Source organism: Myroides sp. C6-3 (assembly GCF_050522425.1).
Lineage (GTDB): Bacteria > Bacteroidota > Bacteroidia > Flavobacteriales > Flavobacteriaceae > Flavobacterium.
The window spans coordinates 1-57,671 of record NZ_JBMVQP010000023.1; the positions used below are offsets into that span (position 1 = coordinate 1).

General features: G+C 35.5%; 58 protein-coding genes, 1 tRNA gene and 1 pseudogene (1 of these 60 running past the window's edge). 25 read left to right on the top strand and 35 right to left on the bottom strand.

Translation table 11 applies throughout. The features are described from left to right. Window positions 1–142: 142 nt before the first annotated feature. Window positions 143–343 (top strand): annotated as a pseudogene (locus tag ACPDG9_RS10520) (IS3 family transposase); the annotation flags it as partial. Between the two features lie 673 nt (window positions 344–1,016). Here the strand turns inward: ACPDG9_RS10520 and ACPDG9_RS10525 are convergent. Continuing rightward, a complete protein-coding gene (locus tag ACPDG9_RS10525) occupies window positions 1,017–2,291 on the bottom strand; it encodes a hypothetical protein (protein ID WP_430527717.1) in 1,275 nt (424 codons plus the stop codon). Window positions 2,292–2,803: 512 nt separating this feature from the next. Here ACPDG9_RS10525 and ACPDG9_RS10530 point away from each other — a divergent pair. From ACPDG9_RS10530 to ACPDG9_RS10540, 3 genes are read left to right on the top strand one after another with little or no spacing between them, the layout of a single operon-like run. Continuing rightward, a complete protein-coding gene (locus tag ACPDG9_RS10530) occupies window positions 2,804–3,103 on the top strand; it encodes a plasmid mobilization protein (protein WP_430527772.1) in 300 nt (99 codons plus the stop codon). A 2-nt stretch (window positions 3,104–3,105) separates the two neighbouring features. After that, window positions 3,106–4,020, top strand: a complete 915-nt coding sequence (locus tag ACPDG9_RS10535) for a relaxase/mobilization nuclease domain-containing protein (protein ID WP_430527718.1) — start codon at window positions 3,106–3,108, stop codon at window positions 4,018–4,020. A 3-nt stretch (window positions 4,021–4,023) separates the two neighbouring features. Then, the gene (locus ACPDG9_RS10540; RefSeq protein WP_430527719.1) at window positions 4,024–4,512 is read left to right on the top strand and encodes a hypothetical protein; all 489 of its coding nucleotides are present in this window, start codon (window positions 4,024–4,026) and stop codon (window positions 4,510–4,512) included. 447 nt (window positions 4,513–4,959) lie between these two features. Here ACPDG9_RS10540 and ACPDG9_RS10545 read toward each other — a convergent pair whose 3' ends face one another. From ACPDG9_RS10545 to ACPDG9_RS10605, 13 genes are all read right to left on the bottom strand, one after another. Further along, window positions 4,960–5,478 (bottom strand): TerB family tellurite resistance protein, encoded by a 519-nt coding sequence (locus tag ACPDG9_RS10545; RefSeq protein WP_430527720.1) that lies wholly within the window; start codon window positions 5,476–5,478, stop codon window positions 4,960–4,962. Between the two features lie 4 nt (window positions 5,479–5,482). After that, the gene (locus tag ACPDG9_RS10550; RefSeq protein WP_430527721.1) at window positions 5,483–7,249 is read right to left on the bottom strand and encodes an AAA family ATPase; all 1,767 of its coding nucleotides are present in this window, start codon (window positions 7,247–7,249) and stop codon (window positions 5,483–5,485) included. Between the two features lies 1 nt (window position 7,250). Further along, complete coding sequence (locus ACPDG9_RS10555; RefSeq protein WP_430527722.1) at window positions 7,251–8,075, bottom strand: KilA-N domain-containing protein; 825 nt, start codon at window positions 8,073–8,075, stop codon at window positions 7,251–7,253. Window positions 8,076–8,102: 27 nt separating this feature from the next. Next, a complete protein-coding gene (locus ACPDG9_RS10560; RefSeq protein ID WP_430527723.1) occupies window positions 8,103–8,402 on the bottom strand; it encodes a DUF6804 family protein in 300 nt (99 codons plus the stop codon). Then, entirely contained in the window at window positions 8,403–9,077 is a 675-nt protein-coding gene (locus tag ACPDG9_RS10565; RefSeq protein WP_430527724.1) for a hypothetical protein, read from the bottom strand. It abuts the gene before it with no gap. 12 nt (window positions 9,078–9,089) lie between these two features. Then, complete coding sequence (locus ACPDG9_RS10570) at window positions 9,090–11,621, bottom strand: Hsp70 family protein (RefSeq protein ID WP_430527725.1); 2,532 nt, start codon at window positions 11,619–11,621, stop codon at window positions 9,090–9,092. A 12-nt stretch (window positions 11,622–11,633) separates the two neighbouring features. After that, window positions 11,634–12,557: a type VII secretion EssA family protein gene (locus tag ACPDG9_RS10575; protein ID WP_430527726.1), complete on the bottom strand. Its 924-nt coding sequence runs from the start codon at window positions 12,555–12,557 to the stop codon at window positions 11,634–11,636. Between the two features lie 16 nt (window positions 12,558–12,573). Continuing rightward, window positions 12,574–14,076 (bottom strand): hypothetical protein, encoded by a 1,503-nt coding sequence (locus ACPDG9_RS10580; protein ID WP_430527727.1) that lies wholly within the window; start codon window positions 14,074–14,076, stop codon window positions 12,574–12,576. A 460-nt stretch (window positions 14,077–14,536) separates the two neighbouring features. Next, entirely contained in the window at window positions 14,537–15,076 is a 540-nt protein-coding gene (locus ACPDG9_RS10585) for an STM3941 family protein (RefSeq protein WP_430527728.1), read from the bottom strand. Window positions 15,077–15,307: 231 nt separating this feature from the next. Further along, window positions 15,308–16,036, bottom strand: coding sequence for an HNH endonuclease (locus ACPDG9_RS10590; protein WP_430527729.1), 729 nt, complete (start codon window positions 16,034–16,036; stop codon window positions 15,308–15,310). A gap of 222 nt (window positions 16,037–16,258) precedes the next feature. Beyond that, window positions 16,259–16,984 (bottom strand): hypothetical protein, encoded by a 726-nt coding sequence (locus tag ACPDG9_RS10595; protein ID WP_430527730.1) that lies wholly within the window; start codon window positions 16,982–16,984, stop codon window positions 16,259–16,261. 219 nt (window positions 16,985–17,203) lie between these two features. Further along, complete coding sequence (locus ACPDG9_RS10600) at window positions 17,204–18,037, bottom strand: hypothetical protein (RefSeq protein ID WP_430527731.1); 834 nt, start codon at window positions 18,035–18,037, stop codon at window positions 17,204–17,206. Window positions 18,038–18,317: 280 nt separating this feature from the next. Beyond that, window positions 18,318–19,202, bottom strand: a complete 885-nt coding sequence (locus ACPDG9_RS10605) for an HD domain-containing protein (protein ID WP_430527732.1) — start codon at window positions 19,200–19,202, stop codon at window positions 18,318–18,320. 247 nt (window positions 19,203–19,449) lie between these two features. Between ACPDG9_RS10605 and ACPDG9_RS10610 the strand changes: the two genes are divergently transcribed. Continuing rightward, window positions 19,450–20,289 (top strand): tyrosine-type recombinase/integrase, encoded by an 840-nt coding sequence (locus ACPDG9_RS10610; RefSeq protein WP_286412918.1) that lies wholly within the window; start codon window positions 19,450–19,452, stop codon window positions 20,287–20,289. An 86-nt stretch (window positions 20,290–20,375) separates the two neighbouring features. Here the strand turns inward: ACPDG9_RS10610 and ACPDG9_RS10615 are convergent. Next, window positions 20,376–20,460 (bottom strand) — tRNA-Ser (locus ACPDG9_RS10615). Window positions 20,461–20,687: 227 nt separating this feature from the next. Between ACPDG9_RS10615 and ACPDG9_RS10620 the strand changes: the two genes are divergently transcribed. Then, window positions 20,688–21,635, top strand: a complete 948-nt coding sequence (locus ACPDG9_RS10620) for a hypothetical protein (protein ID WP_430527733.1) — start codon at window positions 20,688–20,690, stop codon at window positions 21,633–21,635. 114 nt (window positions 21,636–21,749) lie between these two features. Here the strand turns inward: ACPDG9_RS10620 and ACPDG9_RS10625 are convergent, their stop codons facing one another. Both ACPDG9_RS10625 and ACPDG9_RS10630 read right to left on the bottom strand, forming a co-directional pair. Beyond that, window positions 21,750–22,772 carry a quinone-dependent dihydroorotate dehydrogenase gene (locus ACPDG9_RS10625; RefSeq protein ID WP_430527734.1) on the bottom strand — a complete coding sequence of 341 codons (1,023 nt, stop codon included), beginning with the start codon at window positions 22,770–22,772 and terminating at the stop codon, window positions 21,750–21,752. A 155-nt stretch (window positions 22,773–22,927) separates the two neighbouring features. Continuing rightward, window positions 22,928–23,308 (bottom strand): DoxX family protein, encoded by a 381-nt coding sequence (locus ACPDG9_RS10630; protein ID WP_430527735.1) that lies wholly within the window; start codon window positions 23,306–23,308, stop codon window positions 22,928–22,930. 171 nt (window positions 23,309–23,479) lie between these two features. Between ACPDG9_RS10630 and ACPDG9_RS10635 the strand changes: the two genes are divergently transcribed. The 8 genes from ACPDG9_RS10635 (at window position 23,480) to ACPDG9_RS10670 (ending at window position 30,293) form a co-directional block, all read left to right on the top strand. Continuing rightward, the gene (locus ACPDG9_RS10635; RefSeq protein ID WP_430527736.1) at window positions 23,480–23,869 is read left to right on the top strand and encodes a winged helix-turn-helix transcriptional regulator; all 390 of its coding nucleotides are present in this window, start codon (window positions 23,480–23,482) and stop codon (window positions 23,867–23,869) included. A gap of 90 nt (window positions 23,870–23,959) precedes the next feature. Further along, window positions 23,960–25,912 carry a threonine--tRNA ligase gene (gene thrS, locus ACPDG9_RS10640; protein ID WP_430527737.1) on the top strand — a complete coding sequence of 651 codons (1,953 nt, stop codon included), beginning with the start codon at window positions 23,960–23,962 and terminating at the stop codon, window positions 25,910–25,912. A gap of 102 nt (window positions 25,913–26,014) precedes the next feature. Further along, window positions 26,015–26,521, top strand: a complete 507-nt coding sequence (gene infC, locus ACPDG9_RS10645; protein WP_002991325.1) for a translation initiation factor IF-3 — start codon at window positions 26,015–26,017, stop codon at window positions 26,519–26,521. 63 nt (window positions 26,522–26,584) lie between these two features. Further along, window positions 26,585–26,782 carry a 50S ribosomal protein L35 gene (gene rpmI / locus ACPDG9_RS10650; RefSeq protein WP_430527738.1) on the top strand — a complete coding sequence of 66 codons (198 nt, stop codon included), beginning with the start codon at window positions 26,585–26,587 and terminating at the stop codon, window positions 26,780–26,782. A 114-nt stretch (window positions 26,783–26,896) separates the two neighbouring features. Then, window positions 26,897–27,241, top strand: coding sequence for a 50S ribosomal protein L20 (gene rplT / locus ACPDG9_RS10655; RefSeq protein WP_430527739.1), 345 nt, complete (start codon window positions 26,897–26,899; stop codon window positions 27,239–27,241). 233 nt (window positions 27,242–27,474) lie between these two features. Next, window positions 27,475–28,572 (top strand): DegT/DnrJ/EryC1/StrS family aminotransferase, encoded by a 1,098-nt coding sequence (locus ACPDG9_RS10660; protein ID WP_430527740.1) that lies wholly within the window; start codon window positions 27,475–27,477, stop codon window positions 28,570–28,572. Further along, the gene (locus ACPDG9_RS10665; RefSeq protein WP_430527741.1) at window positions 28,572–29,867 is read left to right on the top strand and encodes an O-antigen translocase; all 1,296 of its coding nucleotides are present in this window, start codon (window positions 28,572–28,574) and stop codon (window positions 29,865–29,867) included. Before ACPDG9_RS10660 ends, ACPDG9_RS10665 begins: the two co-directional genes overlap by 1 nt. Continuing rightward, window positions 29,868–30,293, top strand: coding sequence for a sugar 3,4-ketoisomerase (locus ACPDG9_RS10670; RefSeq protein WP_430527742.1), 426 nt, complete (start codon window positions 29,868–29,870; stop codon window positions 30,291–30,293). On the opposite strand, the gene ACPDG9_RS10675 is transcribed toward ACPDG9_RS10670, so the two are convergent. Beyond that, window positions 30,267–31,367 (bottom strand): glycosyltransferase, encoded by a 1,101-nt coding sequence (locus ACPDG9_RS10675; protein ID WP_430527743.1) that lies wholly within the window; start codon window positions 31,365–31,367, stop codon window positions 30,267–30,269. The genes ACPDG9_RS10670 and ACPDG9_RS10675 overlap by 27 nt on opposite strands. 41 nt (window positions 31,368–31,408) lie before the next feature. On the opposite strand from ACPDG9_RS10675, the gene ACPDG9_RS10680 reads away from it, so the two are divergent. Together ACPDG9_RS10680 and ACPDG9_RS10685 are read left to right on the top strand one after the other, a co-directional pair. Next, the gene (locus ACPDG9_RS10680) at window positions 31,409–32,560 is read left to right on the top strand and encodes a glycosyltransferase (protein WP_430527744.1); all 1,152 of its coding nucleotides are present in this window, start codon (window positions 31,409–31,411) and stop codon (window positions 32,558–32,560) included. Continuing rightward, a complete protein-coding gene (locus tag ACPDG9_RS10685; RefSeq protein WP_430527745.1) occupies window positions 32,542–33,660 on the top strand; it encodes a glycosyltransferase in 1,119 nt (372 codons plus the stop codon). Before ACPDG9_RS10680 ends, ACPDG9_RS10685 begins: the two co-directional genes overlap by 19 nt. Here the strand turns inward: ACPDG9_RS10685 and ACPDG9_RS10690 are convergent. The 3 genes from ACPDG9_RS10690 to fahA all read right to left on the bottom strand — a co-directional run bounded on the left by ACPDG9_RS10690 (window position 33,611) and on the right by fahA (window position 36,775). Further along, a complete protein-coding gene (locus tag ACPDG9_RS10690) occupies window positions 33,611–34,477 on the bottom strand; it encodes a glycosyltransferase family 2 protein (RefSeq protein ID WP_430527746.1) in 867 nt (288 codons plus the stop codon). The two genes, ACPDG9_RS10685 and ACPDG9_RS10690, sit on opposite strands and share 50 nt — an antisense overlap. A 5-nt stretch (window positions 34,478–34,482) precedes the next feature. Beyond that, window positions 34,483–35,166 carry a cell division ATP-binding protein FtsE gene (locus ACPDG9_RS10695; protein WP_182647563.1) on the bottom strand — a complete coding sequence of 228 codons (684 nt, stop codon included), beginning with the start codon at window positions 35,164–35,166 and terminating at the stop codon, window positions 34,483–34,485. 322 nt (window positions 35,167–35,488) lie between these two features. Then, entirely contained in the window at window positions 35,489–36,775 is a 1,287-nt protein-coding gene (fahA, locus tag ACPDG9_RS10700) for a fumarylacetoacetase (protein WP_430527747.1), read from the bottom strand. A gap of 112 nt (window positions 36,776–36,887) precedes the next feature. On the opposite strand from fahA, the gene glyA (ACPDG9_RS10705) reads away from it, so the two are divergent. Further along, window positions 36,888–38,162 carry a serine hydroxymethyltransferase gene (gene glyA, locus ACPDG9_RS10705; RefSeq protein ID WP_430527748.1) on the top strand — a complete coding sequence of 425 codons (1,275 nt, stop codon included), beginning with the start codon at window positions 36,888–36,890 and terminating at the stop codon, window positions 38,160–38,162. A gap of 212 nt (window positions 38,163–38,374) precedes the next feature. On the opposite strand, the gene ACPDG9_RS10710 is transcribed toward glyA (ACPDG9_RS10705), so the two are convergent. From ACPDG9_RS10710 to ACPDG9_RS10745, 8 genes are all read right to left on the bottom strand, one after another. Next, on the bottom strand, window positions 38,375–39,115 hold the full coding sequence (locus ACPDG9_RS10710; protein WP_430527749.1) for an acyl-[acyl-carrier-protein] thioesterase: 741 nt from the start codon (window positions 39,113–39,115) through the stop codon (window positions 38,375–38,377). Window positions 39,116–39,121: 6 nt separating this feature from the next. Further along, entirely contained in the window at window positions 39,122–40,042 is a 921-nt protein-coding gene (miaA, locus tag ACPDG9_RS10715; RefSeq protein WP_430527750.1) for a tRNA (adenosine(37)-N6)-dimethylallyltransferase MiaA, read from the bottom strand. After that, the gene (locus ACPDG9_RS10720; protein WP_430527751.1) at window positions 40,026–40,880 is read right to left on the bottom strand and encodes an ion transporter; all 855 of its coding nucleotides are present in this window, start codon (window positions 40,878–40,880) and stop codon (window positions 40,026–40,028) included. Before ACPDG9_RS10720 ends, miaA begins: the two co-directional genes overlap by 17 nt. A gap of 12 nt (window positions 40,881–40,892) precedes the next feature. Continuing rightward, window positions 40,893–42,242 carry an exonuclease domain-containing protein gene (locus tag ACPDG9_RS10725; protein WP_430527752.1) on the bottom strand — a complete coding sequence of 450 codons (1,350 nt, stop codon included), beginning with the start codon at window positions 42,240–42,242 and terminating at the stop codon, window positions 40,893–40,895. 8 nt (window positions 42,243–42,250) lie between these two features. After that, window positions 42,251–42,937 carry a YggS family pyridoxal phosphate-dependent enzyme gene (locus ACPDG9_RS10730; RefSeq protein ID WP_430527753.1) on the bottom strand — a complete coding sequence of 229 codons (687 nt, stop codon included), beginning with the start codon at window positions 42,935–42,937 and terminating at the stop codon, window positions 42,251–42,253. 12 nt (window positions 42,938–42,949) lie between these two features. Further along, entirely contained in the window at window positions 42,950–44,167 is a 1,218-nt protein-coding gene (locus ACPDG9_RS10735) for a DUF1015 domain-containing protein (protein ID WP_430527754.1), read from the bottom strand. Between the two features lie 87 nt (window positions 44,168–44,254). Next, window positions 44,255–45,142 carry a 3-hydroxyacyl-CoA dehydrogenase family protein gene (locus ACPDG9_RS10740; protein ID WP_430527755.1) on the bottom strand — a complete coding sequence of 296 codons (888 nt, stop codon included), beginning with the start codon at window positions 45,140–45,142 and terminating at the stop codon, window positions 44,255–44,257. Between the two features lie 34 nt (window positions 45,143–45,176). Continuing rightward, on the bottom strand, window positions 45,177–46,142 hold the full coding sequence (locus ACPDG9_RS10745; RefSeq protein WP_430527756.1) for a Gfo/Idh/MocA family protein: 966 nt from the start codon (window positions 46,140–46,142) through the stop codon (window positions 45,177–45,179). A gap of 147 nt (window positions 46,143–46,289) precedes the next feature. Between ACPDG9_RS10745 and ACPDG9_RS10750 the strand changes: the two genes are divergently transcribed. Then, window positions 46,290–46,931 (top strand): protein-L-isoaspartate(D-aspartate) O-methyltransferase, encoded by a 642-nt coding sequence (locus ACPDG9_RS10750; RefSeq protein ID WP_430527757.1) that lies wholly within the window; start codon window positions 46,290–46,292, stop codon window positions 46,929–46,931. A 71-nt stretch (window positions 46,932–47,002) separates the two neighbouring features. Here the strand turns inward: ACPDG9_RS10750 and ACPDG9_RS10755 are convergent, their stop codons facing one another. Next, window positions 47,003–47,437 carry a hypothetical protein gene (locus ACPDG9_RS10755; protein WP_430527758.1) on the bottom strand — a complete coding sequence of 145 codons (435 nt, stop codon included), beginning with the start codon at window positions 47,435–47,437 and terminating at the stop codon, window positions 47,003–47,005. A 125-nt stretch (window positions 47,438–47,562) separates the two neighbouring features. On the opposite strand from ACPDG9_RS10755, the gene ACPDG9_RS10760 reads away from it, so the two are divergent. Beyond that, window positions 47,563–47,748, top strand: coding sequence for a hypothetical protein (locus ACPDG9_RS10760; RefSeq protein WP_430527759.1), 186 nt, complete (start codon window positions 47,563–47,565; stop codon window positions 47,746–47,748). A gap of 168 nt (window positions 47,749–47,916) precedes the next feature. Here the strand turns inward: ACPDG9_RS10760 and ACPDG9_RS10765 are convergent, their stop codons facing one another. From ACPDG9_RS10765 to ACPDG9_RS10780, 4 genes are all read right to left on the bottom strand, one after another. Then, window positions 47,917–49,182, bottom strand: a complete 1,266-nt coding sequence (locus ACPDG9_RS10765; RefSeq protein ID WP_430527760.1) for a PQQ-binding-like beta-propeller repeat protein — start codon at window positions 49,180–49,182, stop codon at window positions 47,917–47,919. Between the two features lie 74 nt (window positions 49,183–49,256). Next, window positions 49,257–49,709: an SsrA-binding protein SmpB gene (gene smpB, locus ACPDG9_RS10770; RefSeq protein WP_182647584.1), complete on the bottom strand. Its 453-nt coding sequence runs from the start codon at window positions 49,707–49,709 to the stop codon at window positions 49,257–49,259. A gap of 136 nt (window positions 49,710–49,845) precedes the next feature. Beyond that, window positions 49,846–50,421 (bottom strand): porin family protein, encoded by a 576-nt coding sequence (locus tag ACPDG9_RS10775; protein ID WP_430527761.1) that lies wholly within the window; start codon window positions 50,419–50,421, stop codon window positions 49,846–49,848. 146 nt (window positions 50,422–50,567) lie between these two features. Continuing rightward, window positions 50,568–51,365 carry a helix-turn-helix domain-containing protein gene (locus ACPDG9_RS10780; RefSeq protein ID WP_430527762.1) on the bottom strand — a complete coding sequence of 266 codons (798 nt, stop codon included), beginning with the start codon at window positions 51,363–51,365 and terminating at the stop codon, window positions 50,568–50,570. 64 nt (window positions 51,366–51,429) lie between these two features. On the opposite strand from ACPDG9_RS10780, the gene ACPDG9_RS10785 reads away from it, so the two are divergent. From ACPDG9_RS10785 to hmpA, 5 genes are all read left to right on the top strand, one after another. After that, the gene (locus ACPDG9_RS10785; RefSeq protein ID WP_430527763.1) at window positions 51,430–52,581 is read left to right on the top strand and encodes an Atu1372/SO_1960 family protein; all 1,152 of its coding nucleotides are present in this window, start codon (window positions 51,430–51,432) and stop codon (window positions 52,579–52,581) included. A 141-nt stretch (window positions 52,582–52,722) separates the two neighbouring features. Continuing rightward, the gene (locus ACPDG9_RS10790; protein WP_430527764.1) at window positions 52,723–53,700 is read left to right on the top strand and encodes a hypothetical protein; all 978 of its coding nucleotides are present in this window, start codon (window positions 52,723–52,725) and stop codon (window positions 53,698–53,700) included. 3 nt (window positions 53,701–53,703) lie between these two features. Continuing rightward, on the top strand, window positions 53,704–54,369 hold the full coding sequence (locus ACPDG9_RS10795) for a hypothetical protein (protein WP_430527765.1): 666 nt from the start codon (window positions 53,704–53,706) through the stop codon (window positions 54,367–54,369). 271 nt (window positions 54,370–54,640) lie between these two features. Beyond that, window positions 54,641–55,078: an RrF2 family transcriptional regulator gene (locus ACPDG9_RS10800; RefSeq protein ID WP_430527766.1), complete on the top strand. Its 438-nt coding sequence runs from the start codon at window positions 54,641–54,643 to the stop codon at window positions 55,076–55,078. A 147-nt stretch (window positions 55,079–55,225) separates the two neighbouring features. Continuing rightward, on the top strand, window positions 55,226–56,425 hold the full coding sequence (hmpA, locus tag ACPDG9_RS10805) for an NO-inducible flavohemoprotein (RefSeq protein ID WP_430527767.1): 1,200 nt from the start codon (window positions 55,226–55,228) through the stop codon (window positions 56,423–56,425). A gap of 37 nt (window positions 56,426–56,462) precedes the next feature. Here hmpA and ACPDG9_RS10810 read toward each other — a convergent pair whose 3' ends face one another. After that, entirely contained in the window at window positions 56,463–56,897 is a 435-nt protein-coding gene (locus tag ACPDG9_RS10810) for a PH domain-containing protein (protein ID WP_430527768.1), read from the bottom strand. 203 nt (window positions 56,898–57,100) lie between these two features. Here ACPDG9_RS10810 and glyA (ACPDG9_RS10815) point away from each other — a divergent pair, with 203 nt between their 5' ends. After that, window positions 57,101–57,671, top strand: partial view of a serine hydroxymethyltransferase gene (gene glyA, locus ACPDG9_RS10815; protein WP_430527769.1) — the 5' portion only. The gene runs 728 nt beyond the window's last position; the window shows 571 of its 1,299 coding nt (coding positions 1–571); it begins with the start codon at window positions 57,101–57,103; the stop codon falls past the right edge of the window.

The following is a 57,671-nucleotide window of genomic DNA, read 5'->3' on the forward strand; positions in this document are numbered from 1 at the left end:
CCAAGGAGTACAATATGCAAACTACAAATTTGCCAACTACCTGAAGTCATTTAAGGTTGTTAGAAGTATGAGTAGAATTGCGAAGCATATCACGAATACCAAAATAAATACTAAACAATGAGTAAAAGCAAATTGTTGGGATAATGCCGTAGCGGAAAGCTTCTTTAAATCCTTAAAAGTGGAGATGGTTTATGGAAATTTACAACTAAGTACAAAGAAAATGGAGTCTAAAGTCTTTGAATATATCGAAATGTGGTATAATAAAAGACGCAGACACTCCTACTTAAACTACCAGACAATCAACGAATTTAATCAAATAATAAATAGTAATAAAGCTGCTTAACTAATTGTCCAGATTTCGTTTGGATATCCAATGCTGTTATCTTTCGATTACTAAATCCACCTATTTTACAAAGTAAAATCCATAGTGATTTTATATTAATAAATCACTCACTACTTAACACTAAAATGTCAAGTATTACTATAAAAGTCACAAATTAGATTCAGCTAGTTTATGGAGTTTCTTTGTGCGCACAACCATATTTGAATAGGTAGATGGGCTGTTGCTTTGTACTGATGTATCTAAAGAAGTAAGTAATGAGGTCATTACACGCAGTAGTATATAATTAGAGCTAAAAGTAGTTATTTAAGTATCTATTATGCTAGGTACAAGTATAGCTGTTCAACTGAATATGTAAAGTATTACATAGAAAAGTATATAGCTAAATACGTAATTAAACACTTAACTAAGTAAATAACTAAAGATATAGATGATCAAAGACTTACCGATATACTAAATTATACACTTTATTTGTTCTGTTTAGGAGTCGATGTAGAAGATATATCGAAATATTTTATTAAAGATTTGGAGATATTTCAATAAAGTATAGGATGTTTCTATCTACGTATGAAAAGGGGGGGGGGGAGCTCAAAGGGAAGAAAATTTGGATAGACACAGCTAGTGCTATATTCCCAAGTAGTTTAGTCTATGGAATTCAGTAATACCCATAGTGTCTTCATGAGATAACTCTATCTTCTTTGTTGAATAATTGAATTATATTACTAGGATTAAACAAATCATTATCATTTAAATTCGATATTACATAATCACTTATAATATCTTGTAATTGGTCATAGTGTTTTATATTATTATTTAAAAAATATTCTATAGTATCTTTATTAGTGATATAAAGTTTGTATAAAGATGTAATAGAGTGATTAATATTTGTAACATCTTTTAATAATTTAGGTCGTATAACTTCTAGATTATATTTTGATAATTGGTAATGATCTTTACATAATGCAACAACATCTTGCCATAAATAGTAATTACTTTTAATTAATGTTAAATTATTCACTAAAAATAAAATAGTCTTAATAAGAATATTATAGAATTCAAAATAATTCAGGCCTCTTAAATAATCATTACCTATATAAGAAAGTATTGCAATTTCTTTTTTTAGTTCATTAGAATTATTACTTATATTGTTTTCTTCAATTGTTTTTTTATCTAATTTAGAGAATGTGTTATTTATTATAAAATCAATATTGTCACTTAAGTTATTGAATAAAGATGTTATTATTTTTGAAAGATAAAAATCAATTTCTTCATGCTTTTTATCCCAAATCATATCTTTGGTACAATTTGAGTAATGTCTATCTCTTTCGCTTTTAAATGAAGACAATGTTTTAAGAAAGCTTTGAATGTTATGTAATAATTTGTTATCATGTTCATTTGTTTTGAAATTATATGATAGACTATATTTCACTCTATGTGAGTAATAAAAACTATTGTCCCTACCTACATTTACTGTGCAATCACTAGATTCTTCTGTTATTTTTTTTACTTTAACTATTCTAACTTTATTTGATAAAGTAGGTTTCTTAATTAACAACTCTTTAAAACTCTTTAAGTGTTTCAACTCTATATTTGTATAATGTTCTTTCAAAATATTAAGTATAGAATTAATATGATTATAGAAAAAGCTATTTAGCTCTTTAACATTATAATTGTATTCGTTGAAAGGGATATTATGGTCAGAAGACCAACATATTTGCTCCTTAAAAGCATAGGTATTTAAATTATTTGAAAAATAAACTATTAAGGTATAATCTATTTTGTAAATGCTTATTTTAAGATAGTTAGGTTTTAAACCTACCTTGAAATCTAAATACGAAATATTTAATGTATCATTAATGTTATTTGGAACTTTTGTAAAAAAAAGATCTTGTAACTTGTGGAAATTTGTATAATCGTTTTTTGATTCATTATTGAAATGTCTGTTGTTCATAATATTGTTTTTGCCCAAAGCTATTATTTAAAACTCGAATTTTGTTATTTCTTTTTTCTTTTTCATCAATTCCTTTATATACATCGTTTGATGTAAATTTTTCCTAAGTACACGACAAAAACCTAAAGCAATTGATATTTAAAGGGTTGTGTTCATTTTTAGAAAGCAATAATCTTGATAGATAGTCAAGTCCAAGTTTAAAAACACTAATAATCCTATTACCATGATTCTTGATTGTGATAGGTTTAATAGCGTCAATATAGTTTCCAATCTTATAGCACCATACAAAAGCAATCATCACTAACATGACTAGTTTTTCAAGCCTATCTATTTTTTGTAAGTGTGTATCTTCTATATTAAATCCGCTAGACTTGAAGACATACAAGGAGTTATTATCCACAACGAAATGACGTTTAAATCATCGAGATGTGTCTTTGTCCTTACAAATTGAAAATTTTCCAGTATCAAAGACCAATCGTTTTTCTCCCGAAGGTCGCAAAATGGGAAAGACGATAAAAAAAACAAAGAAGATAGAATTTAGAGTTACCCTTACAGAAGCTCTAATCATAAAAAACAAAGCAGAAAAAGTTGGTTGTAGTGTTTCAGAATACATACGAAGTACCGCTCTTGATTATTCTTTAGCGTATAAATTAACTCCTGAAGAGATAGAAGTTTACAAATTACTGAATAAATACGCTGATAATTTTAGGCGAATAAGCAACCTATTTAAGCTTGGCGATACAACAGGAGTTAAACAGCACACTATTGAAACAGCTAATCTAATTCGAACTCACTTACAAAAACTACTGTAATTATGATAGCTAAAGCAAAATCTTGTGTTGGTGGCACAGCGTTATTCAATTACGTGATAGATTCCAGAAAAGGATATGAACTATTGAGAAATAATCTTTCGGGGGAAACTTCGAAAGATATGTTTCAAACGATGCAGATATTGCAAAACCAAAACAGCAGATGTAAAAATAATACCATATCAGCAGTTATATCTCCTACCATTGCAGATAGTCAAAAGATGAACGATAGAGATTTACGTGTATTAGCGGTTGAATTTTTACTTGGTTTACAAATCGATCCTACCAAAGCTCAATATATTGCATTTGTTCATACAGAAAAAGAGCACAAGCATATTCACATCATCGCCAATCGCATAGATGAAAATGGAAAAGCTTTAAAAGATAATTATATTGGTTTTGAAGCTCAAAGAGTAGCTCATGAAATAGCTCTTAAATACGGATGGACTTCTATAAGACAAGAAAATGAGAACAAGAAGCAAAGAGCCGACAACACTAACTTAATAACTAAAAACGCTATTAAATCAGCTCACAGGGAAGTTTTAGGACAGAAACCTAAAGATTTACAACAATACATTCGCTTAATGCTAGAAAAACAGATTGAGGTTAAGCCTACGATTAACAAACAGGGAAATATACAAGGGTATCGATTTATTCATTTACCAACAGGTACAAACCTAAAAGCAAGTGAAATTGACCGAAACATGAAACTCAATGACTTATTTAAAAATACAGTAATTAAAGAGCCTAAAGATGAAGTAAACAAACTCTTTACCAATCAAGAGTCATCTGAACCACAAATGCAGAATTGGAAAACAGATACATCTATTTTATTTAGTATGCTATCTGCTTTTCAGTTTGGCGGTAACGATGAAGATGATGAACAGAAAAAACGCAAACGAAGAACTTTAAAAAGATAAATTATGGCAAAGAACCAACCAAAACTCACGGATATGACCGAAATATTACTTCAGCAAGTCATACAATTAGAGCAAACAATAAAACAAAACGAAAAAGCTCATTTAGATACTATCAAGGAATTGAGCAATATTAAAGTAACAGTAAATGTTGCTGAACTTCGACAGATAGAAAAAGAACAACGTCAACGTTTACAGAATGACTTTAATGAGTTTCATCGAGAGATAACAAAAAACAATGAAGAGCTTTTAAAGGTTCATAAGGCTGTTAGCTCTAAAAGATTGTTGTACTTGATTGTATTAAACATCTTCTTAATTTTAACAACAGGGGTTTCTATGTATGTAGCGGTTAAGAATACTATTGATAAATCGGAGTACCAGATACTAGTTAATGAGAAAGACGAATTAATCAATCAATTAGAAAATGTAAATCAGTTTTTTATCGAAAATCCTAAGACAGCAAAGTTTTTCAAAGAGTGGAGTCAAAAACAATAATTCGAAAGTATTTATCAAAGTTATTTCCGTAAGATTTTTAGAGCTGGGAGGGTTCGAAATTTCATGGAAATAACTTTGTTGCAATATTTTATGCTATTTTAAAAGAATTGCTAACGGTTAGGGTATTGCCGAAGTGGCGGATTATTAGCACTAAAGTTCAATAGTAGCACTTCAGTTGAACCTTGCACAAATGTTTCATAGAAGCACTTCTGCCGCCATTTTGGCAATACCGTGTTAACTGCTGGCTATCTTCTTAAGCTCATTTATATTTTAGTCTTTAAGAAATTTTTATTTTTTTAGCATTGACTTTTCTTCGTGCGATGGGAAAGCAAGCTCTTTTGCAATTTTGGCGTTGTGCGGTGGCGTTGTGCGAAACGAAGTTCACGAACTCCAAAATCAAATTTTAAAAACGTGAGTAATTGCAAATGTGCTTGCTTGTGCCTAGGCTTAATCATTTTTTTTAGTAATAATATTTTCAAACTTTGGTAATTCAGAAATAGCAAAGAAATCTCTAGTGATGCTCTCCAATAAATCATCTGTTTTAATATCTTCTTGTAAAAAATCTTCAATTTCGGAGTACTCGGCTTCAAAAGTGTTTATAATTCTATCATCATTTACAGAAAGTCGATGTCTGATGTTTTTAAAGAATTTTACTTCTGCATACTCAACTTCTTCATCTGCATAAATGGTAGCCAAAGCAAATTTAAGAAGTGTTAATTCTTCCATTTCTGAAAACTTTTCTGCTTTTAATTTATCAAGGTATTCTTGAATAAATGTCTTACCGTTTGCATTGATTTCAGTTACCAAAGTGTTAATCGTTTCTTTGAAGTTGAAGTCATTAAAAAGTTCCGATTTTTCACACAAAGTTTCGATAGCAGACACTTCTCTTTGATCAATATTTCCATCAGAAGCCATACAGCAAAATGCTGTTTTTAGTAATAACTGTTCAAAATTTAATATTTCCATATTTTTATGTTTTAAAACCAATTCGTGGTCGGTTATTGTTTTCTGAATTGTTTTCTCCATCCATTCTTGCTTTAATTTGCAGATATTCTTGTAATTGTTCTTTGGAAAGTGATGGTTTTTTACCTCCTATTATTTCAAGAATAATTGCTTCGCTTATCCTTGATTTTTCTTTTAAAGCCTTTCTTGCTGCTTCGTCTGCAATGAATTTAATATCACTCGAAACAAAGTTTTCTGTTGCTTTTGCGATTGTATCATAATTTATTCCAATTTCAGCTGGTCGTTTCTTTAGATACAATTCAAACATTAATTTTCTCGCCTCATAATCAGGTGGTGGCAAATAAATGTGTTTATCCAAACGACCCGAACGCAAAATAGCTGGATCTATGGCATTGGGTCTGTTGGTTGCTCCGATAATAAAAATTCCATCATCGCCACAGTTATTCATTTGTGCTAAAAATTCATTTACAGCACTAGTATTCATATGGCTGATGTTGGAAGTATCTCTATTAGGTACTAAAGCATCTAATTCATCAATAAAAATGATACTTGGAGCATTTTCTCTGGCTTCATCAAAGAGGTTTTTGATGTTTTCTTGGGATGCATTAACCCATTTACTTTGAATGTCTGAAGGCTTGATTTGATAAAAATTAAAACCAATTTCCTCTGCCATTTTTTCGGCAAAGTATGTTTTACCACATCCCGGTGGACCATACAGTAACATTCCGTTTGGAATGGTCAAGCCATATTCAGCATATCTTTCCTTGTCATTCAAGGCATCAATTACATCTAGTTGAATAGTATCTTTCAGTTCTTGCATCCCTGCAATTGCCGAGAAACCTTGTCCATTTTTTGTGAGTTTTGGAGCAACTTTTTTTTCTTTTTGTTCAAGAACTGAAAGCTCAATTTCTAATTCTCCATTCAAAGCCTGAATAAATTCTTTTGCCGATTTAAAACGATTTTCAGTTTTTGGCTGTAATGCTTTTGATATAATCGCTTTTGTTTGTTCATCAGTCGTTTCGGAAAAGTTTAACGGTTTTCTTCTTTCCTCTAAAACAACTTCTTCTAACTGAATTTTATCAGCTTTGTATTTTGAAATTTCCACAAAATAGGGTGGTAAACCTTCCAACAAATGATAATACAAAGCTCCAACTGAAAACAAATCACTTTGAACCGAAAAAACTTGATTAAAAGTTTCATTTGCGATATAAAAAGGATTTAGTCCTTCTTTTTGAAATTCTTTATTCGTTTGTTTTAAAAACCGTGCATAACCCAAATCAATAATTTTAGGAATTACTACCTTTCCCGACAAGTCCAACATAACATTGAGATTCGTTAGGTCATTATGAATGATCTGTTTTGAATGCAAATAATTTAATCCATTCAGAACGCCCAAAATAATTTCTTTGGCTTCATAGGGATTGAGTTCGCTTTCCCTCTTCATTTTATCGGCTAAAGTTTCTCCGCTAATAAAATCCAGAACAACATAAGCCAATTTTTGTTGGTCAATGATAATATCACCACTGTCGAGATATTTTACCAAATTAGGATGTTTAATCTGTTTTAAGATTTCAATTTCTAAAACATTCCCATCATTGGTGAATTGGGTACGATGTAATTTTGAGTAGTCAAATAATTTCAAAAACATCGTTTCCTTACTTTCATTTTGTACACGATAAGTTTCAGCATAATCTCCTTTTTTTAGGAAGAATTGCATTGTATATTTTCCATCAACGATTTGCCCCTTGGTTAATATGCTAGCTTGTTTCGCCATACTACTTCAATTTTTTCAAATTATTATTTTCCAATAAAGATTTCATTTGAGTGATGGCTACTTTATTTAGTTCAATTAATCTTTCACTCTGTGATAACTCATTGCTTATTAAAAGTGCATTGATACTTTCCATATTGCTCAATACCACCAACTGTTCAATTGTTGCTTCATCTCTGATATTGCCTTTCGATGTTGGATTTTTATCTCTCCATTCTTTAGCAGTCATCCCAAACAAAGCGACATTTAGCAAATCGGCTTCGTTGGCATAAATGATTGATTTTTGTTGATTTGTAATTTCCTTTGGAATAATACGCTCTTTAATTGCATCGGTATGAATACGGTAATTAATTTTTGAAATTGTTCGCTGTAAGTTCCATTCCAATTGTCCTTTGTTATTTTCTTCTTCTTTTAATCGTTGAAATTCTTTTATGACAAATAATTTGAACTCAATAGAAATCCAAGAAGCAAATTCTAATGCAATATCTTTATGTGCAAAAGTTCCACCGTATCTTCCTGCTTTTGAAACAATCCCTATGGCATTGGTGCTTTCAATCCAGCGTTTTGGTGTCATTACAAAACTGTTTAATCCAGCTTGATTTCTAAACCCCTCGAATTCGAGGGGTTTAAAATCCTGATTGTACATTGTTTCCCAAAAACCCAATAATTCAATAGTATTTCGGTTACGCATCCAATTTTGAATAATGCTGTCAGTATGTTCTGCATCTTTATATCGGGCAATATCGGTCAAGGAAATATAATCCTGTTTATTTTCTTCGTACAGAACTATATCTACTTGCTGAACTGTTATTTTCTTATTCTTTGCCATATTTTTAAAAGTTGAAATACCACAAAGTTAATCGTTTATAATTTTGGGTTTTCTAAATGCGGAAACAAGTAATCCAATCCCAACAACTACATCCACAATATTCCAAAGTTCTCTGCCAAGTGAAATTTTAAAGAAAGGTTGAAATAATAACGCCAATGCTCCATATACAATCGTTTCAGTTTGTCTGCCTTGTTTGTTAGCCTGAAAAGCTAACACACCAAAACCAATCAATGCCACAAAGCGAACCAATTGGAAAAAACCGTAAGGCATATCCAATAAACACGCAAAAAGTAAAACTGCTAAAACTATTTTGATTGTTTTTTCCATTTATAAAGCCTCTTCAGGGTTACTTGGTCTTGTGCTGAAATTTCCGTTTTGTTGTAAAATCAATTCATATTCTAATACATTGTTGTACAGGGATTGGGGTTCATCTTTTCCAAAATCCTCATTGGTTATAAAACCACCTTTAATTTCTCCTCCTTTCATCTCTTTTTCAGGATTCCAACCTTTACCATAATAGAAAAACGCTTGATAAGTTCCGTTTGGAAAAGAAAATGTATAACTATCACCAGCTTGAATAAATGCGTGTCTTACTACTCGATCATTCTTTTTTATCGTAACCAAAACATCGGAATTACTAGTTCTCACTTTGATTTGAGAACAACCATAGTCTGAACAAGAAGAATTTTCACCATAGTATTTTGAATATGGAGTAGAACCCGTACGCAAAGAATTATCAATATATCGATTATAAATTTCTTGTTCTTTTCTTTCTTTTTCCAATTCAGCTTCTCGTTGGATTTTGTCTGCGTCAGCTTGCTTTTCTTGTTCAATTCGGGCTTGTTCTAAACGAAAGGCTTCTTCTTTTTCTTCTTTGGCTTTTTGCTGTTCGTATTCAATTCTGTCTTGCTCTTCACGGGCTAAACGGTCTTTTCTTGCTTGTTCTGATTCGCAAGAGGTGAGAAGGGCAATTGCCAAAAATGGTATGATTAGTTTTTTCATTTCTTTTTAGTTTTATCCTACCAATACACTATCATCACCACTTGGTTTTTCATCGTCTGGTAACAAATTAATCAGTGCAATAACAATCGGATGCAAATCATCAACGGTTGGGTTTTCTCCGATTTGTTGCAAACCTTCATTCAATAGTTGTCTTGCTCGGTGACTATCTCTCCAATTGTAAGAACCAAAATGATGGTTGTGTTGTCTGATGAAACCAATGAGCTGATACACCAAAGTCAATTGGAAGAACACCGTATTTATTTCTTCTAATAAAGCATTTCCAATTTTTATATCTTGAGTCTTGATGACCTCTTCTAATTGTTTACGAAGCTGATTGACAATTTGAGTTGTTTTCTCATTTCCTAAATCCTTATTAGCTTTTTCTAAACGATAAAATTCTTCTTTTAGATTTTCTTCTAACTTTGGCCATTCGGTAGTTTCGTTGAGTTCATCAATGGTTTTAAGCGTTTTTCTCAAATTGGTTAAAACCTCTTGCTTGTTATCAACATCATCTTTATTGTTATCAAATTTCTGCTCCAAAGCTTCGATTTCAGTTTCCACTTTTTGAAGTTTTGGAGAATTGTTTCCGTCTTCTCTTAATTCATCAATACTTCCTTTTGCTTTTCGGATTTCGTTTGCCAACCATCTTGTTTCTACTGATTGGACGGTATCTGTTGGTACTTCAATCTCAGCAGTATAGTCTAAGTATGGGAAATAAGCATGGACAGAAACTTTTTGGGATTTATCGATATTGATAGTCAAATCTACATCGCTATTTTCTGGAAGTAAAGCGGGTAATTCTGCTCCGCTAATGGTAATGTCGTAAACGTGTTCATTATAAATCGCTCTTGTTCCATTCGCACCATGTTCTCCTTGGTACAATGGAATTTTGATAAAATCAGAATCCATTCCCGGGCGAATTTGTTTTTGAGTTTTTAGTCCATTTCTCGTTCCAACAGCAGGAAGCGATTTGTTTTTTTCTAATCCAGCAACTTCAGAGAAAACTACTTTTCCTGTTGCTCTTTCTTTGATTTCAATTCCCCAATTCAGCGTTAAACCTTGCATAGAACTCAATCCACCTAATCCCTGAATGATGGTATATTGCTTGGGTTCACTTTCTAATAAATTTCCTTTATCATCATAAAGAGCCACATCAAAACTATTGGTTTTACCTTCCAAAAGTTGGGTTTCTATTACTTCTCCAATTTCATTGATTTCCACCTTTCCGCTTGACCACGCTTTGTCGCTTCTAGTGATTTCTGCAAATACTTTTTCAGGAATTACTCCTTCTGTTTTATCCGCTAAGATTTTCAAAGTCACAAACTCTTCCATTTCCACAGAAGAAGCCTCGTGTCCAATTTCAATTTGAATTTTTGATTTATCTCTTGTTTGTTCCTTTACTTCCTCTGAAACTGAAACCGTAGAAGCATACAATGCTGCACCTTTAGAAACCACTGTCATTGGGTCAACGCTGGTATCTGCTTTTCTGATTTGTTGCTCCAACATCTTCCTAAGTACAGGCGAGAAAGTTGGACCACCTACCAAAATCAATGAATCTAATGATGAACCTTTTAAATTATTTCTTTCTAAAAGTGTTTTACATATATCTATTGCTTTCTGGAAAATTGGAGCTAATGCCCTTTCCATATCACTTTGGGTAACCGTAATATCCAATTCAAATTCTTCTCCGTTGTCATCTTCTCCCGGAATATCACCTAAATCTGAAAGTACATTATGGCTATCGTTAAACGAAAGTTTTATTTTGGTTTCCTCCGCATAAAACTTCATTGCATTTCTTAGAATTTGCTTTTTAACATCATCTTCCAAAATAGAATCAATGGCATAATTTTCTTCGATATAGGGCATAATGATTTCATCCACTATTGCCATATCCAAGTTTTTACCACCTAAATAATTATCTCCCTCAGTGTCTGCAACTTTCATAATACCATCTTCCACTTTTAACAAAGCAGAATCAAAAGTTCCACCTCCAAAGTCAAAAACCAACCAATAACCGTCTTTCTTTTTACTATCCAAACCATAGGCCATAGCAGCCGCAACAGGTTCTTGTAAAACTTCGACTTGTTCAAACCCTGCTAAATGAGCAGCTCTTCTTGTGGCATCAATTTGATTATTTTTAAAAGCAGCTGGGACTGTAATAACAGCTGAATTTACATTTTCATCTTTGATAAATGATTTAAGAGTTTTTAAAACATCACCTGATAATTCTTCTGAACTCAATTCTTTACCTAAATTGGAACTGAAATATTTTTTATCCGTCCCCATTGTTCTCTTGAACTCAATAAAAGAATTAGAATCGCTATCATCCCAATTTTTCATCGCACTTAACTTGTCTCGTTTTAAGGCATTATAAGCCACGTCACCAACTTGTTGTGCTTTCTTTTTGTTGATGAAAACACAAGACGGCATAGTGTCTGATTGAGTATCTGTTTTTTTGATGATGACTTCACCACTTTCTATTCTTGAAATAGCTGAATTGGTCGTTCCCAAGTCAATGCCGTAATCTATTTTTGTTCTTGCCATAATTTTTAGTTTTTACTCACCTACACTCACTTCAATTTGTGCAGATTGTATCATTTCGTTTTTAAAGTTTACTTGTGGTTTAATAATTCTCGTGATAATTTGCTTACCAGTTTCGATGTCTTCACTCGGAACAAAGTTGGCGATTACTTTCATTCCTTCGTTATATTCCTTGCCCAACATTTCTACCAATTCATAACCATTAGAAGCAAAATTATCTTGTATTCTTTTTACAGAAGCCGATAGCTGTTTTAAGCCTTTGGTGCTGGCATCCATTTGTTGCAGGTTTTTGTGAATCCTTACGATTTCATCAGCTACTTTTAAAGCCAAAGAATGGTCAGGTTCATTATTTGAATTTGCAGGGATAGTTTGCTTTTCTTCTTGCTTCAATTTTAGCTGAGTTTCCAAAACTTCCATTAATTTGCTATCTAATTTGATGCTCTCTTCTTCCAAGGATTTTTTGGTGTTTTTGATTTGAGTTTCCACATCTGTTTTATTGGAATTGATGCGTTTACCTAAGAGCCAATAAATAATTCCACCCAAAAGCAAGGTTACCAAAGTGGCGACAATCCAATACAATTTATTCTGACTAACATTTTTATCCAATTGAGAAATACTATCTTTAGCCGTAGTTTCTGTTTGTTGGATTTTTGTACCTAAATCAGAAGCTATGCTTTGAATGTTTTGGGCATTTGTTACGGTTTCTGATTTCAGACTGTCTATCAACTTTTCTTGATTTTCACTTTTTGAGGAAAGATTAGTCAATGCATTCTTTTGCTGGTTAATAAGTGTTTCTTGTGTTTTCAACTTCTGTTGCAAAGCAGTTATCTCCTGCTTTTGCTGGAAAACACTTTTTTCTAATTCAGAAACATTAGGCTTCTCCTGAGCCAAAACAGTTAAAGCACTAAGAAGTAAAGGAATGAGTATTATTCTTTTCATATTTATTTGTTCATTATTAATTACATGCTCTGATTAAGATTATAAGAAGGATTATTCCTCCAACCCATTTTACCCATTCAGGTATTCCACTTTCGTTTGAATGGTCTGTACCAGTTGTTGTTCCTGTCGTGCTTGTAGTTGGCCTGGTTTGAGTATAACTTGTTGCAACGGTTTTCCAATAGCATAAATATTTAACCTTATTTTTTTGGTAATTACTTAGCTTACTTAATAAAAAGTCAACCAAAGACTTATACTCATTAATTTTAGAAGTGTCACTAGAGTTTCTGATTTTATCAACATCTTTCAGAGATACTGTATTGGTTATTACTTCAATAGCTTTATCCCAATTAATAGAATCATTAATAAGATCATCTACTTTGCTCCAATTGATGGATTGCCCATATCCCATTGTTCTTTCTTGTCTACGAACTTGCTCCATTATATCAGATTTATTTCGTTCGAAGGCATCTTTTACAGATTTAAGAACAACAATTGCCAAATTGATTTCCCTCTCCTTCATCCCCTCAAGTGTAGCAATATTTTCCTTTATTCTACCTTTTGTAATACTGTTTACCGCAACGCTATCCGCTATTTTTGCTAATTGCATTGCTTCTGCTAAATAGTCAGGATTACTGTCTTCTTCTTGGCTTTCATTGAAATAATCAATAGAACATTGCAAGATTTCTTTAGCTACATTGTCAGCCAATAATTTATATTGAGCGTTGGTGCTACCCAATAAATTTTTCAACAAAGCCAGTTCAGATTTTGTGTTTTGGTAGAAATCTTTACCCAATCGAAAAGCATTGAGTTTATTTTGAACCCTTTTCTTTTTGGTTTGCTCTATTTGAGTTTCTATTTTATGAATAGGTTCTTCTGTAAATCTTTTGGATAGATATTTTTGAGCAGTTCCATTACAGCCATTGAATAAACTCATTGTGTCGCTTGTTGAATACACTTCTTTAAATTGTTTCAGTAAGCTATCAACAAAAATTTCAATTTGATTATCAGCATTAAGGGTAAAGGTTTCATCTGCTACGGAGTGGGCAAACTCTTTGAAATAATCAGATTCCAGTAATTTAACTTTGGCTTCAATTCCTTTCTTAACCCTGAGTTTAGAGTTATCTAAAAGATGGAGCGTACCAATATTATTGAAGGCTGAAAAGTTTTTAGAACTCACCTCTTTTCCATCGGTTATTTTCTCCCAAATCTCAATCGCTTTTTCCTTATCTCCATTTTTCAGGTAATTGATGGCAGTTTCATCAAAATTATTAGAATTCATAAACCAAAACAAAGCATGATTTACTTTATCTTGATTTTGTTCAATATTGGAAAAGGCTTTTTCAATACTTCCGTTTTCTCTGGAAATTGGAGTAAGAAAAGAAAAATCATAATCAGAAGTTATGGCTTTGCCAACCTCGCTAAATCGTTTGATTTTACTTTTTTGTTTTAGTAATTCCTTATCCGAAGTGTTAGCAAGGATTCCAGCAATTCTATAAGGGTTTTCGTTTATTAGTTTCATTTATAATTTTCTACGAGTGAAATTTATTTATAAAATTTGAATTAGCATTACGGTTTACCGTAATAAGTATGATTTCTTTGAAGCGTTGGAAAAATGGCTCTTTTGGTTTTTTGAAGCGTTGGCTTGTGTGTCGGCAAAAACCAAATGTGCCATTTGAGCGTTGGCAAATTTGTCCTTAAAAGTACGTTGGCAAAAAAATAAAAATTTCGTCATTCTCAATTGTGTTTGTTTTGGTCTGCTCGTTTGTTTGGCTTGCACCTAACGTTTCGGGGCTTGGCGTCAGTGGCGGAAATTGAAGCGGAAAGTTTCGATTTAGACGACACGTAGCAAAAGCCAATGTCTATTTGCTAAATTATGAAAAAAAGCCAATAAAATTGACTTTTGCGGATTACGAAGCACAAACTTCAACTTAGCACTTAATCCGCTATTGCGCCAATCCCATGTTAGCTGTTCGTTGTTTTTATGATTTGTATTGTTTCATTTTTTCAATCAATAACTTTTGTAAATCATCAAAGTTTGTTTGTAATGCGTTAGATGAAATACTTATAGGAGAACCATAACTTTTATAATTCATTTTCATAGCATTTCGTTTAAATGGATTTGTTACTTTGTCTATATAGTCTTGTGGATTACTAACAATAAACATTAAAAACTTTTGGCTCATAACTTGTGAAACTTTTATTTCTTGAATGTCTTTCCATGAAATTAACCCTGCTGAAACACCGCTTGAATTGTCAGTTATTCCTTGACTGTTAATTATAAGACCTGTTTTTTTATCTGAAAATTTGCGAAATATTGTTACTGCTACAAGGCCAAAAAACAAAATTGAAGCAAGTCCAACTATGAAAATTAGTGTCGGGTTACCTAAGATTGGATTGCTAATTTTCGGTGGATTTATTAAAAACCATATTCCAAGTCCAACAAAAACGATGGAACCTAAAAATGTCAAAATCATTTTCTGTTTGCTCAATGGAATTTCAATTTGATCATCTTTTGTCATAAGTTTTAGTTTTGATGTTATATTCTTTTGTACGGTGTTGTTATACAATGACAGCTAATGTTTTGGGGCTTGGTGTCAGTGGCGGAAATTGAGGTGAAAAGTTTCAATTCAGGAACACAGTAAGCAAAAGCCAATTGAATAAATTTAAGAAAAAAGTCAATATAATTGGCTTTATGCAGAATAGAAAGTCGAAACTTTCAATTTCTCCCTTAACCCGCCATTGCGCCAAACCTATGTTACCTGTAGTATTTGTTTTAGTTCATCAATAGTGTATGCTGGTTTTTTTCTGTGTAACATATTGTGACAGTTGGGACAAACAGGTACTAAATCTTTAATTGGGTCTACAGAATATTCTTTTCCGATTGTTGAAATATCAACAACGTGATGAACATGAATAAAGTCTTTACCAATTGGACCAAAAACATTTTCAAAATTGAAATTACAAACTTGACAATTTAATCCGTAATATTCAATGCATTTTCTTCTGGCAACCGCATTGCGTTCGAAACTATTTACTAAAATTTGTTTAGTTTTACCTTCAGAATATTTTATATCTGATTCAACTTCGTCAGCATATTTTATCTCTTCAAAATCATTCTTTATAATCTCATAAAAGTTATTGTAAATTTCACGTCTACTTTTTATAGGACTACCTGTTAAATCTTCATAGTAGTCAAAATGTTGAGACAAAGATAATAGTGCATTTTTTAAACCTGATAAACCATTTTCTTCTAAAATTTTTTCTAGAAAATATTCTGTAGCGTAAACATTTGTTGTTCTGGTAAATAATTTTCCTTGGATTAGATTAGAATAGAAGTAAATATAATCATGAGCAGAACTTTCTTTCATACCCATTTTTTCTAAGATTGAAATTCCATCAAGTCTAGTTATTTTCTTCTCAAATATTTGTTTTCCTATTTCAAATGATTTTTCAACCATCTGATTTGTTATTGTAGCCATATTCTGTTAAATATTACAGGTAACGTTTCGGGTATTGCCGAAGGCGGGGAATTTATGGCTGAAAGCTTAAATTCAGCTCCGAGGCGAGCCAAAACGAATTTTTATGAGTTAAATTTACAAAACAAAAACGAATAAAATTCGTTTTTGGCGGAGATAGAAGCACAAACTTTAAATTTAGGACTTTAGCCCCGCTTTTGGCAATACCATGTTATAGGACGTTTATTAGTTTAATATCCAATTAATGAAGTCCTTTCCAAATTCAGAAATTTTATAAGTTGTACTTGAAGAAGATGTAATAGTACTCGAAAGACTTGACATCGAAGTCGAATATGTGTATGGTAAATATTTAAAATCCTTTTTGCTTTCAATTAAAATCAGATTTTTATCACTTAATATTTTCCATATTAATTCGTTATCAAATTTTAACAAACAGTTTTCTGGAATTTTATTAATATTAGTTTTCTCTAAATGTTGTTTATACATTTCCCAAATAACATTTTCACCATTAATTTTTTCAAAAGTTATTTGAAAATTTGAATCTTTTAATGCTGATAAATATTTTATTTCATCAATTGTTATTGAATCTAGTATTGAAACATATAAATCACTGCTAATTTTAGACTCTTGATTTGTTAAATTACTTATCAAAATATTAGTATAACATATAATTTTTTCTCTGTGTCTAGTTTTAATAACAGAATTCATCGACTGAACTATTAAATCATAAAATTCCTCTGATTCGCTCATTTTGTTAATTAAATCAAGACTTTCAATTTCTGAAATCCTAGAATCTAAATGAGATAAGAATTCTTTGAGTCTATCTTCTCTCCATTTCGAACCCTTAATTGAAAGTAAAATATCTAATGAACCTCCAATGGTTGGTATCAAATTGACTAAAGCTCTCAAAGTGTTACTTCCTTCATATTTTTCAAGAAGACTTTTTTCCATAGTAGTTAGCGTAAATGCCCTATAACGGGAAACGCATTGGCGAAGTGGCGGATAAATTGGACGAAAAGTTCAATTTAGCACGACAGTGAGCCGATGTGTTTCCACATCGCTAAATTATTAAAAAAAAAGCGAATGTGGAACACATTCGGCGGCTAAAAATGCAGAAAGTTTCAATTTTGCACTTACCCCGCCATTTTGCCAATGCGATGTTAGGCGTAGTTATTTTAAGAGTTCATATGTTTCTTCAGGAATGTCAATTTTGTTATAAATCAAGCCATATTTTAAGTAATCGGCTAAAAGAGTTTTTGGTATTTCGTCCGTATCTACTATTGCATACCAACCAGAGGGAAAAAATTCTACGAAAAAAAATCTTTGCCTTCCCAAATCGTGATTAATTTTGTTTAGCACTTCAATAAAATGTTTTGGATGAAGCTTTTTTGAGAAAAAACTGTCAATATCAAAATATTCTTTTATAGACTTTTTATCTACGTATGCTGTGAAGTTTTTAATGTTATACTCTTCGTGGCTGGTTAAATAACAATCGGGATTAGTTCTCTGAATGTATAATCGCAAATCTTCATTCGGAACAAATGCTTTTGGAATCTCATCATTTACTCTTTCAATTCCACCATAAAATTGTCTTTCACAATACAAGTGGTATTCTTGGTCATTCAAATCAATCAGTAAGTCATAAAAATTTTCACATCCAAAAATTTCACTTAAAGTTTTTCCAACTTTAATAGGTTTTAAAAACCTTTTTTCCCCTCCGACACTTTGTGGCGTAGAACTAGAAGACCCATTTCTGATATAATATGCATCTTGTTTTTCATTAAATACCAAATGAAAATGGTCATCTAAATCATAACTTAAAGAAATTGCAACAAGGTATTCATCAGTATTGGATAAATCATAACTTTTTCGTTCATTTTCATTGATGAATTTGAAGCGATAGTCAAAGTTGCCAAATTGAAAATAACTTTTACCTTCTTTAAAATTTTGTGAGGAATATAGTTTTTCTAACTCTGTTTTATAAGATTTATCTTGTGCATTCATATGTTGAAAGGGTGTCATTAATAGCAATATAAGTAATGCTCTCATTTATAATTTGTCATTTTTTGTATTTTTTTGACGGTCGGTTTGTATAATTACGCCTAACGTTTTACAGCTTGGCGAAGTAGCGAACTAAATCGCAAAAACTTCAAATATTGCCAAAACTGAGCAAGGCATTTTTATTTTTTTAAATTTAACAAATTAAAAAATAAAAATAGCGATTGCGACAAAAAAAGTTCAAACTTTAAATTTTGCCTTAACTCGCTATTTTGCCAAACTGCTGTTAGGCGTAGTTTTTATTCCTCACTGATTTTAATAATTCATATATTTCTTTAGCAACAGAAACATCTTCGTCAGACGGATTGGATTCGGTTCTTAAATCAACACCTAACATTCCTTCCCATTCTAGATGGAGTTTAACATTTTTAAAAATAAATTTATAATATCCACTGTCAAAAAAACCTGGATAAAATTCTATTTTTTTGACTTTTGAGGTTTGGTCTAATAACTCAGCACCAAAATATAAAAATTCACTATAATCACCGTCTTCCTCAATATTAAATTTCCATTGTTTTGAATGATTCAAATAATAAGAGTCTTTGACTAATTCTAATTTTTCTATCTCTTTTAAAATATTTTGTCTTGCTTGTTTTTCGAATTTCGTTCTAAAATATTCTGTTTTGAAAATTGTATCTTGATTTACGAAGTCTTTCAGAATTTGAATTCTACCTTTATTATATATTACACTCGGATAGTACAAATACTCCATACGAACATTTTTTCTATATTTATCGTAAACTTCATCTGTGGACCCAAAGATTGAAATGTCAGCATCTAAGAAATAATTTGTATCAGAATTTGTATCAGTAAGATGCTTTTTAGTTGCTAAAATTTGTGATTTACAATTTTCAATAATGTTATCTGAAACCTTGATTTCTTTCATTCTTTTTGCAGCTAATTCAGCACTTTTCTCTTCGTTATCTGTATTTGTAGCTATGTAAATGATATCGTGATAGAACATCGTAAACAATACCGTTTCCCAATTTTCAATTTCGTGTTTTACTTCAATAAGTTGTTTAAGTAAATTTTCAAGATGGGAAAGATTATGGTAATGTCTTTTACTTTCAGAATAATTTTGTTCAATTTCTTGCCATAGATCAGTAATCAAACTATTATTGTTTGTGAAATTTTCTAATAAGTCGATGAATATCTTTTTTAGCACAGTGTTTTTTTTAAATTACGCCTAACATCGTGTTTTACGAAATAAAATAAGGTGTAGTTTCGTAAAATAACACCTATATGCGCATTTCGTAAAATCTGTTACTAATATAATTATTTTTTTGTAAATTAGATACTTAGTAAGTTGTTTTTTGTGGATAGCGAAACAAAATAGGTTCAATTAGATTTATTTAAGTATGGATAGCGAAACAATATTAAAAACTTTACATGACCGATTGCAAGTGCAACGCTATGCCAATAATACGATAAAATCGTATTGTGGTTATGCACAAATATTCTTAGAGTATATGAATAAATATCGTACGCTCAACGAAATACCTATTGCTGAAATAGAGGGTTTTATTAATGAAAAAGTATTTCAAGACAATATTAGTGCATCTTATCAACGCTCTTTAGTTGGGGCAATTAAGAAGATTTATGAGTTGGTCAATAATCAAACGATAGAATTGAATTATTTATATCCTAAACGAAAATCAACCCAACTGCCTACTTTCTTTTCTCAAGAAGAAGTAAGAAAAATATTAAATGCTACAGAAAATTTAAAGCATAAAGCAATTCTTACCACTATTTACAGTTGTGGATTACGCTTAAGTGAGTTAATAAATCTTAAACTAACCGATGTAAAATCCGACAGTAATTTACTGTTAATACAACAAAGCAAAGGGAATAAAGATAGGCTGGTAGCTTTACCTGATAAGTTATTAAGTTTGTTGCGAGAATATTATATTGAATATAAACCCAAAATATTTTTATTCGAAGGAACTAATGATGAGCAATACAGCGAAAGAAGTGTTCAGTTAGTTTTGAAAAAGTCAATGAAAAAAGCCAATATTGCAACAAAAGGCAGTGTGCATACTTTGCGTCATTCGTACGCCACACATTTAATAAAAAGCGGAATTGACATTCGGGTTGTACAAGAATTATTAGGACATAGTGATATTAGAACAACCATGATTTACACTCATATTACAGATATAGATAAGAAATCGACACCAAGTCCATTAGATTTTTTGTAACCTAAAATAAAAAACACCCAACTTTACATTTTTGGGTGTAAAATTGGGTGTTTACGCTTTAACTGACTAATTATCAGTATTTATTGCGGAGAAAGAGGGATTCGAACCCCCGGACCTGTTACAGTCAACAGTTTTCAAGACTGCCGCAATCGACCACTCTGCCATTTCTCCAGTAGTCTGCTTTACTTCTGTATTGCGAGTGCAAATATAGAATAATTTGTATGCAATACAAGGGATTTAAAGGGATATTTGCTGTTTTTTTTAGTGAAAAAATGTAAGTGATTTATTCTCTGTGTTTTACTCAAATGTTTTTTTCTTTTTTATAAAAGAAGAGCGCTTTAGTTGGAAAAAGAATAAAGGATTCACAAAATCAAAGTATATTTAGGCAAAAAAAGAGTATGAAAAAGAAAACCCCGCCGGAAATCTACTATAGTGAGTATGGTGTTAGTTTAGCAAGTCCCCGTACCTTCTTTTGTGATAACTCTAGTTTTGGGAGTTTTGTTTACGATTTGGAAGAGCAAAAGAAATATCTTGTAGCCAAGAAACCCAAAGAAAGTGAAATTGTAGCCCTATCTGCAGATGGAAAACAAGCACTCACAATCGATACCACGTTCGACACCCGCAAGCGATTCATACGTCTTGTGGAAGTAGAAACACAAACAGAGCAAATGGCAACAAAGGTGGCATTCGGTTATGAGGGGGTGTTTTCACCAGTAGAAAGTCTACTTGTTATACGAGGCGATATCAAAAAAAGAGAGAAGGTTTTTATTTATAATTGGCAAACAGAAGAAGTAGTATACACGTTTCCAGGTGCTCATCCGCTTACTTACGGTCATTTAAATGGAGAACTACAAGCCTTTGTTTTGCCAAATCCAAGAAAAAAAGCAGAAGTCTTTCATTACGATTTTCAAACAGGCGAAGGACAAGTTGTTTCTTTACCTTCCAAGCGATTGATTCACCGCGTGTCTTTAATCGATACAGAAACCTATTTCTATATTGATGGGGATTATATCGCAACCCTATACAAAGAAGGACAAGTAGAATGGCAAATTAAGTTGGATTTTGATTCTTCTTTGCACTATGCACCAGACTATTTTATCAAAGGAAATCGGGTGTATTTCTCTTGTGTATACGATACCGTTGTGGAGGGAACTGAGAAAGAACAGACTTGTTTCTATACCATCGATATGGAAAAAGGTAAGTTGGAGCCATTGCTCATCCCTCAGGAAGATCTTTTTGGTACATTCTATCCTTTTATAGGCAATCAAGTGATCAATAACTTTGGGAAATGCCTGGATTTAGATACCATGGAGTTTTCTACCTTAGGTGTTGAGGTATTTAAGTAGATACTGCTGATCATAACGGTTATTGTACGTTGATATAGTGTAATCCAAAGGGATATCTACACTCGAAGAAGAGTAGGACTGAAAATAAAAAATCCGCTAGCTAGCGGATTTTTCTTATTTATATTGTTCCAATATTTTCTTGTTGATGGCTTTGATCAAGGCAGGACCTTCGTAGATAAATCCAGTATAGAGTTGGATTAAAGAAGCTCCAGCCTCTAACTTTTCTACCGCATCCTCAGGGGAATGGATTCCACCGACACCAATGATAGGGAATGCGCGATTGCTCTTATCTGCTAAGAAGCGAATCACTTCCGTACTGCGTTTCGTTAGGGGTTTGCCGCTTAAACCACCTGTTTCAACCTTTTTCTCGGACTGTAAACCTTCGCGACTAATCGTGGTATTGGTTGCAATTACCCCAGCAATTTTCGTTTCTGCTACAATATCGATGATATCCAACAGTTGACTATCCGTCAAATCTGGTGCGATTTTCAAGAGAATTGGCTTGCTTTTGGGTTTGCCGTTGTTTTTGATTTGCAAGGCATTTAGTAAAGCCGTAAGTGGTTCTTTGTCTTGTAAAGCACGTAGATTCGGTGTATTTGGAGAACTGACATTCACTACAAAATAATCGACATAAGGGAAAAGGGCATCAAAGCAAATTTCGTAATCGTCAATCGCTTGTTCGTTTGGTGTTACTTTGTTTTTACCGATATTTCCACCGATTAAAGTGCCTTTGTTTTTCTTCAAACGCTCGATTGCTTGATCAATTCCCCCATTGTTGAATCCCATGCGGTTGATCAAAGCGTTGTCCTCCACTAAGCGGAATAAGCGTTTTTTGGGGTTTCCGTCTTGTGCTTTAGGCGTAATTGTGCCAATTTCAATAAAACCGAAACCGAAATTCTCCAGCTCACTGTACAACTTCGCATCTTTATCTAAACCAGCTGCTAAGCCCACTGGATTTTTAAACTTTAAACCAAATACCTCTCGTTCTAATCGCGGATCATTTACTTGAAATTTCGAGCGAATCATCGCTGAAACACCTGGGATTTTGTTGATGAACTTCAACGAGTTAAACGTGAAATGGTGCGCCTTTTCTGGATCTAGTGAAAAGAAAAACGGTTTGAGAATACTCTTGTACATAAGATGTGTGTTGTTGCGTTGTAAAATACCCTGCGAAAATACACCTTTTGTTATAATTTTTGAAACCTTCTGCAAAGAATACTTCTTGTAGCGCTCGTATTTGTTTTTTTAAGCAACAAATAGGGGAGTGGATGAAAAAGAACTGATCTCCAATATTAACCTTTAGTCGTTGTTGAGGAGTTTAGCGATAGGGGAAGAAAAGAGTAAGAAAGCGTTAATAAAATACCTGCGATTAACATAGGAACTAAGGAGCCGATGCCTTCTCCTACAGCGAGATGCGCAAGAGCTGCCGCAACGATATTGATCGTAAACCCAGCATAGGCAAACCCTTTGACTACACGGGGTAAAAAGGGAAGGAGCAGGGCAAGTACCCCTAGTAGTTTAGCAATGCCTAGTTCGACGCGAAAGTAATCCGGGTAACCTAAATAAGCAAAAGCCTCTTTAAACGTTGGATCTGTAAAATAGCTGTAGGCGCTAAATAACATAAAAGCGCTAAATAAACTTGTTGATATCCAGTAAAGTAATTTTTTGTTCATGGTTTTTTTCTTTGATTGAGTAAACAAAGGTAAGGCGATTGTAAGGGGAAAATTCTAGTGCTAACCGATAGGTAAGTGGTTATTTTTTGGTAACCAAGGAAGCAAAGGAGTGCAAATAAGAGAATGTCGAGGGTTTTTCGTACCTTTACGAGAAGTGTAATTGGAATAAGGATGAAAGAACTACAAGCACAATGTGAAACCAATGTAATGGGGATCAAAGACAGTATGTCGATCCTCAGTGGGAAGTGGAAACTGCATATTTTAGGGACGTTGCTTTTACACGAAAAATTGCGTTTTAAGGAACTTCAACGCGCATTGGGTGACATATCTGCGAAAGTGTTGAGTAAAGAATTACGCGATTTAGAACTCAATCAATTGGTGCTTCGAACGGAAATTGACGGGGCAATTGTCGCGGTTGAATATGCCATTTCACCCTTTGGCATTACCCTTACTCCTGTGATCCAAGCCTTGGCGAATTGGGGGAATACCTACCGTCGAGAAATCATCCAACAGATGGAAAAAAATAGAGGTTTAAAAACAAAGGAAGAGCGATTGACTTAATTTCAGTAGAAAAGCATGTAAAGCGAATAAAATGTATTGTTATTATTCGCTAAAACCTGTATCTTTGCAACTCATTTTTTAAAAATAATTATGATAAAAATTACATTACCAGACGGATCAGTGAAAGAGTTTGCCTCAGGGGTAACTCCTTTCGATGTTGCTAAAAGTATAAGTGAAGGTTTAGCGAGAAATATTATTTCTGCCAACTTCAATGGTACCACCATCGAAACCACCACTGCTTTGACCACGGATGGTAGTCTAGTTTTATATTCATGGAATGATACGGAAGGGAAAAAAGCCTTTTGGCACTCTTCTTCTCACGTAATGGCGCAAGCGTTACTGGACTTATTTCCAGGTATTAAATTAACAATTGGTCCAGCTATTGAAAATGGATTCTACTATGATGTAGATTTTATGGATCACAAGGTAACAGATGCTGATTTTAAGAGAATTGAAGATAAATTTTTAGAAATCGCTAGAGGAAAGCACGAGTTTTCTATGCGTTCTGCGACTAAAGCAGAGGCACTAGCTATGTATAAAAAGGAAGAAAATCCATATAAAGTAGAGCTAATTGAAAACCTAGAAGACGGTACAATTACGTTCTGTGATCACGATACATTTACAGATTTATGTCGCGGTGGGCATATTCCTAACACAGGAATTATCAAAGCGTTTAAAATCTTGTCTATTGCAGGTGCATATTGGAGAGGAGACGAGAAAAATAAACAGCTAACCCGTGTGTATGGTATTTCATTCCCGAAACAAAAAGATCTAACGGATTATTTAGCTTTGTTAGAAGAAGCGAAAAAACGCGATCACCGTAAATTAGGAAAAGAATTAGAGTTATTTACGTTCTCTCAAAGAGTAGGACAAGGGTTGCCTTTATGGTTGCCAAAAGGAGCTGCTTTAAGAGATCGTTTGGAATATTTCTTGCGTAAAGCACAGAAAAAAGCAGGATACGAACAAGTAGTAACACCGCATATCGGACAAAAAGAGTTGTACGTTACTTCGGGGCACTACGCAAAATATGGTGCAGATAGTTTCCAACCGATTCACACACCAGTAGAAGGAGAAGAGTTCTTGTTAAAACCAATGAACTGTCCGCACCACTGTGAGATTTACAACGCAAGACCTTGGTCATACAAAGATTTGCCAAAGCGCTTTGCTGAGTTTGGAACCGTTTACCGTTATGAACAATCTGGAGAGTTACACGGATTGACACGTGTACGTGGGTTTACCCAAGATGATGCTCATATTTTCTGTACACCAGATCAATTGGATGAAGAGTTCAAAAAAGTAATTGACCTTGTATTGTACGTATTCGGATCTTTAGGATTTGAAAACTTTACGGCTCAAGTATCTGTTCGCGATTTAACGAATCCTGACAAGTATATTGGATCTGTTGAGAACTGGGAAAAAGCCGAGCAAGCGATTATCAACGCGGCAAAAGATAAAGGTTTAAACTATGTGATCGAAAGTGGAGAAGCTGCTTTCTACGGTCCGAAGTTAGACTTTATGGTGAAAGATGCGTTGGGTAGAAGCTGGCAGTTGGGTACAATCCAAGTGGATTACAATTTACCAGAGCGTTTTGAATTAACTTATAAAGGATCTGATAACGAATTACATAGACCGGTGATGATTCACAGAGCACCTTTTGGATCTATGGAGCGTTTTATCGCTATTTTATTGGAACATACCGGTGGAAATTTCCCACTTTGGTTGATGCCAGAGCAAGCTATAATCCTGTCTTTGAGTGAGAAGTATGAAAAATATGCGAAAAAAGTTTTAGATTTGCTAGAAAATGACGAAATTCGCGCGGTCGTAGATAACAGAAATGAAACGATCGGAAAGAAAATCCGTGAAGCAGAGGTACAAAAGTTCCCTTATATGTTGATTGTAGGAGAAGAAGAAGAGAAAAACGGAACAATCTCAGTGCGTAAACACGGGGATGCAGGAAAGACGAATCAAACGATGAAAATTGAAGAATTTATTGCTTTTGTTCAAAAAGAAGTGAGTTCATCAATGAAACAGTTCGGAGAATAAGAACAATTATGTATAACGCTTGTAGAACCAAGCATTAAAATTTTTAAAGCCATAGCAGTAAGACAAAGAGGAGGATTTAGACCTCGCGAAGAGAAGAAGGATTTGCACAGAGTAAACAACGCAATCCGTGTTCCTGAAGTTCGACTTGTTGGAGACAATGTCGAAACGGGTGTATATAAACTAGCAGACGCTTTGCGTTTAGCTGAAGAGCAAGAATTAGATTTAGTGGAGATTTCTCCCAATGCAGAACCGCCCGTTTGTAAAGTAATTGATTATAAGAAATTTCTTTACGAGCAAAAGAAGCGCGAGAAAATGTTGAAAGCTAAATCGACGCAAATTACCGTAAAGGAAATTCGTTTTGGTCCTCAAACTGATGAGCATGACTATGAGTTTAAGAAGAAGAATGCAGAAAAGTTCTTAAAAGAAGGAGCTAAATTAAAAGCATTCGTATTCTTTAAAGGTCGTTCTATCATCTACAAGGATCAAGGACAAATTTTGTTACTTAGATTAGCACAAGACTTGGAAGAATTCGGAAAAGTTGAATCAATGCCAGTATTGGAAGGAAAACGTATGACGATGTTCATCGCTCCTAAAAAGAAAACAAAATAATTCTTTAGCAATAAAGAGTAAAAAATAGAATTAAGTAAGATAATCATAATACCTAGGAACAAAATGCCTAAAATGAAAACTAAATCTAGTGCTAAAAAGCGTTTCAAGCTAACAGGTACTGGAAGAATCAAAAGAAAACACGCTTTCAAAAGTCACATTTTGACTAAAAAATCTAAAAAGCGTAAATTAGCTTTAACTCACTCTACTTTAGTAGCTAAAGCAGATGAGAAAAGTATCAAAGATCAATTAAGATTAATCTAATTCTAGGAAACTAAAATTAGATTCGGTTAAATTTATTTAATAACCCTGGAGTGGCGCTTAGTAATTTAGAAGAACTTGAAAAAGTCGCCCACTACAAAATAAACTTGTATAGAAATGGCAAGATCAGTAAACTCAGTAGCTTCAAGAGCAAGAAGAAAAAGAATTTTGAAGCAAGCCAAAGGTTACTTTGGAAGACGTAAAAACGTTTGGACAGTAGCTAAAAACGCGGTAGAAAAAGCAATGCTTTATGCTTACCGTGATAGAAAACAAAAGAAAAGAAACTTCCGTTCACTTTGGATTATGCGTATCAACGCTGGTGCAAGATTACACGGAATGAGCTATTCTGTATTCATTGGTAAATTGAAAGCTAATAACATCGAATTGAACCGTAAAGTTCTTGCAGATTTAGCTACAAATCACCCTGAAGCTTTCGCAGCTATCGTTAATAAAGTAAAATAAGAAACGTTTGTCAAATCAGATTAGTCTTACTTAATATAGTGAAAAGCCCTACTTACGAGTAGGGCTTTTTTTTAGTTATCAGGGATCGGTTATCTGGGATCAGTTATCTGGGATCGGTAGGTTTTTGTGCAGTTTGTGGGAGTCTCACCATCTCACCATCTCACCAAACAACGAACAACCAACAACGAACAAAAAAAACACTTATATTTACTTTTCAAAAGGACAACCTACTTATGATATCATTTTTAGATTTACAACAGATTAATCAACGCTACGAGGCGGCTTATCTTGAGAAGGTAAAAGAAGTGTTCCGAAGGGGAAGATATATGTTGGGCAATGAAGTCGTTCAATTTGAAGAAGACTTTGCAGCCTATTGCGGAACCTCCTTTTGTATTGGAGTAGGAAATGGGTTAGATGCATTAAAATTGATCTTTGACGGGTACATCAAATTGGGGAAACTCAGTAAAGGTGATGACGTTTTAGTACCCGCAAACACCTATATTGCCACGATTTTAGCCTTGCTAGATTGCGGGTTGAATCCTGTTTTTGTAGAACCGAATCTCGATAGTTATACCTTAGATCTCGGTGGAATTAATTACGCTATAACATCCTCTACCAAAGCGATTCTCGTTGTGCATTTGTATGGTTATGTCTACGAGATGGATAAAATAAAAGCCTATTGCCACGATCGAGGGTTATTGTTGATTGAAGATGCGGCTCAAGCACATGGAGTTGTGGCTTATAATGGAAAGGCGGGTGCTTATGGAGATGCAGCTGCTTTTAGTTTCTATCCCAGTAAGAATTTGGGGTGTTTAGGAGATGGGGGTGCCATTACAACTAATCATTTAGATTTGGTAGAAGTACTTCGCGCAACGCGTAACTATGGCTCACATATCAAGTATCAAAATAAGTATAGAGGATTTAACTCTCGTCTTGACGAGCTTCAAGCTGCGATACTCAATTTGAAATTGCCCCATTTAGATGCAGATAATCAGAAGCGATTGCATGTAGCCTATCGCTATCTAAGAGAAGTAAAAAACGTCAAGATTATTTTGCCTCATTTGGTTGCAGGGGCAGGACATAATTTCCATTTGTTTGTTGTGCGCGTAGCAGAGCGAGAACACTTTCAACTTTACTTGTTGAAGCAGGGGATTCAAACGCTTATTCATTATCCCATTGCACCTCATCAACAACCTGCGTTAAGTGATTTTCACTATTTGCAATTACCCGTAACGGAATTGATTCACAACGAAGTAGTAAGTTTACCTATGTCGCCCGTACTGACAGAGGATGAAGTAACGCAAATCATAGCTGCTTTAAATGCGTATTAATGATCAAAGACCTTTGGCAAAAATATAAGAATAGCGAGTTCACAGCGGTTACCCTTCTCAATTCGATGGGTATTGTTGTGCGTTTACTAACGGCTTTATTATCTGCGAAGCTATTGGCTTTATTTGTCGGTGCTTCTGGTATGGCTTATATGGGGAATCTGCGCAATTTATTGACCGCAATGGAAGCCTTTACTTCTTTTGGATTCGCGAATGGCATTGTTCAATATGTAGCTTCTCATCGATCAGACCAAATCGCAGTGGAGCGATTTATCAATGTGTTGTTGCGCTTTATGATAAGCGTGCTACTTGTTGTGTCCGTGCTGATTGTACTTTTCAGCAAGCAATTAGACGCTTATCTGTTTGGTGGATCTTTTTCCATGCCAAGTCTTTTTCTCGTTCTTGCATTCGCTTTCCCTTTACAAGTTTTGAACGGCATTTTGATTGCCTTTTTAACAGGATTAGAACAGTTTAGAAAAGTAATTTATCTAAATGCTATTGGCAATGTCTCCGGTTTGGGAATAACGTTTTATTTTGTTTATACCCAAGGAATTAAAGGTGCTTTATTAGCCATGGTTGTCAGTCCCATCCTCTTGTTTTTCCTTTCGCTTTTTTGGGTGAAGAAGGAATTGAGGTTGAAATGGCTACCTTTTGACTTTACACTCATTAAACCTTTATTCTCCTATGCCGCGATGGCGCTTTTTTCCGCCGTAGTAAGTCCGCTGTGTATGCTGTGGATCCGCAAATTACTGATGCAAAATACTGGAGTAGAGCTAGCTGGAATTTGGGAGGGAATCCAACGTATATCGGGAATCTATATGCTTTTTATTACCACATTGACCTTTACTTATTTTTTGCCTAAATTGGCAAAAACCACTGTATACCAAGAGAAGAAAAAAATTATTCGCCTTTATATTACAGGTGTATTACCGCTATTTGCCTTGGGATTACTTCTTGTTTATTTCATGAGGAGTTGGATGATTCCCCTGATTTTAGATGCTAGTTTTACTCCGATGATCGATCTGATGAAATGGCAGTTGGTTGGCGATTTTATCAAAGGCGGTATTTTAGTTTATGGTTTGCTCTTTTATACAGAGCGTTTAGTGTGGCCCTACCTGATTTGTGAAACCTTGTTTTTTTGCTGTTATTATGGTTTTGCTTATCTGTTAATTCCTTCTTGGGGGATTGAAGCAGCTACCTTGGGGTATACTTTTGCATATATAATTTACAGTTGTGTTTTAGTTGTCTATTTTTCTTGGTATTTTAGCCGTTTGGAGTCTAAACACAACCAAGCATAAATGAAGAAATATAGCATTTTTGATTGCAGCGAAATTATCATTCCTGAAATTATCGATGAAAGAGGTAATCTTGCGGTTATTCAAGAGGATACAATTCCCTTTGAAATAAAGCGCCTATTTTTTATTTATGATGTTCCCAATGGAAAAAATAGAGGAGGACATGCGCATAAAGAGCAAAGTACCGTTCTCTTTGCTTTGCACGGTAGTTTGGATGTCATACTCGATGATGGTATGCACAGTAGAAAAGTAAAGCTACACGAACCTACTACAGGTTTGCTGTTACAACCGGGAATTTGGAGTAGATTAGAAAATTTTGAAACCGGAACCGTTTGTTTAGCTGTTAACTCAGATGTATATGATGAAGGCGATTACATTCGATCGTATGAGTTGTTTTTAGCTTTAGTTGCTTCGACACAAGACGCTTAACCAAATTTTTCCAATCACTTCCATATCGTATTGCTGCGCTGTTTGCTGTGCGTTTAGCTTCAGTTTGCTGCGTTGTTCACTGGAAGTAGCTAATAATTCCATCCCTTCTTTTAAAGCTTTGAAGTTTTGATTCTCAATTAACAATCCATTGTATTCTGATTTGATTATTTCGCGTGGACCCGTCGGACAATCAAAGGTAACTACGGGGATTCCACAAGCGAATGCTTCAAGTAAAACAGTTGGAAATCCCTCTAATCGACTACTGTGAATAAAGAATAACGCTGCTTTAAAAATGGGAAAAGGATTTTCAACAAAACCAGGGAGACTGATCCAATCTTCCAAACCAAGTGTTTCAACTTGATGGTGCAAGTGTTTTTTCTGTTCACCTTCTCCTAAAATTAGCAGGCGAATTCCTAGATTGGGCAATTGACTTTCACTGTAGATGTCAATTAAGCGATCAAATTGTTTGAGGTCGGAGTCCATCCTTCCACAGGCTACAATATAAGAAGTACCTTGAAAAGGATTGGGTTCATTCGCTTGTTCTTGAATGCGATGTAGTGAAATGGGATTGTAAATGGTGCGAACATTAGTATAACCATAAGTTGCACGTACTTGATCTGTTATAGCTTGACTAACACAAATTACTTCTTTAGCCTTGCGGTATAGTCGCTGTCCCCAAAATAAACGAGTCGTAAAATACCATGAAAGCTCTGAACTGTGTACCGTTGGAATATAAGCAGTATTGAAAACGAGGTAGTGTAACAACATTTCTGTTAGGGGTTTACTTCTCGTTCTAAAGTCGATGATATAGTCAAAGGCATGGGTTCGGATATAATTGCGAAACAGTTGGTATCGTTTCCATTTATTGGGTAGCGAAGAAGAGGCCGATTTGTAGATACCCAGGTTGTACATTTTACCTCCATACGGATATGAAATAGCGTCTAAGTTGATAATGTTATGCACGTCAAATCCCATCTGGTCTAAATAGATCGATAAGGTGCTGTGCACGCGTTCTGCACCTCCATGGGCAAGGGTATCTCCTAATAAGGCTATTTTTATTTTCTTTTGTGGCATAAAAAGATAAACGTACATTTGAACAAATCACGGCTAAGATAATGAGAATACTTCTAATTGGAGATTATAGCGGATTACATTCTGCCTTAAAAAAAGGATTACTTCAACACCCTTTGGTGAAAGAAGTTGTCCTAGTTGGGGATGGAGATAAATTCAAAGATCTAGCTGTCGATGTGTCTATTCGTCCACAGTGGACTTCCAGTCGATGGACAACCTTTTTTCGCAAAGCGATCCACAAGGTGTTTCGTTGGGACATAGCAGAAATAGAAAAGGGATGGAAAGCGCAACAACAGTTGAAGTCAATGCGCGATTTCGATGTCGTTCAATTGATTAATGATCGACCACTCCAAACACTAGCTTTTTGGGAAAGAAAAATAGTACAGCGCCTATTTGATCAAAATAAGAAGGTATTTCTACTTTCCTGTGGTATTGATGTCATGGGATTACACTATCTGACTGCTCATCCTGAAGAATTGTCTTTGCTCCAACCTTTAAGGGAAAACCCCAATTTAAAATCCCACTACGAATATGTAGATGTATACCGCAAAAAGGGAGTGATTCAAACCCAACAAATGATTGTAGCGCGTTGTAAAGGCATCATTGCAAGTGACATGGATTACGTCAATCCCAATAAAGAACACCCTAAATATCTCGGATTAATTCCCCATCCTATTGTGCTACATTCTCCTGTAGAAGAGCAACAACCCTTAGGGGATAAAGTGTGTATATTTCTTGGTATTAACCGCGGCAACTACTACCAAAAGGGAATTCCGTTTTTTGAAGCGGCTTTGCTTCAAATTCAAGCAGCATATAGCGATCAAATTGAGCTTATTGTTGCAGAACAGTTGCCTTATCAAGCCTATCAGCTAGCACAACAAAAAGCGAATATTGTATTAGATCAAGTGTACGCTAAAGATCAAGGTTATAATGCATTAGAAGCTATGGCTAAGGGAAAAGTAGTTTTTACTGGAGCAAACCAAGAGTTTTTAACGCACTATCAGCTCCATGTAGATGAAGTGTGTATTGAGGCAAAGCCAAATGTGGAGTATTTAGTAGAAAAGTTGAGCTGGTTAATAGAACATAGGGAGGTTCTTACAGCAATAGGTAAACGCGCTCAAGCCTTTGTACACGAGATTCACGATTGTAAGAAGATTGCTAACCAATATGTGAATACATGGAATTCAAAAAACTAAAGATCCTTTATATAGGTACTTCTCTTAGTGGAGGTGGGGGAGTTGCGCGAATCATAAGTCAAAAAACAGCTGCATTTATTCAGGCTGGTCATCACGTGCATATTATCAGTACAAATGACCGCTCTACACAACCCTTTTATGCCTTTGATCCCGCAGTTCATTTTAGTTGGTATCCGAAACCTATTCGAACAATTTTACAAATGAAACGCTATTACGATTTTGTCAATCAAGTAGTTATATCGCGCTTTCAACCGGATGTGGTTATCGTGATCGACAATGGCATCAAAGGATATTGTGCCTCTTATCTACTGAAAACCCAAGCACCGATATACTTTGAAGTACACGGATCGCGCAATTTTTTGTTGAGTCCGATAACCTCAAAGATTAAACGCGTCTTGGTTGATCGTCTTACCCTAGCACTAAGCAAGCGATTTACTGGACTTATTTTGTTGAATACGAGTTCAGCAAAAGATTGGCAACATCGCAATGTGACGGTGATTCCCAACTGGATAGAGCAGAAAAATACGAGTGTAGTAGCAGAGAAAAAACACACTAAGCAAATACTGGCCATTGGGAGAATAGTTCCTGAGAAAAATTACGAAGAACTTTTGGCTATTTGGAGAGAAATTCAACAACTTAGACCAGATTGGCAGTTGGTAGTTTGCGGTACAGGAGAAGTCGGTTATGTCGATAAAATCAAAAAAATAGCTACTGATAACGTAACGTGGAAGGGCGAAGTAGCGCTTATTCAACACGAGATCCAACACAGTGCCTTTGTACTTCATACCTCAAAAATGGAGGGTATGCCTATGGCCTTTTTGGAAGCTATGGTTTTAGGTGTTCCTGTGGTGGCTTATGATGTACCGTACGGACCAGCAGATTTAATTACCTCTGGAATCAATGGATACTTAGTTCCTTTTGGTGATCAACGAAGTATGATTCAACGTTGTTTGGAATTAATAGACCAACCTAGTGTAGTACAACAGTTCGGAGAACAAGCCAAACAAGCTGTAAAGGTCTATGATAAAACGCTTGTTTTACAACAGTGGTTTAGTTTTTTTGAACAGCTTGGATCGCTTTGTGGTAAGCACTCAATTTAAATAATTTGAATAACAACATAGAGGGATTCTCGCTCAAAAGATTGCGTGTAATCCATTTTCCTATCAACAAATCTATACCTGTGAGTAAAGCGGTTAAATGACTCTTTTGTAATTGACTATAGCGATGGCTCAATTGAATTTCTTGCGGATGTATGGTTTGGTTGAGGACTAATGTTGCTAAAACATTACAGGCTTGTTGTGTTCGCTCCAAATAAGTTGCGTTTGACTCTGTACTTAGATGTACCACTTTATTGTTTAATCGTGTTATAGCAATGTCGCGTTTTTGTACTTGCAAAAAAAACAAAGTGTCTTCGTAGCCATAGGTTCGAATAGACTCGTCAAACTGTAGCTGCAATTGTTGTTGATTGAAGAAAAGATTGCAACAAGAATGTATGTGTTTATGCTGTTCAATCTCAATGCCGTATTTCAAACGAAGAGAAGGTGTTTGCTCTTTAGCATCACCCGTTTCATAGGTAAATCCGCCTTGGAAAAAAAGTCCTCGATCGCGTTGATTGAGGTAGTTTTCTATAAAATTTTCGGACAGGGGATAAGTATCCGCATCCAATAGCAATACCCAAGGATATTGTGCTTCAGCTAATAAGTGATTGCGCGTATAAGCAACGTGACTATTGACTTGATTGCTGAGTAAGCGCGTATGCGGTAATTGTACGACAGATGCATTGTCAAATACCATAGGAGATGCATCATCACAAACCAAGATCTCAAACGGAATGTTGAGCGTCGAAGCTTCTAGGTGTAATCGCTCTACTAAAGGTAGAATAGGGTAATTATATACAGGTATTAGAATGGATAGCATACAAATTAAGAGGTACGGTGAATCACTTCGAATAGTGATTTATCGTCGCATTTGAGCGTTTTAGCAGGATACTTCAACAACAACGCATAATCGTGTGTTACCATGATAATAGTACGACCATTTTTGTTGATTTCTAAAAGTAATTCCATTACTTCTGAACTAGTCTGTGGATCTAAGTTTCCAGTAGGCTCATCAGCTAGGATTAAATCAGGATCGTTCAATAATGCGCGAGCAATCGCAATACGCTGTTGTTCTCCACCCGAAAGTTGGTGTGGCATTTTTTGTAAATGAGACAACATCCCTACGCGTTCTAATACTTCCTCAATACGTCTGTCAATAGCTTCTTTTTCCGACCATCCTGTCGCTTTCAGCGCAAATTGTAAATTTCCGTAAACAGTGCGGTCCGGTAAGAGTTTAAAATCTTGAAACACAATGCCCAATGAGCGTCTTAAATAGGGGATATCCTTTTCTTTGAGTTGACGCAAATCGTAATCCACAATGGTTCCTTCACCCTCCGTTAAGGCTAAATCAGCATAAAGTGTTTTCATAAAACTACTTTTTCCTGCCCCTGTTTTACCAATAATATACAAGAACTCTCCTTTGTTTACTTCTAAGTTTACATTGGATAACACTTGATGTTTATTTTGATAAATATTTACATTTTGTAAGGATAAAATTACTCTTGACATAGTTTCGTATGAATTAGAAGGTAAAAATACGAAAAAGACCTGATTTTAAGAAGCGGATGTGGCAGATTTATGCATTCGCTTAAAAAAGATTGATAGCAGCGATTTTTAAGTTGTAATACGTGAATGTTAAGCGAAAGTGCGAATTGGTTAGTTGTAGTGACGGTTATTGGCAGGTATTTATTTTTAAATTGCATGTCTTATACTTTTAGAAGTGGACACTGTTAGAGTTTTAGGGAGATTCACTAGTGTAGTAGAAGAAGCGAAAGGAATAGGAAGTTAGGCGTAATTAAAAAAGGATTTCTCTAATGAGAAATCCTCTTTTTTATTTTACTGTTGCGGTTGCGGGAAGCAACATACTTCTCACTTCTCCGAATCCAATTCGAATTTCGTCATTTTGACAGAATCCCTTCATGGTGATAGTATCGTAATCTTCGATGAATGTTCTAGTCTTGCCATCTTCTAATGTCAAGGGATTTGCTCCTGCCCATGTTAGCTCTAACAGCGAGCCAAAACTATTGGGTGTAGATCCTGAAATTGTTCCGGATCCCATTAAATCACCCGCGTTTATCTTACAACCATTGATGGTATGATGCGCTAATTGTTGACTCATCGTCCAATACAAATACTTAAAATTAGATTGACAAATTAGCGTCTCTTTTCCATTTTCGGGTTGAAGGTATACTTCTAGGTTGATATCGAATGTTTTATCTCCTGTTTGCTGTAAATAAGGCAGTGGAGTAGGTTCTTGTTTTGGACTAGCAGTTCTAAAAGGTTCTAAAGCATCTAGGGTGATTACCCAAGGGGAGATAGAAGTTGCAAAGTTTTTAGCTAGGAAAGGACCTAGAGGAACGTATTCCCACGTTTGAATATCACGTGCACTCCAATCGTTGAGTAAAACCATACCAAAGATGTGGTCTTCTGCTTCGTTTACAGGAATACTTTCGCCAAATAAATTAGCGTCTGTCGTGATAAAGGCCGTTTCTAATTCAAAGTCAATGCGTTTTGATGGTCCAAAAACAGGTTGTGTTTCACCTTTTGGAAGGGTTTGTCCCATTGGACGCTTCACATTGATTCCCGAAGGGATTACTGTAGAGCTTCTTCCATGGTATCCTACTGGAATGTGAAGCCAGTTAGGCAACAAGGCATTCGCCGGATCTCGGAACATTTTACCTACATTGGTTGCGTGTTCTTTACTCGAATAGAAATCAGTATAGTCACCAATGTAAACCGGTAATTGCATTTCCACTTCTTCTATTTTAAAGATAACCGCTTCTCTGTGCTTGGCGTTGCCTTGTAAGCTTAGGTTGGTTTTGTCGAAGATATCCGCAATTCTGTTTCGAACTGCACGCCATGTTTTTTTTCCACTAGAGATGAAATCATTGAGGTTATCTTGTAAAAATACATCGTCAGTTAGCTCGATTCCCTTTAAATAGCCCAACATCTGAAGAGCACTTAAATCGATGGCATAGTCGCCAATACGAGTTCCAATTGTTACAATATCATCTTTCGTAATAAAAACCCCAAAAGGAATGTTCTGGATGGGGAAGTCCGATTGTGCATGAACTTCTAACCACGATTCTCTTTTCGGATCATTTGCCGTAATCATCATATTTATTGCTTAATTAATTGAATGAATAGTTTTATCAAATATATAATTATAGGGCAAATTAACAAACGAATTTTGTACATTTGAAGTCAATTTAACGAAATATACAATTCAGATGAGAAGAGATACAGAAATTTTCGACTTAATCGTAGAAGAAGGAGATAGACAAGTACACGGTATTGAGCTAATTGCTTCTGAAAACTTTGTAAGTGAGCAAACCATGGAAGCTGCTGGTTCTTGTTTAACGAATAAATATGCAGAAGGTTATCCCAACAAACGTTACTATGGAGGATGTGAAGTAGTAGACGTAGTAGAGCAAATTGCTATTGATCGCGCAAAAGCTCTTTTTGGTGCTGAATATGTGAATGTTCAACCTCACTCTGGATCACAAGCTAATACGGCTGTTTTTTCTGCTTGTTTAAAACCAGGAGATAAAATCTTAGGATTTGACTTATCTCATGGAGGGCACTTAACACACGGATCTCCAGTGAATTTCTCTGGGAAATTGTATAATCCGGTGTTCTATGGTGTAGAACAAGAAACAGGTTTATTAAATTATGACAAGATTGCAGAAATCGCGAAGAAAGAGCAACCAAAATTAATCATTGCTGGTGCATCTGCTTATTCTCGTGATATGGATTTCAAGCGTTTTAGAGAAATCGCTGATAGCGTTGGTGCTCTTTTAATGGCTGATATCTCTCACCCTGCAGGATTAATAGCTAAAGGACTGATGAATGATCCAGTGCCTCACTGTCATATTATTACCACAACTACACACAAAACACTACGTGGACCTCGTGGGGGAATGATCATGATCGGAAAAGATTTCCCTAACCCATTCGGTTTAAAAACGCCAAAAGGTGAAGTACGCATGATGTCTGCTTTATTAGATAGCGCGGTATTCCCTGGAAATCAAGGCGGACCTTTAATGCACATCATCGCTGCAAAAGCAGTTGCTTTTGGAGAAGCTTTGTCTGATGAGTTCTTCACGTATATGCTCCAAGTACAGAAAAATGCAAAAGCTATGGCGGATGCATTCGTGAAAAGAGGCTATAACATCATCTCAGGTGGAACAGATAACCACATGATGTTAATCGATTTGAGAAATAAAAATATTTCAGGTAAAGACGCGGAACAAGCGCTAGTAAAAGCTGAAATTACGGTAAATAAAAACATGGTTCCCTTTGATGATAAATCGCCATTTGTAACTTCAGGTATCCGCATCGGAACACCTGCAATCACAACAAGAGGATTGAAAGAAGAGGATATGGATACCATCGTTGCTCTAATTGACCGAGTACTTACAGATCATACTAATGAAGCAGTTATCGAAGAAGTAGCTGATCAAGTAAACGAAATGATGGCTGAACGCCCTATGTTTGTTTGGTAAACAGTTAGCAGTTAGCAGTTAGCAGTTAGCAGTTAGCAGTTAGCAGTTAACGGAAGATTTTCTGAATAAGATAATTACATTAATAATAAAAAAAGGATAAGCTTTGGTTTATCCTTTTTTTGTTATCGGTGATCAGTTATGATTTTGTTGTTGGTTGATTAATCGTTGAATGTGAACAATTCTCACAAAGCACAAACTTCACAAAGCACAACTTACTCCACTTCCATCAAACAATAAAAATGTACGACTTGATTGACTCCAATTTGAAAATGCAATTGGTTGTTTTCTTGTAAGAGGCAAATCTCACAAATATCATCAATACGCGTTTCTTTTAAGAAGTGCATATCGATAACTTGTATTTTATCTACGGCTTTTTGGCAGGCGAAGGCAGCGTCAATACACCACTCAAGGTATTTGATATTCGTAACGTGATTTACCATATCCAAATCGGATAATTTTACCTTCACTTCGTCAATCTTTTGGTAGTTGCCTTTGTGTAGTTTAGCAAATTCAGCTTGTGTTACCTTTTTATCCGTGTATTTGATAAAGTGCTCATGAGGTAAAGCGATGAGCTCGGGTCGACGGCGCTCTGTATTGATGATAACCCATAAAGAGGTTGCTACAGCGATGAGTTGATCCTTGAGGTAGACCTCAAAATTTCGGATGGAACGTACGCCATCAAGGCGTTCAATCCACGTGCTGATTGTAATAGTATCTTGCCAATGTGGGAGTTCGGCTTTTTTTTCAATTCTAAATTTGCTGAGTACCCACGCTTGGTTGTGTTCTTTTAAGTCCCAAAAACTAATCCCTCCCAATACTGAGTGATCCGCAGAAACGCTTTGAACGAGTTTACAAAGATCCACCCATTTTAGGTGTCCCGAAGGTGAACAGGCAAAGAAGTCTATTTCGTAGGACTGTTGATGAATAGAGGTGAAATGGTTGGAAATGGGCATAATTGTTTACTTTAATTGCTTGGTAATGGCTGCAATAATTTGCTTGGGATCTGTTTGATAGTCATACCAAGTAGCGTTTGGCGTTCTTTTAAACCAAGTAATCTGTCTCTTGGCAAATCGACGCGTATTTTTTTTGATTTCTTCGATCGCTTCTTCCATCGTACTGTGACCATTTAAATAATGGAACAGTTCGCGATAGCCTACCGTTTGTAATGCATTTAATTCTTGATAGGGTAGTAGTGTTTTCACTTCTTCTACTAGACCTTTTTCAAGCATGAGATCCACGCGTTTGTTGATGCGGTCGTACATTATCTCACGGGGAGCTTCTAACCCTAGAACGATGGGAACAAAGTTGCGATTCCCCTTCTTTTTTGCTAAAAAACTAGAATAGGGTTGACCTGTTCCAATAGAAACCTCTAAAGCGCGGGTAACACGTTGAGGGTTGTCTAAGGCTACTTTGTCATAGTGTACGGGATCTAACTCTTTCAATTGTGCTTGCAAGTAAGGTAATCCTTTTTCCTCCAAGGCTTGGTTGAGTTCTTCGCGTATGCGAGGATCGATAGCTGGGAATTCGTCTAATCCTTCTAAAATGGCATTGACATATAGACCCGAACCACCCACCATCACTTGTACGTTGTTTTGTTGAAATAAGCGATCTAAAAGAGCGATTCCATCGCGTTCAAAATCACCTACGGAGTAGGAATCTCGAATGCTAATATGTTGAATAAAGTGATGAGGGACAGCAGCGAGTTCTTCTGAGGAAGGAACTGCAGTACCTAAGGTCATTTCTTGAAAGAATTGACGACTATCACAAGATAAAATTTCACATTGAAAATGTTGGGCAAGTCGGATAGCCAAAGCCGTTTTTCCAATGGCTGTTGGACCAATAACGACTAGTAAATAATTTGTTTTATCGGGTAAAGACATCTCCTAATTTTTGGCCGCAATTATAACAATAATTAGCGTCATCATCATAAATAGTTGTTGTACAAGAAGAACAAGTTCTTCTTCGTCTAGCATCGACGCTTTTGTTGCGTTTTAGGCTAGTAAATTCAGCTGTTACAATTCCTGTTGGCACAGCAATAATACCGTACCCCATGATCATAATAAAGGAAGCAATCATCTGTCCTATTGTGGTTTGAGGAGCAATATCTCCATATCCAACGGTAGTTAGCGTTACAATACACCAATAGATACTTCTCGGAATACTAGTAAAGCCATTATCTTTGCCTTCAATGACATACATCAAGGCACCTAAGAGGATAGAAACCACGACAATAAAGTAAATGAAAACAATGATTTTTGTTCGGCTGGCTTTGATGGCCAATTTTAAATTGGATTCTTGTCCAATGTAGGGAACCAAGTTTAAAATACCAAATAAACGCAGTAAACGCAGAGCTCTAACAACAGAGAGAACACCTAAATCCGAAACGAAGAACGACAGATACATCGGCATAATCGAAATTAAATCGACAATACCATAAAAGCTAAAAATGTATTTTAACGGTTGTTTGTTACAGATAATCCGCAATATATATTCAATGGTAAAAAAGATTGTAATCACCCATTCTAAGACCTTTAAAAGGGTGTGATGCTTCATGTCGTAACTCTCAATCGATTCCAACATAACCAAAATCACACTCAACAAGATCACCGCTAATAAAACTAAATCAAATAGTTTACCAGCAAATGTGTTAGATCCGTAGATGATGATATAAATCTTCTGCTTTAGAATATCCCACTTATTTTTTAGTCTGCGTCTCAACGTGTATACTTTTTAATAATGGATTAATTTGTACCCTGTTTTTTTATTCAAATAATTGAGAATAATGTTTCTGTTGTTTCTGTGAAAAGTAATGGGCGTAATGTTTGCTGCGATTCTCGCAGGATCGTTGATTTGGTAGTTTAAATCGTAAAAACAATACCCCGACAATTTTCCGTTCTCTAATACAACTGCACTTCTCTCGTTGATGCTACGTCCTTTATCTAAGATGAGCACATGGCTATCATCGATGTTGTAGTTTTGTAATAAGCGAAGTATTAGTTTGTTGTAATCTGAATAAGCCAAATCAAAAGTAGTGGAAAATGTTTCTTCTGTCACCTTTTTTGATTTTTTTTCATGGAGAACCTCTAAATAGAAAGGAACTTCAAGTTCAGCTGTAATTTTATCGACAAATTTTTTTCCTTCTGCTAAGGAAGTAAAAGCCATGTGATTTTTCTTTCTTCCATCCGTTTTTTCCAAGCTGAAATAGAAATAACCTTCTAGGTTGGTTTTTACATAAAGGGAATAAGGAAAGATTCCTTTTTTGGTAATTTTGTTGTACTTCGGTTTATTCAAGAGCACTTCTTCGGCTTCTTTTAGGATCGCAATTAACTCGTTTCCTGTTTTTTCAAAGGTTACGGTATAGGTTTCCTTTTGCACTTTTTTGAACAAAACAGAGTTGTTGGTAAAGTGCTGCATGATTTTCTTTTTGATATTGCGACTTTTACCAATGTAGATAATTACGCCTTCTTCGTTGTGAATATAGTAAATCCCCACAGAAGTAGGAAGGTTATCTGTAATATCAAAAAATTTAGGATTAAGTCCTGTTTTAATATCAGACTTAATCATACTCGTTAAGATTGTTTTTTCCGTGTCTTTAGATAAAAGAAGCTGAAACAATTTAAGTGTTGCAAGGGCATCTCCATAAGCACGGTGACGATCGGCTAGGGGAATTCCCAAGTTTCTCACCAATTTACCCAAACTATACGAAGGCATTTCAGGCAATAGTTTTTGAGCTAATTCAACAGTACACAGTGTATCCTTTTGAAAATCATACCCCAATCGGCTAAATTCGTTGCGAAGCACACGATAGTCAAAAGCGGCGTTATGTGCAACAAGAACACAATCTTCCGTCATTTCAATTATTCGCTTTGCTAATTCGTAAAACTTAGGAGCAAGGCGCAACATGGCGCTGTTAATACCCGTTAGTTTGACAACAAAAGGCTGTATTTCTTTTTCAGGATTAACTAAACTAATGAGTTGATCCACGATTTGATGGCCATCAAATTTATAGATAGCGATCTCGGTAATCCCTTCCTCATTAAACTGACCTCCGGTGGTCTCTATATCTAAAACTGCGTACAATACTATACTTATTTGTTTAATTCGTAATTGCGTTCTCCAAAAATAGTACTCCCTATTCTAATCATCGTACTTCCACTGGCGATAGCAATAGGGTAGTCGTTACTCATCCCCATTGATAAGGTATCACAAGCAACATTGGGCAAGTGATTATAGTTTATTTGTACCTTTTCAAAAATAGCGTGTAGCGTAGAAAATTCTTGTTTTATTTGATCTTGGTTTTCAGTGAATGTAGCCATTCCCATTAACCCTTGAATCTTAATGTTGGTAAGGGCTTTAAATTCATCGCTGTTTAGCAATTCAAAGAGTTCGTCTTCACTCAGTCCGAATTTCGTTTCTTCATCTGCAATAAACAGTTGCAATAAACAGGCAATTACGCGATTATTCCGCTTCGCTTGTTTATCGATCTCAACAAGTAAACGAAGACTGTCAACAGCGTGAATTAAAGCAACAAACGGAGCCATGTACTTCACTTTATTGCGTTGTACGTGACCGATCATATGCCAGGCTATATCCTTGGGTAGAGCCTCATACTTATCCGTCATTTCTTGTATCTTATTTTCACCGAAAATTCTTTGTCCTGCCTCATATGCTTCTAAAATAGCCGCATTGGGCTTGGTTTTAGAAACAGCTACTAAGCTTACTTCTGTAGGAAGTTCAGCCTTAATTCGTTTGAGATTCTCAGCAATTATTGACATGATCTTATTTTTTTAAATTTCGTACGTTAATAACCCATTCATGAATTTTGGTTCAATATAGGTGCTTTTTGGCGGCATGATTAAATCGTGATCCGCCACTAGTTTAATTTCTTGTACATTCGTTGGGTACAACATAAAACCCACTTCATATTCTCCGTCATCAACTAGTTCCTTAATTGCTACAATAGATTCATTACCAGGAATGTAATCAATTCTAGCGTCATTTCTTAAATCGTCTAATCCTAAGATAGGATTTAAAACAGCATCATACAATATTTGCGCATCTAATTGCATCAAAATATCGTCTGTTTTTATTTTTTCTTTGAGCTTAAGTGAGTAAAAATCACCGTCTAAATACATACCAAACTCCATCTTTTTAGATGGTTTCCACAACTGTTGTTGTTTGTTTTTAATCGTGAATTTCTCACTGAGTAAGGCGATAAATTCTTCTTTGGTATGATTGTTTAAGTCGTGAATAATGCGATTAAACTCGTATATTTTTATATTGTTCTCAGCAATTAAAAAGGTCATCACAGTATTGCTATGCGAATGCGGTTCAAACCCATTTTCTTTTTTGAGTAAGGCTGCAGAAGCAAAGCGATGGTGCCCATCGGCAATATACATTTCTGGAATATTGTCAAATTCTTGGCACAACCAATCAATACACGCTTGATCATCTACCTTCCAAATCGTGTGTCTTTCTTTGGTAACCGTTGTAAAATCGTATATAGGTCTGTTCGTTTTGTATGATGCAATCCAAGTATTGATATGCTCCTTATCGGGATACATCATCAAGACCGGTTCCGTATTAAATCGACTATGGTACAAGTACTCTTTGAATAAGTTTACGCGATATTCTAGGGTGTCTTCATGTCGTTTGATGACATTGTTCTCGTAATCTTCAATGCAAGTGCCTGCAACAATACCTGTAAATTTCCAGCTTTTCGTTTCTATTTGATAGAGATATAAAACAGGACGATCTTCCTTTGTTAGAATACCTTCTTTCTTGAAATCATTAAATTTTGCAGCCACCATTTTAAATCGCTTGTCGCTAGTTACCTTTTGCGGATTGACGTAAGCAGGGTGTAAAACGTGTATGAATGAAAAAGGATTGTAATCTAAAAGATAGGCTAATTCTACTGCATTGTAATCTTCAAAAGATCGACAAGTGACTAAATTAGCTTTATCTCGTGTGGGGCGTATACCCTGAAAAGGAATTATTTTTGCCATTCTTTACTATATGGTATCAAAAGATAAGACAATCGACAATGAATATCGATTGTCTTGCTATGATTGTTTGTTTTAGTTTCTTTTCAATTAAGAAAACATTTTTGCTACTTTTTCCGCTTTTTTGCTTTCAGCATAATCATAAAACCCTTCGCCTGATTTTACACCTAATTTTCCAGCCATTACCATATTGACTAATAAAGGACATGGAGCGTATTTTGGATTTTTAAATCCATCATACATAACATTAAGAATAGATAAACACACATCTAATCCGATGAAATCTGCTAATTGTAAAGGCCCCATTGGATGTGCCATTCCCAATTTCATTACGGTATCGATTTCTTCCACTCCTGCAACACCATTGTATAGGGTTTCAATTGCTTCATTGATCATAGGCATTAAGATGCGGTTTGCTACGAAACCAGGATAATCATTTACCTCTGTTGGAGTTTTGTCTAATTTTAAAGACAAGTCCATAATCGCTTTTGTTACTTCATCTGTTGTGTTATATCCTCTAATGATTTCCACCAATTTCATGATAGGCACTGGATTCATAAAGTGCATCCCAATAACGCGTGCTGGGTTTTTTACTACAGAAGCAATTTGGGTAATAGAGATAGAAGAAGTGTTGGAAGCCAAGATAACATCCTCGCTACAAACAGCACTTAGTTCTTTGAAAATGTTTAGTTTTAAGTTTACATTTTCTGTAGCTGCTTCAATAACTAAATCAGCATTAACAACACCATCTTTTATTTCTGTATAGGTAATGATATTTTCGATTGTTGCTTTTTTATCTGCTTCTGTGATAGCACCTTTAGCAATCATTCGATCTAAATTTTTGCTAATCGTATTCATTCCTCTTTCAATTGCTTGTTCAGAGATATCGATTAAAAGTACTTTAAAGCCTTTTTGAGCGAAAGTATGAGCAATTCCATTTCCCATTGTTCCTGCACCAATTACAGCAATATTTTTCATAAGATATGTAGTATTTACGTGTTAATTTTTAAAGTTAGTTTTTAAATGCTTCTATGATTTGGTAGGCTAAGCGCAAGGCTTTTGTACCATCTTCTAGTGTTACGATGGGTCTTGTTTGATTGACAATTGCATCGTGAAACGTTTCTAGTTCATCTAAGATAGCATTATTTGGTAAAACCGTCGGATTGTCATAGTAAATTTGTTTCTTTATCCCTTCGGCATTTTGTAAGATTAAGTCGAAATCACCTGGTGTTTCAGGGGCATCTTTCATCTTGACAACCTCACATGTTTTCTCTAAGTAATCTACTGATATATAAGCATCACGTTGGAAGAAACGAGATTTTCTCATATTTTTCATTGAGATTCTACTTGCCGTAACGTTGGCAACACAGCCATTTTCGAATTCGATACGTGCATTGGCAATATCAGGTGATTCACTTAAAACAGAAACTCCACTAGCACTCACGTGTTTTACAGGAGAGTCAACCACGCTTAAAATGGCATCTAGATCGTGAATCATCAAGTCTAAAACCACAGGAACATCTGTTCCTCTTGGGTTAAATTCTGCCAAGCGATGAGTTTCGATAAACATTGGATTTTCGATCTTTGAGCGAACAGCTACAAAAGCAGGGTTAAAACGCTCTACATGACCTACTTGTCCTAAAACATTGTATTGTTTTGCCAACTCAATAATAGCTTCTGCTTCTGCTACTGTTGTGGTAATGGGCTTTTCTAAAAAAACGTGTTTTCCCGCTTCGATCGCCTTTTTTGCACAGTCAAAATGAGAAAGGGTAGGAGTCACAATATCAATCACATCAACAGCTTGAATTAATTCGTCAATGCTGTCAAAGAGGGTGTACCCAAATTCTTGTGCTACTTTGTTTGCATTTTCTTTAAAAGGGTCATAAAAACCTACTAGTTCGTATTTTTCTGATTGGTTGAGCAAACGCAAGTGAATTTTACCTAAATGTCCAGCTCCCAATACGCCAATTTTAAGCATAAAAAATTATTTTGAACAAAAATAAAACTTATTTATGGATTGGGTAAAATTTAAGCTTTAAATCTTTTGCAATACTTTGTTGGGATGGGCGTAAAAGGTGTTTTTTATAAAAATATTGGTTACTTTTGTGTAAATTATTTTAATACAGTGAAGGATTCTACGAAGCATCAAGGATTGCGCAATCAGTTGGTTGAAGCATTGAAGGAAAAGGGCATTGAAAATCAAGCCGTACTTCAGGCGATAAGACGCATTCCTAGGCATTTATTTATAGATTCAAGTTTTGAAAATTTTGCCTATCAAAATACAGCTTTTCCCATCGGAGCAGGTCAAACCATCTCGCATCCGTACACGGTTGCTTTTCAGTCAGAGTTGTTACAGATCAAACCAGAGGATAAAGTATTGGAAATAGGTACAGGAAGCGGCTATCAAACAGCTGTTTTAGTTGCAATGGGCGCTCGTGTTTACAGTATTGAACGCCAATTGGAATTGTATAAGAAAACATCACTATTGTTGCCTAAGTTAGGGATTCGCCCCAAGCTATTAACCTTTGGCGATGGATATAAGGGATTGCCCAACTATGCGCCCTTTGATTCTATTATCGTAACGGCGGGAGCCCCTTTCATTCCACAAGCCCTAATGGGACAACTTAAAGTAGGGGGACGTATGATTATTCCAGTAGGAGAAGAACAACAAACCATGATCGAACTCATCCGCTTGAATGAAACCCAATTCGAAAAACACGAACACGGTGATTTTAAATTTGTTCCCATGTTGGAAAATAAAAACTAGATACAAGCAAAAAGCATCTCATTTGAGATGCTTTTTTTGTTGAAAAAAATTATTAAGGTTTGTTGTTTGTTCTAGATAGAAAGCGTGTTATACTGCTTTTCGTTTAGTTGGAACATATACTTATGTGCATTGGGTGTTCCCACAAAATACGCTGGTAAATCTTTTAAGTCTACTCCGTATACTTGAAGAGCAAATTCACATACAACAAGCTTGATTCCCGCTTTGTTTGCAGCATCTAGTTCTGGTCGCAATTCTTTGTTGTTCAACTCTTGAACCATCTGCCCCATAATTACAATTTCGAAAGCAACAGCCGGATTCGCTTGTTTCATCTCCGAAGCTGTCATAATCGATGCACGTAAATTCTTGGTAGACTGAACTAAAATAGCGTATTTATCTCCTGTTGTTACTTGTAGTGTTGCTTCGTTTGTAGCATGCGTAAGGTTTGTCGCATTCACCATCGTTGTAGTCCCTACTAGCACGGCAATAGCCCATAACATTCTTCTCATAATGTACTGTTTTTGAAATTTGTTTGAAGCAAAACTACAGGATCAAAAGGGAAACAACAGTAACAATTGTTACAGTACAATAAAATAAATTAAGCTACTTTTGAGTTCAATTAAAAAGAAAAAAGATGAATACAATTACAGCTTACTTCAAGAAATGGACACCGATGCGCTACATCCGTTTAGGACTTGCTCTGTTGTTGCTGTTTCAAACGATAGATTCTCGCATTTGGGTATTAGGTATCCCCGCCGCTTACCTATTTATACAAGCGGTATTTAATTTTGGATGTAAGAACGATTCTTGTGTGAGGTAAGGTTTTTTTTTAGGTGAAGTTGTGAGGTTTGCTCTTTGTGAAGTTGTAAATGCTCCACAAAGTACAAATCGTAACGTAGCGAAAATCGTAACGTAGTGAAGATTCATCGCATACGAAAATAAAACATTAACCAATGAGATAAACCTTATAAAAAAAACGGTCAACAAACTATTGTACCAATAGAATATAATTTTCACTTGGATCAGATTGAATAGAGCCACGGATGTACAATAGCTCTTCTTTATTCGTTTTGAGGTTGAGTTTGACTAGACCAACTTCACAGTAGAAGTAAGCGGTGTTTTCGTCTTGTATTGCAATATTGGAGATTGGATCGTTTTGCAAGTCGATTTCCTTTTCTAATTTTCCGTTTTTTGCATTTACAACGAAGAAGGTACTCTTGTTGTTGTACGCGTATAGTTTATTGTTGAATACTTCCATTTGTTTGAGTTCAAAACGCGATTCTGCGTGTTCTTTGCGTGGAACTTCCGTTTGCCAAGTAACGGCTCCTGTTTCTGGATTTAGCGCATAGAAATTACGTGCAGTTGCCAATAAGAGCTGGTTGTTCTCATAGGCCATTTTATGTCCTACAGCTCCTTCGGGTAGTTCTTTTTCCCATACGATATCTAACTTTTCAGGATCTAATGCAAAGAGATCTCTAGATAAATCAGCGATAAAAACGCGCGTTCCATCTGTTACGGCTCTAGAATACATGCCCGTTTTAAATCCGCGGATGTATAGTGCTTGTCCTGTTTCTGCATTAAAACTGTAGAAATAAGGCGCATTGGGAACGAATATTTTACCATTGCTGTACAAAATAGGCATGTGGTTGTATGGGTATTCTAGTTGGTAATTCCAAATGTGAGATCCTGTTTTTTTGTCTAGTGCATAGATGTTTTTATTTTCGTGTTGGGTAACGACATATAATTTATCCTCGTGAATTACAGGGATTTGATTGATCATCATTTTGTTGAGCGCTCCATTCTTCAATCCAATTTTTACTTCCCAAAATATCTTTCCTGTTTTGTGATCTAGGGCATATAATTCTCCATTGTGAAAGGGAACATATAAAACGCCGTCTTCTAAAGTCATTTTGTTTCGCGCATAGGTAACCGTAGAGTCACTAGCGGCAAAAGACCAGTTGATCTTTTGAGTTTCAAGATTAAAGGATTTAACTGTTCCGTCATAATCATAAATGAGGATTGCATTTTTATCTAGGGGCACTTTTTCATATTCGCGATAGCGATCATGGAGTACGAAGTCGTATTCTGTTCCAATCTGCTTGTTGGAATACTGATTGGTTTGACTACGCGGGGCCATCTTTGGAGCCACCGGTTCTCCGTCTCCCGTTTTAGGGTAGTTATCTGATTCTCTGTTTTGACCTATCGCCACAACAGTTAACAAAAAGACTAGCAGAAGAAGCAGATTCTTTTTCATTGTTCAAGTTGTAATGTTTGGTTGTAGTTATAAAAAAGCATCCAAGAGGATGCTCCTATACGGGAATGATCGCTTTAATACGCTTTCTTCAAGCGATCTAAAGCTATTTTATTGTCTCGATCTTTGATGGTTTCTCGTTTGTCGTAGTTTTTCTTTCCTTTACACAAAGCGATATCCATTTTAGCTAGTCCTTTTTCATTGATGAACAAACGAAGTGGAATAATCGTCAATCCTTTATTTTGAACACTTTTGTGTAAACTCTTTAGCTCTTTCTTATTCAATAATAGCTTGCGTTCCGTTTTAGCTTTATGGTTAAAGTGACTGCTATTGGCGTATTCCTCAATCTGTGAGTTAATCACAAATAGTTCTAGATTTTGGAATTCACAGAAACTCTCTGCAATACTAGCTTTTCCTAGTCGCAATGATTTAATTTCCGTACCAGTAAGTACAATTCCAGCGGTATATTTATCTAAGATTTCGTATTCGAACTTAGCTCTCTTATTTAGAATGTTGATGTTCTTTTGCATAGCACAAAAATAATAAAAAATTAAAGTAAAACTACTTTTGCATAGAAACTGTTCTTTGGCTTTAGGGAAATTGATCAAACAACAAAAAAGGCTACTACCAAAAGTAATAGCCTCTATCTATATAAGGGAAGTGGGATTATAGAAATTTATATCCAACTGCAATAAACCACGTATTGGGTTTAGATGAAAAATCTTTGCTGACATTGCTAAGACCCCCATCATATGAAACGTCAAAAGTGAATTTTAAAACATCAACCCCTGCACCAACGCGGTATCCAATGTTTGATTTGTCAAATTCATTAAATGCGTTATCAACAGAACTCTTCGATAAGTTGTTCAATACAACCGAGTAAACACCACCACCGAAAACTCTTACGTTATACAACGGACTTTTCAATAGTTTATATCCGTATACTACGGGGATTTCGATGTTTTTCATCGTTGTTTTATCACTTCCAAGAGGAGATTCAAACTTAACGCTTTTCTCCGTGTACATTACATCCGCTTGAATATACGAGCGATTTAAGTTAATACGCGCCATTGCACCTACTCCAAACCCCGATGAGTTTTTTGTACTGTACTCTTTCGGATTACTCGAGAAATCAGTGAAGTTTAACCCTGTTTTAATTCCAACGTTTATTGGAGATTGAGCATAAGAGTTGAACGCAAATGTCGTTAGTATAATGCTAAATAGTAAACCTAATTTTTTCATAATTCTCTTTTTATTTAACTGCTAAATTAAGTAAAAAAGAATCGCTTACAAATAAAGATCATCAAAAAAACACAAATGCGTTTACTAGGAGAAGGCGGTGAAATTGAAAAATCGCGATTTTTTGCCTTTTAAAGCTGCAAAGAAGGTCATCTTTTAATGGGCTTAGTCTTCATGATTGCAAAGTAAGAAGCCGTAAAGGCAGATAAGCTTTTATAGCCAATTTGATGTGCTATCTCACTGAGGGTATATTGCTGTTGATCAAGTAATTCAATGCTCTTTAAGATGCGAATTAGTTGGGTGTATTTTTGAAGGGTAATTCCCGTCTCTTGTTTGAATAATCGCTGTAAACTGCGGATTGATAGTTGAGCAATGGCAGCGAGATCGTCTATTTTACAAGTAGTTGCATACGAAGTATTGATGTGATTACACACATCTAATAAAGGAGGATGCGTAGGTACTGGAATCTGTAGGGCTTCATTTTCTTGACAAAATGCTGGTAAATTGCGCAAAATCGCTTGAATAAAAAGCACTTGTTCAGGTTGTTCTTCAAGAACCTGGTTCCACTTAGTGGCGTATAAAAGCATCTCTTTTAATACGGGAGGTGCAGAGAAAACACGTACGTGCTGAAAAAAGTCGTCTTGTGGAACCGTCTTGAACAGAGCAACGCGTAAATGAACGGCTTGAGCTTCTGAACTAATGCGATGTTCAAAATTAGAAGGAATCCAAATGACGTGATTTTGAGGAACTAGGTAGGTTTTTGTACCCAAGTGAAAGTATTGGTATCCTTGTTCTACATAGGTTAATTGATAGCGTTGATGCGCGTGAACGTAAGGATCGTGTATCCAGTTTTGTACATACCAAAAATAGGCTTCAATGGAGATATTATCCATATAATCTCCTTTATTTTGTTCCGTTAATCCACATTTAGTCGTGTCGTTTTGCATCTACTTTTTGGCAAAGTTAATAAAAAAACCACGTTTATCTTTGACTTTGAAAAAACAAGAGAAAATGAAACAAGTTGTTATGATTCTTTTAGGAGTCGCTAGTACACTAAGTTCACAGGTTATGGTGGGACAAGATAAACAAACTGCTATTTTAGTACTCATTGATTCAGATCAAGGAGGTACTTATGCCTTGGCGAAAGAAATTGCACAGGGTGTTGAACAACAACAAGGCGTAAAAGCGATCATCAAAAAAGTAAAAGAAGATGATCTTACTGTTATGAAAGAAATTCCTGTTGCAAGTTCAGAGGAGTTACCTCTATACGACGGAATCGCTTTTGGATCACCTGTATATTTCGGAAATATAAGTACGGGCATGAGTGCATTTTTAGCAAAGACCGTTGACCTTTGGACTCAACAGGCGTTAGAAGAAATGCCCGCAACGGTGTTTATGTCTGGCGGTAGTGGTGCAGCAAATGAATTGGCTTTACAAGCGTTTTGGAATACGTTGTCCGTTCATGGAATGTTGATGATTCCCAATGGGATTAGTGGATTCGAACGCATAGATAAAACCGTCGTACAAGGTAATTCGGTTTTGGGAATTACAAGTCCCGCTTCGGTCTCTGCTGTTGAACGACCTACAAAAGACGAACGCTTTTTAGCACGTGTACAAGGAGAAAAATTAGCGCGGATCGCTTCAGCACTCCAAGGAAGTAGAAAAAAAGAAGTAGGACATTTGAAACAAAAGACTTCTGTTTCAAGAGATGTTAATCGCATTTTAGAAGAAAAGAATATTGTTCTGCCGACTTTGCCCAAACCTGTTGGAAACTATGAATTGTACGTGCGTACGGGAAATTTGGTGTTTATAAATCAAGTGGCATTGAAAGAGGGCCAAATATTCAACCCTGGAAAAATAGGTGTTGACCTTCAAGAGGAGCAGGTACAAGAAGCTGCAAAAGTAACCATGCTCAATGTTCTTGCGATATTGAAAGAAGCCGTTGGTGGAGATCTGAATAAGGTTAAACGCTGTGTGCAATTGATTGGTGCGTTTAATACGGTAGATACTTATACGCAACATGCGGTGTTGATGAATCCCGCTTCGGACCTTGTTGTGGAGGTGTTTGGTGAAAAAGGAAAACACACGCGAAATACGGGAGGAGCAAGTTCTCTGCCTTTAGGATCTAGCGTTTCGATTCAAGCGGTTTTTGAGGTGGAATAGTTTTTTTGGAGGGAAGAGAGTGAAGCTGTTTTCTTTCCAATTAAAAATCAAAAAAAATAGAAACGCAAAAACACTTTTTTGTACTTTTGACGAATCACCCATCACCTTACGCGAAAAAAACGTTTACCAAAAATTACAAATATGCGTAAAGCTTTTGGCCTATTTTGGGTCCTATTTTTTCTGTATTTCATTTTTGTTCATCCTGCTATTATCTATTACGGGAGTGAATATCAAAGTCATCAATTAGACGCTGTAAATCCGACTGAAGCCTTGGTATATCTAGGGTTGAGTATAGCACTTTGGGGAGTTGTATTCGCTGTTTTATTGTACCTTATTTTCAAGTACACTATTCAGTCTAAGCGAAATATAGCGCAAATTAATCAAACGGGTAAACGCTTAGAAGCTCGTATTGTTCAAGCAAGTAGAAGTATGGTGTTCAAGCACAAGGAAGTGCTCAAATCACTCGTACTTGCTTTGCCTAATCTCGAAGGGGAATCCATTCGACATACCCTAGAAGTAAGAGATGCTAGACCAGAAGAAAGGCGTTTTGAAGAAGGGAAAAGATTACATCTTCGCGTAGATCCGACCTTTACCCAACAGCCTTACGTTGTTGTTGAAGGAGCGAAAGGTTACGTAAACGCTTGGTTTTTTGTTGCCTGGTTGCTTTTTTTAACGGGAATAATCTACTATTATAGCTATTCTTATCAAGTAGAAAGTCAAGGGTATGGTTGGCGTTTTTTAACGTTGAGTCATCCTTTGGTCAGCAGTGCTGGTTTTTTGATTCTATTTACTGGGATTATTTATGTGATTGTAAAGTTCTTGTTTTTTCGCAAGATGAATATTGGAACTTCTACTTTGGCGCTCAAGTTTAGAGGAAAACGAGCCAATGGAACTGTGGTACAGGTGCGACAAACAGGAACGTATATCAATGAGCAACCAGAAGTTCGATTTGATGTTGAATACATGGATAATACCGGTGTACTGCATCAAGTGGTACTAAAGAAAATCGTGTCTTTACTCGATGTAGGAAACGTTAAAAATCAAACCACTTGCGTGCTGTTCTACGATCCTAAACAACCCCAAAAAGCGAAATTTGAACAAGATGTTAATCCAATGTAAACCATGAGAAAAAAAACGATACCCCTCAGTCTACTGTTGCTTGCTCTTGTTTTTCTGAGCTCGTGTTCCGATTTTTTAAAGTCGATTGAAGAGACAAAAAAGGGAAGAAGGGATAGCGATGCCGTTGAGGAAAAACCAGTACAGCAGCAAAGGGAACTCCAAGTAGAGGAAGTTAGAGTCAATCAAGTCCAAAAGAAGGTGGAGTTTGCCGCTCATAAAGAAGAACTACAAAAAGTAGAAGAAGCACTGCGCAATCTCCCTCAACTGAAAGACAAACCTATCTACGTTTATCAATCCATTCATTTTTACGATAATTACCGTGTCTTGCTGCGGATTCAAAATCCTGATAACCCCACGTATGTCGATGAATATTATTATGTTGATGGACATTGGCAGGAACCAAAACCTGTTGTACTGTCTAAACACACGAAAGTTGAACAAGACGTCGTATCTTTAGATGAGATTCCATTTGTACGGGCCAATAAGGTATACGAAGTATTAAAAGCTAAAGTAGAAGAAATAGGGGGAGATCCTACGGATCTACTGGTGTATGTTGTTACGAGAAACAATCGCGTACGCTGGTACCCACGAACAATTAGCAATGAGCGCGCCAGGTATGCTATTGAATTTAAAAAAGACGGAAGTTTACTTTCTTTTGAACAAGAATAAAAAGTGTAGCAATGAACATAAGAAGGCGGTAAACTAAAGGTGTAACTTACAGGGCGTGGTGATTTTATGCAGCTTCGTTATACAGTCGCAGTCGATAAACAAAAGCCCGCGATTTCTACTTTATACCGGAGTACCAAGAGGTACTCAAGTACATGATGAAATCCGTAAAAGTAAGCGAAGAAATGATAGCATCCAATTGATGTAATAATGTGTATAATGCAAGAGAATTGTCCTACCTTTGTACAATTAAAAATATACAAGAAAAGAAGTTATGGGGATTTTTTCAAAAACTTGTGAATATGCCTTACGAGCGGTTTTATATATTGCCAAGCGAAGTGAGCAAGGGTATAAATCGGGGATAAAAGAAATTGCGCAAGAAGTCAATTCTCCGGAACATTTTTTAGCCAAGATCCTTCAAAAGTTGAGTAGGGAAGGACTCATACAATCAACTAAAGGACCGAATGGAGGGTTCTATCTCGAAAAAGAAGATTTCAATCGACCACTTGCTGAAATTGTAGAAGCGGTGGAAGGAAAAGAACTCTTTATGGGCTGTGCTATGGGTTTGAGCTATTGCTCAGAAACCAATCCTTGTCCTTTACATCACGACTTCAAGAAGATTAGGGATAATTTAGCTTGTGTGTTGAAAACTACTACAATTGGTCAGTTCAATCAAGGACTTATTGATGGAGCGTTTACCTTGAATAAATAAAATAGTTTAAAAATTTAGGTGTTTTTAGTTGAATAAAGGATATAAAAGTCTTTTATTTGTAAGGCAATAGAATTTCCTTTTAGGAAAAGGATAACTATATAAAGGATAAAAGACTCTTTTTGTCCTGTAATTTAAAACTAAAGACAAATGACAACAAATCAAATTGAACTTGTACAAGCTACAGTTCCTATTTTAAGAGCCCATGGAGTGGCGCTAACGAAGCATTTTTATCAGCGTATGTTTGAACACAATCCGGAGTTGAAGCATGTGTTTAACATGGGAAATCAACAAAATGAGAAGCAACAAACAGCGTTGGCATTGGCAGTTTTAGCTTATGCAGAAAACATTGAACAGCCAAGTGTATTACTACCTGTTGTAAATTCAATTGGACATAAACACACAAGTTTAGATATTCGAGCAGAACATTATGCGATTGTAGGAAAACATCTTATTGCTTCGATTAAGGAAGTGTTAGGGGAGGTAGCAACGGATGATTTACTCGGGGCATGGGCCGTGGCTTACCAAGAGTTAGCTGATTTGATGAGTGGACATGAGCAGCAAATTTACAACCAAAAAGTAAGTGAGAAAGGTGGATGGACGGGATGGAGACCCTTTGTTGTCAAGGATAAAGTGGTGGAATCTAGTGAGATTACTTCCTTCTATTTATATCCTGCAGATCAAGGACCAATTGCTGATTTTAAACCCGGACAGTATTTGAGCTTGCGCTTATTTTTACCTGAGTTAAATTTATTACAGCCTAGACAATATAGTATTTCTTGTGCTCCGAACGGACAGTACTACCGCATTTCTGTAAAAAGAGAAAAGGGAAGTCAGCATCCTGATGGGTTGATTAGCAATCGCTTGCATCAAGTTGTGCAAGTTGGGGATGTGGTGGAATTATCCGCTCCTTCGGGTGTGTTTGTTTTGCAAAATACTAAGGCGAAAAAGAAAGTATTTATTAGTGGAGGAATCGGGCAAACCCCATTGTTATCGATGTTGGAATCGTTGATTCTACAAAAGGACGCACCTGCTGTTCAATGGATTCACGGTTGTAGAGAAGTGGAAGTACACGCTTTTAAGAATAGACTAGCGGAAGTTGTACAGCAACATGACAATGTACAACAACACATCTTTTATGATGTAGTAGAGGAGACTGCAGCTCATGTGAATAAAGGCTGGGTTGAGCTTGCTCAAGTTAATGATGCTGTTGTATCTCAAGATGCGGAATACTACATCTGTGGCCCTCGTGGTTTTATTGAAAAACACTATCAGTATTTAGTGAGTCAAAACATTGATAAGGCATCGATTTTCTTTGAAGAATTTGGACCTGCTTCCTTGCAAATGTAAAGCGACCAAAAATAAAAAATCCCCTTGACTTTCTAGGTTAAAGGGATTTTTTATTTTTTTTCTCGATATAAACCAAGTCAGGATGGATCTCCTGTAAGGTCGTTATAAAGTCGTTTTTGTCTTTTGGTGATAGTAAAATACGGTCATAGGTATTAAAGTGAACATCCAGTCGATCCCTCGATAAAGCAGGTGCACTTACTAAACTGTTTGATTCTTCTATCTTTCGAATGCTACTGATGGTCAGGGTTTGGTTTACGGTAAAACCGCTTCTAATATGCAGGGTTTGCGCTACAGTATCAATTTCATAATAGGTGCGTATATATAAATCGCCTATAAAAAAAGCGGTTACAAGAAGCACAAGGCTAATGATCCATTCGGGTGAAAAAAAAGCAGCTACGAGGCATCCTATTCCTGTTGCACCAAGGCATACAACCAAAAGAACCGATATTTTACTTCTGTATTTTATTTTCATAGGAACGAAAAAGGTTTAAAACTCAAATGTAAATCAATTTTAATAAAGTAGAAAAACATTCTTCTGGTATTAGCTGGACTACTGCTAATTGTAAAACTGAGCTGTACTAATGCTCCATGTAAAGATTACTTTTGTGCTCAAATCTAGCAAAAACCGGGGTTAGGTTTGATTCAATAGTTTAACTACAACTTAATGCAACGAGTATGAACAACAACAACAACAACAACAACAACAACAACAAACTATTATTTGAATTAATTAAAAGAGAGGAAACGAGACAGCGCGAGTCTTTAGAGCTTATTGCATCAGAAAATTTCGTAAGTGATGATGTGCTAAGAGCAAATGGCTCTATTTTAACAAACAAATACGCGGAAGGTTATCCTAGTAGACGCTATTATGGCGGTTGTGAATATGTGGATTTGGTTGAAAATATGGCCATAGAAAGCATCAAAGAGATTTTTGGGGCTACTTATGCGAACGTACAACCACATGCTGGTTCTCAAGCAAATTTTGCTGTATTAGCTGCTTGTCTACAGCCGGGGGATAAGATTTTGGGTTTTGATTTAACGCATGGCGGACATTTAACGCATGGTTCGTCGGTTAATTTTTCGGGTAAATTATACCAACCTGTTTTTTACGGTGTAGAAAAGGAAACGGGGGTATTGGATTACGATAAGATACAAGCGATTGCTCTACGTGAAAAACCCAAGATGATTATTGCTGGTGCAAGTGCGTATTCGCGAGAGATTGATTATAAGCGATTTAGGAAGATTG

Coding starts and splice junctions, on each gene's coding strand:
- ACPDG9_RS10555 (WP_430527722.1), bottom strand. CDS start 8,075: ATGGCAAAGAATAAGAAAATAACAGTTCAGCAAGTAGATATAGTTCTG.
- thrS (WP_430527737.1), top strand. CDS start 23,960: ATGATAAAAATTACATTACCAGACGGATCAGTGAAAGAGTTTGCCTCA.
- ACPDG9_RS10590 (WP_430527729.1), bottom strand. CDS start 16,036: ATGGCTACAATAACAAATCAGATGGTTGAAAAATCATTTGAAATAGGA.
- fahA (WP_430527747.1), bottom strand. CDS start 36,775: ATGATGATTACGGCAAATGATCCGAAAAGAGAATCGTGGTTAGAAGTT.
- ACPDG9_RS10665 (WP_430527741.1), top strand. CDS start 28,572: ATGATCAAAGACCTTTGGCAAAAATATAAGAATAGCGAGTTCACAGCG.
- glyA (WP_430527748.1), top strand. CDS start 36,888: ATGAGAAGAGATACAGAAATTTTCGACTTAATCGTAGAAGAAGGAGAT.
- ACPDG9_RS10735 (WP_430527754.1), bottom strand. CDS start 44,167: ATGGCAAAAATAATTCCTTTTCAGGGTATACGCCCCACACGAGATAAA.
- ACPDG9_RS10740 (WP_430527755.1), bottom strand. CDS start 45,142: ATGAAAAATATTGCTGTAATTGGTGCAGGAACAATGGGAAATGGAATT.
- ACPDG9_RS10595 (WP_430527730.1), bottom strand. CDS start 16,984: ATGGAAAAAAGTCTTCTTGAAAAATATGAAGGAAGTAACACTTTGAGA.
- ACPDG9_RS10560 (WP_430527723.1), bottom strand. CDS start 8,402: ATGGAAAAAACAATCAAAATAGTTTTAGCAGTTTTACTTTTTGCGTGT.
- ACPDG9_RS10585 (WP_430527728.1), bottom strand. CDS start 15,076: ATGACAAAAGATGATCAAATTGAAATTCCATTGAGCAAACAGAAAATG.
- ACPDG9_RS10625 (WP_430527734.1), bottom strand. CDS start 22,772: ATGTACAAGAGTATTCTCAAACCGTTTTTCTTTTCACTAGATCCAGAA.
- ACPDG9_RS10760 (WP_430527759.1), top strand. CDS start 47,563: ATGAATACAATTACAGCTTACTTCAAGAAATGGACACCGATGCGCTAC.
- ACPDG9_RS10620 (WP_430527733.1), top strand. CDS start 20,688: ATGAAAAAGAAAACCCCGCCGGAAATCTACTATAGTGAGTATGGTGTT.
- ACPDG9_RS10745 (WP_430527756.1), bottom strand. CDS start 46,142: ATGCTTAAAATTGGCGTATTGGGAGCTGGACATTTAGGTAAAATTCAC.
- ACPDG9_RS10785 (WP_430527763.1), top strand. CDS start 51,430: ATGAAACAAGTTGTTATGATTCTTTTAGGAGTCGCTAGTACACTAAGT.
- ACPDG9_RS10610 (WP_286412918.1), top strand. CDS start 19,450: ATGGATAGCGAAACAATATTAAAAACTTTACATGACCGATTGCAAGTG.
- ACPDG9_RS10690 (WP_430527746.1), bottom strand. CDS start 34,477: ATGCTATCCATTCTAATACCTGTATATAATTACCCTATTCTACCTTTA.
- ACPDG9_RS10600 (WP_430527731.1), bottom strand. CDS start 18,037: ATGAATGCACAAGATAAATCTTATAAAACAGAGTTAGAAAAACTATAT.
- ACPDG9_RS10780 (WP_430527762.1), bottom strand. CDS start 51,365: ATGCAAAACGACACGACTAAATGTGGATTAACGGAACAAAATAAAGGA.
- ACPDG9_RS10575 (WP_430527726.1), bottom strand. CDS start 12,557: ATGAAAAGAATAATACTCATTCCTTTACTTCTTAGTGCTTTAACTGTT.
- ACPDG9_RS10570 (WP_430527725.1), bottom strand. CDS start 11,621: ATGGCAAGAACAAAAATAGATTACGGCATTGACTTGGGAACGACCAAT.
- ACPDG9_RS10800 (WP_430527766.1), top strand. CDS start 54,641: ATGGGGATTTTTTCAAAAACTTGTGAATATGCCTTACGAGCGGTTTTA.
- ACPDG9_RS10795 (WP_430527765.1), top strand. CDS start 53,704: ATGAGAAAAAAAACGATACCCCTCAGTCTACTGTTGCTTGCTCTTGTT.
- ACPDG9_RS10630 (WP_430527735.1), bottom strand. CDS start 23,308: ATGAACAAAAAATTACTTTACTGGATATCAACAAGTTTATTTAGCGCT.
- ACPDG9_RS10685 (WP_430527745.1), top strand. CDS start 32,542: ATGGAATTCAAAAAACTAAAGATCCTTTATATAGGTACTTCTCTTAGT.
- hmpA (WP_430527767.1), top strand. CDS start 55,226: ATGACAACAAATCAAATTGAACTTGTACAAGCTACAGTTCCTATTTTA.
- ACPDG9_RS10550 (WP_430527721.1), bottom strand. CDS start 7,249: ATGGCGAAACAAGCTAGCATATTAACCAAGGGGCAAATCGTTGATGGA.
- ACPDG9_RS10775 (WP_430527761.1), bottom strand. CDS start 50,421: ATGAAAAAATTAGGTTTACTATTTAGCATTATACTAACGACATTTGCG.
- smpB (WP_182647584.1), bottom strand. CDS start 49,709: ATGCAAAAGAACATCAACATTCTAAATAAGAGAGCTAAGTTCGAATAC.
- rpmI (WP_430527738.1), top strand. CDS start 26,585: ATGCCTAAAATGAAAACTAAATCTAGTGCTAAAAAGCGTTTCAAGCTA.
- ACPDG9_RS10535 (WP_430527718.1), top strand. CDS start 3,106: ATGATAGCTAAAGCAAAATCTTGTGTTGGTGGCACAGCGTTATTCAAT.
- miaA (WP_430527750.1), bottom strand. CDS start 40,042: ATGTCTTTACCCGATAAAACAAATTATTTACTAGTCGTTATTGGTCCA.
- ACPDG9_RS10635 (WP_430527736.1), top strand. CDS start 23,480: ATGAAAGAACTACAAGCACAATGTGAAACCAATGTAATGGGGATCAAA.
- ACPDG9_RS10525 (WP_430527717.1), bottom strand. CDS start 2,291: ATGAACAACAGACATTTCAATAATGAATCAAAAAACGATTATACAAAT.
- ACPDG9_RS10695 (WP_182647563.1), bottom strand. CDS start 35,166: ATGTCAAGAGTAATTTTATCCTTACAAAATGTAAATATTTATCAAAAT.
- ACPDG9_RS10810 (WP_430527768.1), bottom strand. CDS start 56,897: ATGAAAATAAAATACAGAAGTAAAATATCGGTTCTTTTGGTTGTATGC.
- ACPDG9_RS10680 (WP_430527744.1), top strand. CDS start 31,409: ATGAGAATACTTCTAATTGGAGATTATAGCGGATTACATTCTGCCTTA.
- ACPDG9_RS10765 (WP_430527760.1), bottom strand. CDS start 49,182: ATGAAAAAGAATCTGCTTCTTCTGCTAGTCTTTTTGTTAACTGTTGTG.
- rplT (WP_430527739.1), top strand. CDS start 26,897: ATGGCAAGATCAGTAAACTCAGTAGCTTCAAGAGCAAGAAGAAAAAGA.
- ACPDG9_RS10545 (WP_430527720.1), bottom strand. CDS start 5,478: ATGGAAATATTAAATTTTGAACAGTTATTACTAAAAACAGCATTTTGC.
- ACPDG9_RS10755 (WP_430527758.1), bottom strand. CDS start 47,437: ATGAGAAGAATGTTATGGGCTATTGCCGTGCTAGTAGGGACTACAACG.
- ACPDG9_RS10670 (WP_430527742.1), top strand. CDS start 29,868: ATGAAGAAATATAGCATTTTTGATTGCAGCGAAATTATCATTCCTGAA.
- ACPDG9_RS10660 (WP_430527740.1), top strand. CDS start 27,475: ATGATATCATTTTTAGATTTACAACAGATTAATCAACGCTACGAGGCG.
- ACPDG9_RS10565 (WP_430527724.1), bottom strand. CDS start 9,077: ATGAAAAAACTAATCATACCATTTTTGGCAATTGCCCTTCTCACCTCT.
- ACPDG9_RS10710 (WP_430527749.1), bottom strand. CDS start 39,115: ATGCCCATTTCCAACCATTTCACCTCTATTCATCAACAGTCCTACGAA.
- ACPDG9_RS10675 (WP_430527743.1), bottom strand. CDS start 31,367: ATGCCACAAAAGAAAATAAAAATAGCCTTATTAGGAGATACCCTTGCC.
- ACPDG9_RS10790 (WP_430527764.1), top strand. CDS start 52,723: ATGCGTAAAGCTTTTGGCCTATTTTGGGTCCTATTTTTTCTGTATTTC.
- ACPDG9_RS10580 (WP_430527727.1), bottom strand. CDS start 14,076: ATGAAACTAATAAACGAAAACCCTTATAGAATTGCTGGAATCCTTGCT.
- ACPDG9_RS10540 (WP_430527719.1), top strand. CDS start 4,024: ATGGCAAAGAACCAACCAAAACTCACGGATATGACCGAAATATTACTT.
- ACPDG9_RS10730 (WP_430527753.1), bottom strand. CDS start 42,937: ATGTCAATAATTGCTGAGAATCTCAAACGAATTAAGGCTGAACTTCCT.